Origin of the sequence: Arthrobacter sp. GAS37 (assembly GCF_044908325.1) — a bacterium.
Taxonomy (GTDB): Bacteria; Actinomycetota; Actinomycetes; order Actinomycetales; family Micrococcaceae; genus Arthrobacter; species Arthrobacter ramosus.
In genome coordinates this window covers 1-57,671 of record NZ_JBIYDB010000019.1, presented here as the reverse complement: position 1 = coordinate 57,671, position 57,671 = coordinate 1, and the positions used below count along the sequence as shown (strand labels likewise).

The window sequence follows — 57,671 nt, the reverse complement described above, 5'->3', positions numbered from 1 at the left end:
GTCACCATCGAAAACCTCGTCACCTCGGGCACGTTTTCGCTCGACGGCGGCACGTGGGACGTGGACAATAACGTCTGGATTGTCGGCAACGACGACGAATGCGTGATCATCGATTCGCCGCACGACGCGGAGGCGATCGTCAACCAGGTCCGTGGCCGGAAGGTGCGCGCCATCTTGCTCACCCATGCCCACAACGACCACATCGGAGCAGCGCTCGACGTGGCGAAGGCCGTGAACGCGCCGATCCACCTGCACCCCGCGGACATGGTTCTCTGGGAGCAGGTGTATCCGGATGCCGCGCCGGACCGTTATATTTCAGACGGCGACATCTTCGAAGTGGCGGGCACGGCCTTGCAAGCCATCCACACGCCGGGCCACTCGCCGGGTTCCACGTGCTTCTACCTGGAAAGCGCACGGACAGTGTTCACGGGAGACACACTCTTCGACGGCGGCCCAGGAGCCACCGGCAGGTCCCACAGCGACCACCCGACCATCCTGGCCTCGATCCGGGAACGCCTTCTGACGCTTCCGGCGGAAACCGTGGTCCGGACCGGCCATGGCGGGGACACCACCATCAAAGCCGAGGACGAAAACCTCGCCCAGGCAGCGCGTGATCGCCAGGTTTGACGGACCCTAGGCGCCGCTGGCTGCGGTGTAACCCATCTTGACGCTGATTGAATACCCGGCCTGCTTGAGCGCATCGAGCAGGCCGGGTATTTTTTCCGGCTCGAATCGGAAGGCCGGGCCGGAAAGGCTAATTGCTCCGATTACCGTGCCGCTGTGGTTGCGGATCGGAACGGCGACAGCGTTGAGTCCGCGTTCGAGTTCTTCATACGTGGCCGCGTATCCGGCCTCCTCAATGACCGGCATTTGCTGCTCCAGCTCGTCGCGGTCGGTGATGGTGTGTGGCGTGTATCGCGCTTGGCCGGCTTCCCTGAGAACGCGGTCACGCGTCGCAGGCGGCAGGGCAGCAAGCATGACCTTGCCGCTGGACGTGGCGTGGAGCGGGGTGAGCCCACCGATCCAGTCCTGCGTGCCAAGCGTGTTGGGGCCAATGGCCTGGTCCACATTGACCGCGAAATTTGACCGCAGCACTGCCAGGTTGGCGGTCTCAGCGAACTTCTCCGCCAGGGCCTCGAGGTCTTCCCGGGCCTCCCTTACCAAGCTGAGTCGGGCCGGAATGGCACTGGCCAAGCGCAGGATGTTGAAACCGAGTTGGTATTTTCCGCGCTCGTGGTTCTGCTGCACCATGCCACGTGCGTCCAGGGCGCTTAGCAGGCGCGACGCCGTTGACTTGTGGACGCCCATTTCCTCCGCGATCTCACTTACCCCGGCATCGCCGTTGCGGGCGATGATTTCGAGCACGGTGATGGCCCGGTCCACGGACTGCACACCGGCGTGGTGCGCGCCGGCGGGATCGGTATAGGGGTCGTTGGCAAGGCTTGCGTCAGCGTCCATGTGGTTCATCGTCTCAAACGCCGTCAAATGCGCGGCCTCTCCGGGCTGCGTGTCCTGGCTGTGTGTCCTGGGATGCTGCCCGTCTATCCTGTCTTGCCTGGATATAGGATCGGGCGGTATGGCACTGCGACTTGTTCAAGTGAATTTCAAGGCCCGGGATGACTCGGCTCTCGGCCGGTTTTGGGCGGAAGCGCTCGGGTGGGGTGTTTCCAGCGAAGGACCCGGTGTGAGCAATGTCGAACCCGTGGGCTTCGTCGGGCCGGACCCTGCCGCCGTGTGTGTCGATGTCGTCACCGTCCCGGACCCCGAGACGGTGAGGTACCGCGCCCACCTGGACCTCGGCACCACCTCAGCGGCCCATCAAGCGGAGCTTGTGGCGCGCCTGTTGAAGCTCGGCGCGACGCCCGCCGACATCGGCCAGGGCGATGTGCCGTGGACGGTCCTGGCCGACCCGGAGGGCAACCTGTTCTGCGTGCTGGAGCCTCGGCCGATCTACCGGGACACCGGGCCGATCGCCGCGGTGGTGGTCAACTGTGCGGATCCGCGGGCCATGGCCCGGTTCTGGAGCGGGGCGATGGACTGGACCCTGCACGAGGTGACCGACGATTTTGCGAGGCTGCGTTCGGCCAAGGGTGTCGGGCCGTATCTGGAGTTCGTCCGCACACCCGCCGCGAATGCCGTGTCTGGCCGTGTCCATCTCGACCTGCGGCCATACCCCGGCGATGATCAAGCGGCAGAGGTGGCCAGGCTGCGGGCGCTGGGTGCCACGGACGCCGACGTCGGCCAAGGCGATGTGCCGTGGGTGTGCCTCGCCGACACGGAGGGCAACGAGTTCTGCGTCCTCACTCCAGCCTGACCAGCGCTTCGGGGTTAACGGTTCGCCGAACCAGCAGGGGAGCTGGGAACGAAAGGCGGAGGCCTAAAATCATTGTCCGTTAGGTTCCCGGGTCCATGCGTCATCCAGCGAATGACTAGGAGGGCCACAATCAAAGCAAGTGCGGCGCCAACCAGTAAAACAGGAAATTGCCACTTCATTCTCCGCATCCGCAAACCCCTCGATCCAAAACAGCTGGTCAAGACGTGATCCGGTGCGACAGGGATACCGAACTGGCCAGCCTGCCCGCATTCCTTCGCCCACCTCGAACCTAATGGCCCATGTTGGAAGTTGTTTTTGGTTTGGCTTTGGCGAGGATTTCCTTGGGTGTCTTGATCACGCCCTCACGCTCAGGGTTCTATGTGCTTCCCCTCGCTACCACTCAAATATGGGCGATTCGCCACTCATTTTGATTCGGAAGACCACTCAGTGCAGGTTTCCCTTGTTAGCGTTTGTCATGAAGGCCCCCCGTCGCGCCTTAAAGAACTCGGTGTATCTGTTCTTTCGATTACCGAAAAGGAACATCGATGAGGCCTTCGTGAGGCGGGTCGTCGACCACGCCCATGACAGTTTCACGATTGGGGACCAAATGAATTTCAAAGGGATCCTGGCCTGTCTGGCCATTTCTGCGCTCCTAACCGCTTCAACAGCGACACCCGCCATAGCTGACGTCGATGCCAACGCGGGAGGCGGTCCGGCGAGATTGGAAAACGCGCCCAAGGAAGCCGCGAAGGCTGAGGCCGTAGCCCGCAAGGTCTTCGAGTCCGATAATCCCGAGCTTGCGGCCAAATCGCTCGGCTCGGAAGAGCTTAGTTTGTTTGAAGCCTATAGCGCGGTCGCGAATGTCATCAGTTCGCCGAAAAGCTACGCTCCGGCAGATAGTCTGGCCAAGCAATCCACATTGAAGGGAATAACGCCTGCTCAGTTCGGCACTCTGGCTTCCGGATGCTGGAACACTTCATCCTGGGTTATAGGCACGAATGCCTTTGGAGGGTGGCTTTACAAGCTGACCGTTAGTGGCGGATGGTGTGGCAACGGTTCCTCAGCAACACATTCATGGTTCAACGGCACGTGGGGTGAGACGTTTGCAATTGGGTGGCGCGACAATGGTCAGGTCTCCAGCCACGCAATCATCTCGGGCGGCTCGGCTAAAATTGTCGGACAGCGCGAGTTCAAACTCGGTGTCGGGGGTTGGGACGTGTCGTCGCCCCGGCCCTGCGTGCGGATCATAGGTCACGGCAATGGTGAAAAAGGAGATGACCAATCATGCAGCCCTTGGTAAGAAAGCGCTCAGGCGTTGCGCTCTCCAGGTTTTTCCTGCTGGGAGCGGCCATCTTGTTGATTTTGCCGCTCTATCCATTCACAGCTATCTCTGCTGTCCTGTCAGGATCTGCCCTCTTTCTTGCTGCCAGAGAAGCCCCCAGTCGGAACCGCACCCTCACGTTGGCCACGGCCGTTGTGCTGCTCGGAATGGTCATCCTCTTGACGCTCCTGAGCCTGCAGACAGGAACCATTGGCCCCCACAGTGGCGAGGTCTCGAAAGTGTAGCTCCCGCTATTCAACGCTCTCCGGCGCGCACGACGGCGACACGCCCCGAAAAGGACGTGTCGCCGTCGTTGTTAATTCCTTTGGTGCGGCCCGCCGTCGATCGCCAAGACCGTTCCTTCTTGGGCGCCGTCGTGCCACACTTGGTGGACTATCGAGTGACTGGGGGGATCCGGGTCAGGAGATTGGTATGCGTGTTCTGATGCACCCCCGCACCTCGGGCCGCCGACTGGTGGTGAGCGAGCCGTGATCATCGGTTGGGCTTACCTCATGGCGGGAATTATCTCAGTTGATTCGCTCTTGCTGGGGCTGCTGCTGTTGAACGTGAAGTGGCCTAAGCGCTGGAAGAGGAACGGCTAGGCGCCAGGGTATGTGCCGAACCTAGAGCACCTTGCGGATCGTCTCTTCGAAACTCACCACGTGGTGCAGGGCGAGCGCCGCCGCGCGGTCCTCATCGCCGTCGGCGATTGCGGTGAGCAGCTCAGCGTGCTCTGCGACGTGGCCTGTCACGGAAGGCATCTTGTCCAGCATGTGGCACCAGATGCGGGTTGCCAGGTTGTCGTAGCGGATCAGTACGTCCTCGAGGTGCGGATTGGCCGCGGCCTTGTAGATGAGCCGGTGCACCTGGATGTCGTAGCGCATGAGTTCCTGCTGGCTGGCGTCGTGTGCTTCCAGGCCGCTGATGGCGGCGGCCACCTCGCGCAGTTCTTCCCGCAGCTTGGGGCTGGCCATGCGGGCAGCCCGCCGTGACGCCAAGGGCTCTAGCAGCTCGCGGATTTCGGAGACGTCCGCCAATTGGGTGATGTCGACGCCGGTGGCGAAGGTTCCGCGGCGGGGATATGACACGACGAGGTGGTCGCTTTCGAGCCGCTTGATGGCCTCGCGCACGGGAGTCCGTCCGATGCCGAGTTCCGTGGCAATCTGCCCGTCGTTGATAGGGTCTCCGGGTTTGATGTCCAGCATGATGAGCCGGTCGCGCAGGAGCAGGTAGGCGTTTTCCGCCAAGGACGTTCCCTGCGTGCCTGTGTCCAGTGCTTCCAGTGCAGTGCTCATGTGCCCTCTCCCGTTTGCCACAATTCCAAGTCTGGCTGTTCAGTTGCTGCCGGGCTGTTGACGGTTGTGTGATCTCCAACATACTATGGCAACAGTTCTAATATATCAGTTGCTGATTAGTCAGTAAATATAAGTATCTCAAAAGGAGAACATGATGGTTGAACCGCTGATCCGCCCACTCGCCCAGGCGGACCCGGAGGTTGAACAGGCGATCGCCCAGGAACTCATCCGCCAGCAGTCCACGCTGGAAATGATCGCCTCCGAAAACTTCGCCCCTGCAGCCGTCATGCAGGCACAGGGCTCGGTCCTGACCAACAAGTACGCCGAAGGCTATCCGGGCAAGCGCTACTACGGCGGCTGCGAGCATGTGGACGTCATCGAGCAGCTGGCCATCGACCGCGTCAAAGCCCTTTTCGGCGCCGAAGCCGCAAATGTCCAGCCGCACTCCGGCGCCCAGGCCAACGCCGCAGCCATGTTCGCGCTCCTCGAGCCGGGGGACACCATCATGGGCCTCGACCTCGCCCACGGTGGGCACCTGACCCACGGCATGCGCATCAACTTCTCCGGCAAGCTGTACAACGTCATCCCGTACCACGTCAGCGAATCCGACCTCCGGGTGGACATGGCCGAGGTTGAAGCCCTGGCCCTGGAACACCGCCCGAAGCTGATCGTTGCCGGCTGGTCCGCGTACTCGCGCCACTTGGATTTCGCCGAATTCCGCCGCATCGCCGACCTCGTGGGTGCCTTCCTCATGGTGGACATGGCCCACTTCGCCGGCCTCGTCGCAGCGGGACTGCACCCCAACCCGGTGCCGTATGCCGATGTCGTGACCACCACCACCCACAAGACCCTCGGCGGTCCGCGCGGCGGAGTGATCCTGTCGAAGGAAAAGTACGCACGCAAGATCAACAGCGCAGTCTTCCCCGGCCAGCAAGGCGGCCCGCTGGAGCACGTGATCGCGGCCAAGGCCGTCGCGTTCAAAATGGCGGCAGAGCCCGAATTCCAGGAACGCCAAATGCGGGTGCTGGAAGGCGCCAAGCTCCTTGCCGAACGGCTCCTGAAGGAGGATGTGGCCGCAGCAGGAATCTCGGTGGTCAACGGAGGCACCGACGTCCACCTGGTCCTCGTTGACCTGCGCCACTCGGAACTCGACGGGCAGCAGGCCGAGGACACCTTGCACCGCATCGGCATCACCGTGAACCGCAACGCCGTCCCGTTCGACCCGCGTCCTCCGATGGTTTCCTCGGGACTCCGCATCGGCACCCCGGCACTCGCCGCCCGCGGCTTCGGCGCCAAGGAATTCGCGGAGGTAGCAGACATCATCGCGACGGCGCTGATCGCCGCAGCATGCAGCGGCACGGACAACTGTGGCACCCCGGGCGACCACGCCGCCGTCGAACTCCGGGCGAGGGTTACCGCGCTCGCCGAACAATTCCCGCTTTACCCGCATCTTTCCCAGACCGGCAGCGGCAACGACGCCGCTGCCACCGAACTTGAGGCAGAAATGATTGGAGCAGCCCAGTGAGCGCAGACCAACTCCCCGAACACCCGGATTTCCTGTGGCGTAACCCGGAGCCCAAGGCCTCCTACGACGCCGTGATCGTGGGCGGTGGCGGCCACGGCCTGGCCACCGCGTACTTCCTGGCCAAGAACCACGGAATGACCAACATCGCCGTCCTGGAAAAGGGCTGGCTGGCCGGCGGCAACATGGCCCGGAACACCACCATCATTCGTTCCAACTACCTTTGGGACGAGAGCGCTGCCATCTACGAGCACGCCCTGAAGCTCTGGGAGATCCTGCCCGAGGAACTTGAATACGATTTCCTCTTCAGCCAGCGCGGCGTCATGAACCTTGCCCACACCTTGGGCGACGTCCGCGAAAGCGTCCGCCGCGTCGGTGCGAACAAACTCAACGGGGTCGACGCCGAATGGCTGGACCCGCAGCAAGTCAAGGAACTCTGCCCCATCCTGAACATCAGCGACAACATCCGCTACCCGGTCATGGGCGCCACCTACCAGCCCCGGGCCGGCATCGCGAAGCACGACCACGTCGCCTGGGCCTTCGCCCGGAAGTGCGACGAACTCGGCGTGGACATCATCCAGAACTGCGAAGTGACGGGCTTCCTCAAGGACGGCAACCGCGTGGTAGGCGTCAAGACCAACCAAGGAACCATCCACACCGAAAAGGTTGGCCTCGCCGCGGCCGGCCACAGCTCGGTCCTCGCCGAAATGGCCGGCTTCCGCCTCCCGATCCAGTCCCACCCGCTCCAGGCGTTGGTGTCCGAGCTGCATGAACCCGTGCACCCCACCGTGGTCATGTCCAACCACGTGCACGTCTATGTCTCCCAGGCCCACAAGGGCGAACTGGTCATGGGCGCCGGGGTCGACTCCTACAACGGCTACGGCCAGCGCGGGTCCTTCCATGTGATCGAGCACCAGATGGCTGCCGCCGTCGAACTCTTCCCGATCTTTGCCCGGGCCCACGTGCTCCGGACCTGGGGCGGAATTGTGGACACCACCATGGATGCCTCGCCGATCATCGGCACCACCCCGGTGGAGAACATGTTCGTCAACTGTGGTTGGGGAACGGGTGGCTTCAAGGGCACCCCGGCTGCCGGCCTGACCTTCGCCCACACCATCGCCACGGGTAGGCCGCACGAGCTCAACAAGCCTTTTGCGCTGGAACGCTTCGAGACCGGTGCCCTGATCGACGAACACGGCGCCGCCGCCGTCGCCCACTAGCCGCAGCCCTTTAGGAGACCAACCATGCTGCTCATCAGCTGCCCCAATTGCGGGCCACGAGACGAAACAGAATTCCACTACGGCGGCCAGGCCCACGTGGCCTATCCGGAAAACCCGGACGCGCTGACGGACCGCCAGTGGGCCGAGTACTTGTTCTACCGCGACAACACGAAAGGTGCCTTCGCCGAGCGCTGGGTGCACAGCACCGGTTGCCGCCAATGGTTCAACATGCTCCGTGACACCGTCAGCTACGACATCCAGGCCGTCTACAAGATGGGCGAACCGCGCCCCGATGTGAACACCTCAGCAGCCACCATTCCGGAAGGAGCCACGAAGTGACCCCGCAGAATTCCCGCCTCGCCACCGGCGGCCGCATCGACCGCAGCATCTCCTGGCGGTTCACCGTGGACGGCCAGGAATACACCGGCCACCCGGGTGACACTGTTGCTTCGGCATTGCTGGCCAACGGCCGCATCAGCGTCGGCAACTCGCTCTATGAGGATCGGGCCCGCGGCATCATGTCCGCCGGCGTGGAAGAGTCCAACGCCCTGGTCAAGGCGGCTGCCCGCTTCCCCGGCCATGTCGCCGAGTCGATGCTTCCCGCGACCACCGTGTCCCTCGTGGACGGGCTCGGCGTTGAGTTCCTGAACGGCCTTGGCAAGCTCGATCCCAACGAGGACCGTGCAGAATACGACAAGAAATACGTCCACACCGACGTCCTGGTGGTTGGCGGCGGCGTTTCCGGCCTCGCGGCAGCCCGCGAGGCGGTCCGCACCGGCGCCCGGGTCATCCTGATCGATGACCAGCCCGAACTCGGCGGCTCGCTGCTTTCCAGCTCCACTGCCCCGGAACTCGCCGAAGTGATCGAAGGCAAAGCGGCGCTGGAATGGATCGCCGACGTGGAGGCCGAGCTCGTTTCCGCCGCCGAATGCACCGTCCTCAACCGCACCACGGCGTTCGGCTCCTACGACGCGAACTATGTGATCGCGGCACAGAACCGTACGGACCACCTCGGCAGCCCGGCCGCGGACGGCGTCTCCCGCCAGCGTATTTGGCACATCCGTGCCAAGCAGATCCTCCTGGCCCCCGGCGCCCATGAGCGTCCGCTCGTCTTCGAAAACAATGACCGGCCCGGCATCATGCTGGCCTCGGCGGTCCGGAGCTACCTCAACCGATACGCCGTCGCTGCCGGGCGGCGTGTAGTCATCGGCACCACGAACGATTCCGCCTACGCGTTGGCCGCGGATCTGCTGGCCGCGGGCGTCAAGGTCGCCGCCGTCGTCGACGCCCGTCCGAAGCTCAGCGACAGGGCCGCAGCCGCCGTGGAAAGCGGCATCCGCGTCCTCGTTGGCAGCGCCGTCGCCGATACCTCCGCGGGGGAGGACTGCCGGATCGACGGCGTCACCATCCGCAGCCTCAACGACGACGGCGAGGTCACCTCGGGCGTCGAACGGCTCGCTTGCGATCTGCTGGCGGTTTCCGGTGGCTGGAGTCCCGTGGTCCACCTCCACAGCCAGCGCCAAGGTAGGTTGCGTTGGGACGATGACCTGGCTGGCTTCGTTCCAAGCTCCGTGGTCAAGGACCAGCACGTGGTCGGCGCCGGACGCGGAAGCTACGAGCTCGCGGACTGCCTCGGCGAAGGCGTATCCGCGGGTGCAGCGGCCGCCATCGCCGCGGGGTTCAGCTCCCGGACGGTGCCCGCCGAAATCAAAGCGCCCGTAGCTTCAGCCCCTACCCGCCAGTTGTGGCTCGTGCCGGGCCAGAGCGGAAACGCGGGGGAGTGGCACCACCACTTCGTCGACTTCCAGCGCGACCAATCCGTGGCCGACGTACTCCGCTCCACCGGGGCCGGCATGCGCTCTGTGGAACATATCAAGCGGTACACCTCCATCAGCACCGCCAACGACCAGGGCAAGACCTCCGGCGTCAATGCCATCGGGGTGATCGCGGCGGCCCTCAAGCAGGCTGGCGAAGCATCCCGCGGCATCGGCGACATCGGCACTACGACGTACCGTGCCCCGTTCACGCCGGTCGCCTTCGCGGCGTTGGCCGGACGCCAGCGCGGCGAGCTTTTCGATCCCGCCCGAGTGACCTCCATCCACCCCTGGCATGTTGCCCAGGGCGCGCTCTTCGAGGACGTCGGCCAGTGGAAGCGGCCGTGGTACTACCCGCAAGCGGGCGAGGACATGGACGCCGCCGTGCTCCGTGAATGCGCCGCAGTCCGGGAGTCGGTGGGTTTCATGGACGCCACTACCCTCGGCAAGATCGAGATCCGAGGCAAGGATGCCGGCGAGTTCCTCAACCGCATCTACACCAACGCGTTCAAGAAGCTCGCCCCGGGTTCCGCCCGCTATGGGGTCATGTGCACCCCGGACGGCATGATCTTCGACGACGGCGTGACCTTGCGCCTCGACGAGGGCCGCTACTTCATGACCACCACTACCGGCGGCGCCGCCAAGGTCCTTGACTGGCTCGAGGAGTGGCATCAGACCGAGTGGCCGGAACTCGACGTGGTGTGCACCTCGGTGACTGAGCAGTGGACGACGATTGCCGTCGTCGGGCCCAAATCCCGCGCCGTGATCGCCAAAGTCGCCCCGCAACTGGCGGCCGACGGCGGGCTGGACGCCGAAGCATTCCCGTTCATGACGTTCCGCGAGACCACCTTGGCCTCCGGAGTGCAGGCGAGGATTTGCCGGATTTCGTTCTCCGGTGAGCTTGCCTACGAAATCAATGTTCCCTCCTGGTACGGGCTCAACACCTGGGAAACCGTTGCTGCCGCGGGTGCCGAGTTCAACATCACCCCCTACGGCACCGAGACCATGCACGTGCTGCGTGCCGAGAAGGGCTACCCGATCGTCGGGCAGGACACGGACGGCACCGTCACCCCGCAGGACGCCGGGATGGAGTGGATCGTTTCCAAGGCCAAGGACTTCATCGGCAAGCGTTCGTACAGCCGCGAAGATGCGGTCCGCACGGACCGCAAGCACTTGGTCAGCGTCCTGCCGGCGGACGGTTCGCTCCGTCTTCCGGAGGGCACCCAGCTCGTGGAAAAGGGAATCCCGGTCAACCCGGCATACGGCCCCGTGCCGATGCAAGGCTTCGTGACCTCGAGCTACCACAGTGCCGCTTTAGGCCGGTCCTTCGGCCTGGCACTGATCACCAACGGCCGCAACCGGATCGGCGAGACCCTGGTGGCCTCCGTCGGCGACCAGTTGCTGGACGTCGTTGTGGGAGAAACCGTACTTTTCGACGCTGAAGGGACCCGTAAAGATGGCTGAAACAGCAACACCCGCAAACCCCGAGACGCTCCGTGCGGCACGCCGCAGCCCGGCGTCGCACCTTGCACCAACCTTCGAGTCCGGTTCCGTCGTCGGAACCGTGGCGTTGAAGGAGATCCCGTTCCAGACCATGGTGGGGATCCGGGTTGACCGGGCGTCCGACGCCGGAGCCCGCCTCGCGTCCGTGACCGGCGGCCTGCCGGCCGCCTGCGGTGAGATCAGCGGGGATGAGAGGGCCACCACCTTGTGGCTTGGGCCGGAAGAATTCCTGGTGGTCGCACCGGAATCGGCCCACGATTCCCTCGGCGGAGACCTGGTCCGCGCACTGGTGGAGGCCCTGGGTGACGACCCGGGCCAAGTGGTGGACTTGTCCGCCAACCGCACCACCTTCGAGCTGTCCGGCGTCCGTGCCCGGGACGTCCTTGAAAAGGGTTGCTCGCTGGACTTGCACCCCCGTGTCTTCCGCACCGGGACGGCCCTGGCAACGGAAATCGGCAACATCCCGGCGATGCTGTTGAAGAGCGGCGAGGACAGCTTCCGGATCTTCCCACGGGCTTCGTTCGCCGACTTCCTGGGCCGCTGGCTGCTTGACGGCATGAGGGAATTCGCCTCTCCTGAGGTTCCCTGATGGCACTGAGTGTGCTTGACCTGTTTTCCATTGGCATCGGGCCGTCGTCTTCGCACACGGTTGGCCCGATGCGGGCGGCAAAGCAGTTCACCGACGGCCTGGAATCCTCCGGGCAACTCGCGGCAACGGTGCGCGTCCAGGCAGAGCTTTTCGGCTCGCTGGGCGCCACCGGCCGCGGCCACGGCTCGGACAAAGCCGTGGTGCTGGGACTGCAGGGCCAATCGCCGGAAACGGTGGACACCTCCACCGCCGACGACCAGGTTGCGGCCGCAGCCCTCGACGCCGAATTGCGGATCGCCGGATACCACCGCGTGGACTTCAACTGGGACGAAGACGTGGTCCTGCACCGACGCAAATCCCTGCCTGCCCACCCCAACGGGATGACTTTCCGGGCCCTCGACCACACCGGGGAAGTGCTGCGCGAACGCAGTTACTACTCGATCGGCGGCGGCTTCGTGGTGGACGGCGATGCGTCCGGAAGCGACAAAATCGTTGCTGACGACACCGTGCTGCCCTATCCCTTTACTACCGCGGACGAGCTCCTGGCGATTTGCGCACGGGAGGACATGTCCATCTCCGATGTCATGCTCGCCAACGAGCTCGTGTGGCGCAGCGAGGCCGAACTTCGCGAGCGCCTGCTGCAGATCTGGGCCGTCATGCGCGAATGCGTCGACAACGGCTGCGCGGCGGAAGGAATCCTGCCGGGAGGCTTGAACGTGAGGCGACGGGCGCCGTCGTTGTTCAAGACGCTCGCCGCCACCGACGCCGGTCTGCACGGTTCAAGTTCGGCAGACCCGCTGCTCGCCATGGAATGGGTGAACCTGTTCGCGCTTGCCGTGAACGAGGAAAACGCCGCGGGCGGCCGCATCGTCACGGCACCCACCAACGGTGCGGCCGGCATTGTGCCGGCGGTGCTGCACTACTACACGAAATTCGTGCAGGGAGCCGACGACGACGGCGTGGTCCGCTTCCTGCTCGCGGCGGCCGCCGTCGGGATCCTGTTCAAGATCAACGCGTCCATTTCAGGCGCCGAAGTAGGCTGCCAGGGCGAGGTGGGCTCTGCCTGTTCAATGGCCGCCGCCGGACTGTGCGAAGTCCTCGGGGGTACTCCCGAGCAAGTGGAGAATGCCGCGGAAGTGGGTATCGAACACAATCTCGGCCTCACGTGCGATCCCGTAGGCGGGCTGGTGCAGATTCCGTGCATCGAACGCAACGCCATCGCCAGCGTGAAGGCCATCAACGCCGCCCGCCTTGCACTGCACGGCGACGGCAGCCACAAAGTGTCCCTTGATAAAGCCATCAAAACCATGCGAGAGACAGGAGCGGACATGAAAAGCAAGTACAAGGAGACCTCCCGCGGAGGCCTCGCCGTCAACGTAGTGGAGTGCTAGCCATGACTGTCACACAGAATGAACCCGCCCAGCGACGTGAAGCGGCGCTGCCGGCTACCACCGTTGAGCATGTCCTGACGCTCGATTGCCCGGAAACGCGGGGGATCGTGCACGCCGTTTCCGGCTTCCTCCTGGAACACGGCTGCGACATCATCGACAATAAGCAATTCGACTCGCAACTGGATCACCATTTCTTCATGCGGATCCACTTCGCATCGGATGGGGATCAGTCGACCATCGACTCGCTGAGGGATGCCTTCGCGCCTGTTGCCGAAAAGTTCGGCATGCGCTGGCAGCTGCAACGCCACGGTGCCAAGCGCCGGGTCCTGATCATGGTCTCGAAGTTCGAGCACTGCCTCAACGACCTCCTGTTCCGGGCCCGCATCGGGGAACTGCCCATCGACATTGTCGGGGTCGTCTCGAACCACCCGGACCACAGGCGGACGGTCGAATGGCACGGCATTCCGTTCTTCCACGTGCCGGTCACGCCGGACACCAAGGCGGCGGCAGAGGGACAACTCCTTGACCTCATCGATCGCCTGGATGTCGAACTGGTGGTCCTGGCCCGCTACATGCAGGTCCTCAGTGACGATCTTGCCCGCAAGCTCGATGGCCGTGCGATCAACATCCACCACTCGTTCCTGCCTAGCTTCAAAGGCGCGAAGCCGTACCACCAGGCCTACGCGCGGGGCGTCAAGACCGTGGGTGCCACCGCGCACTACGTCAACGGCGAATTGGACGAGGGGCCGATCATCGCCCAGCAAGTGGTGGAGGTGGACCACACCTTCGGTCCGGACGACCTGGTCGCGGCCGGGCGCGACACAGAGTGCAAAGCACTCAGCAACGCTGTCCGCTGGCATTGCGAAGGGCGCGTGATCCTGCAAGGCAGCAGGACCGTAGTGCTGAAATAACTGCAGCCGCGCCGCCCAAATCGCCGGTACCCGCCCGGCTCGACGTTGCGCATCGTCGAGCCGGGCAGGGTTCCGGCGATTTGGCGTTTGGCTGCAGGAGCGTCCACCGGAATGGCGCCAAAAGTGAGCGAGGTATCCGCTTAGGGCCGCGCCAGGCGGGTTGCCAAGTGAAGGGCGACCAGCCTGCCCGTTCCCCGTGGGTCCCCGCCGCACAGCTCGAAAATCCGCTGGAGCCGGTGGTGCATCGACTGCCTTTCCAGGTGAAGTTCCCGTGCCGCCTGCGCCGTATTGCACCCGGTATCCAGCCATACCGCCAACGTCCGCACCAGCTCCGAGCGCCGCTGCTCGTCGTGCTCGACGACGGCACCCAACTGCCGCCGCACGAATCCCTCGCGGGCGGCCGCGTCGAGGCTTGCTTCCGCCAAGCGCTCGACGGCGAAGTCCTCGGCGTCCACCACACCGTTGCCGGTTTCCGACCCCGATATGAGCTCAAGCGTCCGGCGTGCTTCTGCCAGCGACCATGGTGCCTCGCCGATTCCCTGCGCCAGTGGACCGACGGCTATGACCGAGCCGTCGGGGACCTCCAAGGCCCCAAGCGCTAGGATGAGCGCGATGCGCGAAGCCACTGCCGTGGCGTGGGGGAGAGCGGCCAAGGCGATCAATTCGGCGTTGTCCGCGTAGCTCGCACTTTGCGGAACCGCGTCGTCCAGGATGCCGTCGAGCCGTGTCCGAAGCTGTCCCGCCGCTGAGGAACGCACCACGACGGCGGCCACCGGACCGCTGGCGGGGAACCCTGAGGCCGGTCCCAACTGCTGGAGACGCCATGACTGTGTGCCCGAACTGATGGCCCGCATGAGCTCGATTCCCGCAAGTTCCTTGAGCCCGGGTGGCATGCGTTGCAGCAACGCCAAGCCGAGGATATCGACGCACCGCTCGCCGGCCACCCGCGCAAGGTTGGCGTCGCCGTCGTCGGCCACTTCCAACTCCAGGCGGGCCGCCAGCACGCCGCGGACGGGCACATCGACTATGGTGACGTTGCTGGGACCGGGCTGGGCGCCGGACGTCGCGCTTCCCAAGGTGATGCCCGACGGCGAGACGAGCCTCGTGCCGGCAGCTGTCCGGCTGGCCAGCACGGCCAGGAGCTGATCCAGTCCGCCTCCGTGCGCTAGTTCCGCCGCCATGGCATGGCTCGTTTCGTCGCCGAACTGCAATTGCGCGACCGATTCGCTGACCAGCAGCGAGTTGATGGCTTGCATGATGCCGACGAAGGGCGCCACTTTGCACAACTCGATGATGGGCAGCCCCGCGTCCTGGCCGGCGTCGAGCATGGACTCCGGTATTACGGGCAGCTCGGGACCCGTCTCGATAGCCAAAGCGGTGATGCCGCGGGCCGCCAGTTGGCGGACATAGTCCACGCGCCGCTCGTCCGAAGCGGTGGCGAGGGCCTGCCCGCCGCTCAGAAGCAGCTCTCCGCCTCGCAGCAGAGGAGCGATGTCCAGCACTTCGCTCGAATGGACCCAGCGGAGCTGCCGGGACAGGGCCTCGGGGACATCCGTCCGCAAGATTGGCTCAGCGGCTTTCAGGCTCTCGTGCTCGAAAGCGTCGGCAAGGAGTAGGGGCATGACACTCCGTAACTAATTTCGGGGATCTATCGTACACATCGTATCTTGTTGCTGTGATGTGGGGCACATACATTGAAGTAGTCCCTTTCCTACACGGAGGATCCCCCAATGCACGAGAACTTATCCACTGCGACGCCTGGGGCTGCAACGGCGCAGACCGACGTCGAGCAGAACCTGCAGTCCATTCCCGAATCGGCGCGCACCCGCAGCGTAGCGGGCCAATTCTGGATCTGGGCAGGCGCGAACCTTGCCCCCATCAACTGGGTCCTTGGGGCCCTCGGCGTCCAGCTCGGACTGGGCTTTGCCGATACCGTCACCGTCCTGGTGGTGGGAAACCTGATCGGCATGGCACTCTTTGGCCTGTTTGTCCTCCTGGGGCAACGGACCGGAGCCACCGGCATGGTCCTGGCCCGGGCCGTCTTCGGCCGCCGCGGCAACTATCTCCCGAGCGCCATCCAGGCACTCCTCGGAATCGGTTGGTGCGCGGTCAACACCTGGATCATCCTGGACCTGGTCATGGCACTCCTCGGCAAGCTCGGAATGGTCGATCCGGAGCAGCCCAACGTGGGCCCCAAGATCCTGGTGGCCTTCCTGATCATGTCCGCCCAGGTCACCATCGCCTGGTTCGGCTACAAGGCCATCGCGGCTTTCGAAAAGTGGACCGTCCCGCCCACCATCGTGGTGCTGATCGCCATGTCCGCCGTGGCCTGGTTCGGCATGAACATCGACTGGGGCTACGCGGGCCCTCCCGGTGCTGTCCTTGAAGGCGGCGCGCGGATCGCGGCCATGACCACCGTGATGACGGTCATCGGCATCGGCTGGGGGATTACCTGGTTCACCTACGCGGCGGACTATTCACGCTTCGTCAGCAAGTCCGTCCCACGGCACAAGGTTTACCTGGCCTCGGTATTCGGCCAGTTCCTCCCGGTAGTGTGGCTCGGCATCCTCGGCGCCAGCCTGGCAACGAAGAGCGGCACGGCAGACCCTGGCCACCTCATCGTCGACAACTTCGGCGTCCTGGCCATCCCGGTGCTGTTCCTGGTGCTGCACGGTCCCATCGCGACGAACATCCTGAACATCTACACCTTCTCGGTGGCTGCCCAGGCATTGGACATCAAGGCCAAGCGCCGTACCTTGAACCTCTTCGTCGGGCTCCTGGCACTGGTCGGCGTCGTGTTCTTCATCCTGCAGTCGGACTTCGCGTCGACACTGAGTACTTGGCTCGGCGGGCTCGTGGCGTGGGTCGCCGCGTGGGGAGGCATCATGCTGGTGCACTACTTCTGGGTGGACAAGCGCAGCCCGGTGGAAGTCGACCGGCTCTTCGACCCCGCGGGCACCCGGCGGCTCCCGGCAGCCAACTGGGCCGGGATCACCGCGCTCCTGGTGGGCATCTTTGCCACGTGGCTGTTCATGTACGGCGTCCTGCCGATAATGCAGGGCCCCATCGCCACGGCTATGGGCGGGATCGACTTGTCTTGGCTGGCAGGCGGACTTGTTGCCGCGGCAGTTTACGGCGCACTGGGGCCACGGGTTCATGCCCGATACCTTCCGCTGACATCCGCGGCCACAGTGCCTTCCGGAGCCGCGGCGCCGTCGCAGCCCCTTGCGGAAGACGCCGTCGCCAATCTGGTCAACGACTGAGAGGACACCCGATGACCACCAACGCTTTTCCTGACGAGGCACACCCGATCACGTGGCAGGAAAATTTCAAGGCCGCGGCATCGTTCACTTTCGACGTCGACGCCGAATCCTGCACCATCGCGCACGATCCCACAAGCACCAGGCGCATGTCCCTCATGAGCCACCAGTCCTACGGCCCGAGGGTCGCTGTTCCGCGGCTCCTGAAGATCCTCGAGCGCCAAGAGATCCAGGGAACCTTCTTTATTCCGGGGTTCACGGCGGAGAGCTACCCGGACGTGGTACGGCGGATCGTCGACGGCGGCCACGAAGTCGCCCACCACGGCTACCTGCACGAGCCCATGCAGGGAATCGACGCCGCCACCGAGGCCAGCTACCTGGACCGCGGGCTCGAAGCCCTCGCGAAGGCAGCCGGGGTCAGACCGGTCGGCTACAGGGCACCGTGGTGGGAGCTGAACTGGCACTCGCCGGCACTGCTCGCGGACCGAGGTTTCCTCTACGATTCAAGCCTGCTCGACGGCGATGCCCCCTACCGCATGGCGGTTGCCCCGGGTGATTCACGGGACATTGTGGAGATCCCGGTGGATTGGGCCCTGGACGATTGGGAACAATACGCGTTCTACCCGGGAGTAACAGGAAGCGGAGTCATCGAGAGTCCAGCCAAGGTCTTGGAGATGTGGACTCTGGAAGCCGAAGCCCACCACGCCCAAGGCAGTTGCTTCGTCTTGACCAACCACCCCTTCATCTCCGGCCGCCCCTCCAAGGCCGTTGCCTTGGAGCAGCTGATCGAACGCGTCAAGGCCATGGACGGGATGTGGGTGACCACCTTGGAACGGATCGCAGAACACACCAAGGCCACGGTCAACGAGATCCACAGCCACGCCCGGATCGAGGTCCCGTCCTACCCAGGCGCAGGAGCCAGCTTCAAGCCTGCTCGGCTACTGGAAGCCATTCCCAGGTAGGTCAACCATTGAGCATGCTCAGCCTTGGCCTTGAGCAGTGGACATAGCACTGACATGTCCACTGCTTAGACCGAACGGAGGGCATGTCCCTTGGGGGAGGGCCTGAACTGGGCTAGAGATCGCTCCGGCACGGGGCGGTGTGGAGTTTGTAGAGTCCGTTCAGGTCCCCGGCTGCCAAACCATCGGGGGCGCCGATCTCCGGGTACATGAGCTGGATTGGATCTTCTACGTGGTCAAGGCCCACTACGTGGCCAAGTTCGTGTTGAATCACGGCGGAGACGTAATGGGCACCGCCGGAGACGCCCAGCAGTTCCGTGATTTGCGGGGCGTCCAGGTCCAGGCTTCCCGAGACGTAGCTCTTGGGTCCGGTGCCGAAGCTGTACATGGTGCTGCCGCCGGTTCCGATGACGGATCCTGCCAACGCCGGAGCCGCCTCGGGAGTGGTCCAGGAAATCAGCAGGGGCGCCCAACGATCTCCGTAGAGCGCGGGCTGGTACGGCTTGCGCTTCTCGGAAGGGTTTTCCGTGCTGGTCCCGTCGTCAACGAATTTGAGGCCTGTGGCGGCAGCGATCTTGGCGATGGCGTCGGCGATGAGCCCCTCGGATCCGGCCGGGGCGAGGGCGGCGTTGACCACGTAATGCAATGGCCGGCACGGAGAGTAGCCCACCGGCGTGCCGTCGGCGTTGGTCGCCAGGAACTTGTACGAGGTGCTGGCCACGGCAGGCTTGGCGGGGGAGCCGAGCGGGTGCCCGGCTTCTTCCAGGCCAGGCGGCGGGGTATCCGGCGCACGGGCCGCCTTTGGTGGCCCCTGCCCGGGAGCCGCGTCCTGCCCGGGGATGCTTGCCGTGGCGTGGGCGGAGGGAGCCAGGTTCGGAAGCAAACCGGTGATGCCAGGGCCGCCGCGGAGGAATCCACTGACAAGCACGGCTACGGCAGCGACGACCGCCACCACCATCAAGTTTCGGAACAGCGCCAGAACGGTACTGGCGCGCTTGGGCGGCGGGCCGCCGTCGTACCCGTAGTTTGAATGCAAGTCTTCCCCCAAGTCCCTGCGCCGGCGCCCCGCTGCGCCGGCGCTACTAACCGATGACTGCGCCGAAGACGAGTCCCAGCCCATACGTGGCCGCGGCCGCACCGAGCCCGATGGCAAGTTGCCGGAGGCCGCGGGTCAGCGGCGAGGTTCCGGACAACAAGCCGACGACGGCGCCGGTCGACAGAAGCGCGATGCCCACCAGCGTACCGGCCACAGCAAGCACCGCGAAGCCCGTCATGCCGAAGATGAACGGCAGGATGGGCACGATGGCGCCCGACGCGAAGAAGCAGAAGCTCGAGATTGCGGCGCCCCAGGCGGAACCTACGGCCTCGTGCTCGTTCACGGTTTCTTCCACTTCGGGGTGGAGCGAGAGGCTGGGATCGCAATCGCAGCTGTAGAGGCCCATGCGTTCGGCGGCCCGGTGTTCGGCGGCTTCCCGGGACATGCCCCGGGCCAGATACACGAGGACCAGCTCATTGTGCTCGATGTCCAGGGCCGGGGCTGCGGTCAGCGTGGCCTGGGTGGGTCGGGTGGCCTTGAGGAGCTCGAGCTGCGAGCGGACCGAGACATACTCGCCGGCACCCATGGACAGCGCGCCCGCCAAAAGGCCGGCGATGCCGCTGAACAGGACCACGGCCGCGGGAACGCCGGTGGCCGCCATGCCCATCACGAGGGAAAGGTTGCTGACCAGGCCATCGTTGGCGCCGAATACGGCCGCGCGGAAGGTACCGGACAACCTGTTGCGGCCGCGCGTCGCGAGGCCGCGGACTACTTCTTCGTGGATCTGTTCGTCGGCCGCCATGGCGCGGGTCGCTGCTGGATCCTTCGCGTAAGGCGAGCGGCCTTCAGCCCGTTGGGCGAGGGCCAACACGAACACTGATCCGAAGTTCCGGGCCAGGAAGCCGAGCATTTGGCTCCGGACCGAGGCCGCCTTCGGCATGCCGGCATGTTCGCCGAGGACCCTGAGCCAGTGTGCCTCATGGCGGCCCTCAGCCTCAGCGAGGGCCAAAAGGATTTCGCGTTCCTCGCCGTCCCGGCGCTGCGCCAGTTCGCGGTACACGGCGGCCTCGGCCCGCTCGTCCGCCAAGTACTGCCGCCAGCGCTTGATGTCCGACGACGACGGGGTAGTCTTGGTGGCTGCTGCGTCTTGCGATGGACTGCTTGAGTCCGAGGGATTGCCTGAATGCGAGGGTTTTGTGTGCGGTTGCACCGGGACTCCTGGGTTGCTGGGGCGGGCTTCATCGCCTCATTGCAGCTCCACTTTATCGCCAATTTCCGCGGCTTTTCGGCTGGCAATCCTTACTGGATATTTTAGGCGCGCCTCAAAAACCGGGAGACTCGCGGGAGGCCTTGACCGCCGCAGGGGGCAGTGCTGGGATGGATGAACAGGGTCCACGAATTGGCGGGGTAGCGTGATGACCGGCTGCCTCATATGCCTGTGCGATGGGCTCAGCGGCACGTCGAACGGAGGTTGCACCATGGACAGCACCGAAACCCACGCCCGCCACCCCGACCGTCCCACGGTCGAGGCCGATCCCGCCTATGACTACAACGAGGACCTGGCGGTGGACGAGGACTGGGAGGACCAATCCGAGGTTCTTGACGACGATGAACGGCCGGTTGGGCTCGATGCCGACGAACACCGTGAGGTTGAAGAGATCGAATAACCCCGACCCGCTGAACCCGACGTGCTAAGCCCTGGTAGCTAGAACGCGCTCAGGATGAAGTGCCTCTGCACGCCCGCCCGGTGCCCGGTTGCCGCCACCGTAAGGGTGAGTTTCCGTGTCGCGGGGAACCAGCGCGCGGGCTGGACTGCTTTTGAGAGCGCTTCGGTGATGAGCCGGGGCTCATGATGCCAATAGCGTTCCAGGTTTCCGTCCACCACGAACGTGATGGAGCCTTGGGAGAGGTCGACGCCGGGAATCACCCGGACGAACTCGTCCACCCGCCGGGGGCGGGGCAACAAGAGGGTGCCGGAGTGGGTGGTGCGGTCGGCTGTGGCGCCGTTTTCGAAAGGCATGGCCTTCTCCTGTGGAGTTGCTCTTGCCCGTTCGGTTGTCTCTGGTCCGAGCCGGGCCGCTTCTTCATCCGAACCACCCGTGAACATGGGGTTGGCGTGTGGCAAGTCGGAGCTTTGCACCACATCTCTTGAAGCTCTTCCTACTGTACATGCAGCAGCGGCGCCGCACCCTCTCAAGGAGAAGGTGCGGCGCCGCCGTCGTACTCAGCTTGCTGAAGCTTAGTGGCTGGCCACCGGGTGGGGTTCCAAGGGGAGTTCCTCCACGGCCGCCCCGGCAACGCGGCGGTCCCATGCTTCGCGGACCGCGGGCTCGGTTGGCGGCGTCAGGAGGGAGACCACAACGTAGACCAGGAGCGAGGCGCCGAGGCCCCAGTAGATGGGATCGTTGGCGTAGACGCCGTCTTCGCTGGGGATGATTCCCGTGGCGTAAGCGATCAGCAGGCCCAGCGTCAGTATGGACCCGACCGCCATGGACCAAGCCGCGGCAATACCGGTGCCACGCTTCCAGACCAAGCCACCGAGGATAGCAACCAGCAGGCCGCCCACCAGGATGTCGTAGGCGATGGTCAGGGCCACGACGACGTCTTGCGCCGCCATGGAGATCAGCACGGCTACGATGCCCAGGCCAAGGACCCAGTACCGGTTGGCCTTGACGTCGTGCTCGGGGTTTTCGGTGTCGTCGGTGTTGATCGTCTTGCCGAACCAGCTGGCCACGAACGGGACCACGTCGGCGCGGGCAACGGTGGCTGCGGCGATGAGGGCTCCGGACGCGGTGGACATCATGGCCGCGACTGCCGCGGCCATGACGAGGCCGCCGATGCCGATCGGCAGGATGTGGGTGGCTACCTCGGCGTAGACAACGTCCTTGCCAAGGGCCTTGACGTCGATGTTGGGCAGGGCAACGCGGGCGGCAAGGCCGATCAAAGCGCCGGCGACGCCGTACAGGACGCAGTAGATACCGGCAGTGGCGCCGCCCCAACGGGCCACCTTGGGGGTCTTGGCAGTGAAGACGCGCTGCCAGATGTCCTGGCCGATCAGCAAGCCCAGGGTGTAGACCACGAAGTACGTGATGATCGTCTGGGCTCCGATGCCGTCCAACTGGAAGAAGCTGGCGTCAACACGGGCACGGATGCCGTCGAAGCCGCCGGCGGCGTTGAGGACGAACGGGAGCATGAGGAAGAAGATGCCCACCGTCTTGATGATGAACTGCACCTGGTCGGCGAGGGTGATGGACCACATGCCGCCGATGGTGGAGTAGACCAAGACGATGGCGCCGCCGACGGCGATGGCGAGCCAGCGCTCCCAGCCGAAGAGGACGACGAAGATGGTGGCGTAGGCGCCCGTCGACGTGGCGCACAACATGAGGGTGTAGGCCAGCATGACGATGCCGGAGGTCTGCGTGGCGCGCTGGCCGTAACGCAGGCTCAGCATCTGGGAGACCGTGTAGATCTTCAACCGCTGGATGGTGCCGGCGAAAAGCAGGCTCAGGAGGAGGACGCCCGAACCGATGGCGACTACCAGCCACATGCCGGAGATGCCGAACTTGTAGCCGAGGCCGACGCCGCCAACCGTCGATGCGCCGCCGAGGACGACGGCGGCCATGGTGCCGGTGTAGAGCATCGGACCGAGGCGGCGCCCTGCCACCAGGAAGTCGCTGTTGTTCTTGGTGCGCGACTTGCCCCACCAGCCGAAGGCCAGCATGGCGAGCAAATACACCACCACGATCGCAATATTGATGAACGAAGAGTCCACGGTCGGCTCCTGAAAGTGATGCGCAGAGTTCCTGGGGATTCCGACGCCGGTCCGCTGGGTTTCGTTGCGGGTCGCGGAAGGTCTCTGCGCGGGTGATTGGGGAGAGTAGCCTGTGATGTATGCCTCACAAGCAACACTTGTTGCCTATGAGGATACGTAGTGATGCGAGTAACAGTCAAGGCGCTGCTTTGCGCAGCGGACTCATCGGCGGACCTCTAGCTAGCCAAAGGCCCTGCCACGCGGGCGATCCGGCTACTATTGCTGCAATGACAGGGCCGCATAAACGGCCTGAAAGGTTCGTGAATGAAGGCTCTCCCCGTTGAACCGAGCAACGTCCCCGTTGCCATCGGTTCCAGAATCCGTGCCGCACGCCAATCGCAGCGGCTCACCATCGAGCAGGTTGCCGACGCCACCGGCCTGACCAAAGGGTTCCTGAGCCGTGTGGAGCGTGACCTGACGTCGCCGTCGGTCGCTTCCCTTGTGACGCTTTGCCAAGTTCTTTCGGTGTCTATCGGAGACCTTTTTGCCGCGCCGGAGACACATCTGACCCGGCGCGACGATGGGCCGCGGATTTCGCTCGGCGGCCAGGGAATCGTGGAACGGCTCCTGACCGCCCGATCGGAACGGCGGTTGCAGATCCTGCAGGCCTCCATCGAGCCCCGCGGCCGGGGAGAAGCCGAGCTTTACGCTGTCGATTGCGACGTCGACGTCCTGCACGTCGTCAAGGGCCGCATTAAATTGATCCTCACCAACGAGGAGTACGAGCTCGAAGAGGGAGACACGCTGTCCTTCCCGGGCCGCGAGCCGCACACCTGGGTCAATCCGACGGACGAGCCCGTTGAGGTGCTCTGGATCCTGGTGCCGGCAGCCAGCCGCTGACGCTGGCGCTGTGAACCCCCGGCGTACGGGGCCGACACGCGGCGTGTAACACGCCTGAAACATGACTGACTTCAGGATTTAACTCTGGGGCCTGCGCTGTTACGTGCCTGAAATGATCCGTGCCGAATGCTGAAACAGGGCGACGGTACGTTCGAGTCAACGCAACTCGTCAAGGTCGGTATCCCGTGGGGTACCAGGACCTGTTCGTTTTAAAAATGGTCTCGCCGTGCGGGCGCCATGGAGCGCCGTATATGCAGGAAGGCTCCCGAAATGAACCCAGCATTCTTCAGCGTAGGGCTCGATGTGAACCCCCAGACCCTCGATCCCGGCGCAACAGCCTGGATGCTTGCAGCTTCCGCCCTCGTCCTTCTCATGACGCCAGGTTTGGCGTTCTTCTACGGCGGCCTGGTCAGGATGAAGTCCGTCCTCAACATCATGATGATGAGCTTCGGCGCCATTGGCGTGGTCGCGGTGGTCTGGGCCCTGTGGGGCTACGGACTCGCATTCGGCCCGGACACCCTGGGCGGCTTCATCGGAGATCCCTTCGCGAACTTCGGACTCAGCGGACTGGCCAGCGTCATCGGCGGGAAAGCCCCGGGCTTGCCGGACATGGTCTTCATAGGATTCCAAGCCACCTTCGCCATCATTACGGTCGCATTGATCAGTGGCGCGGTGGCCGAACGTGTCAGGTTTGGCCCGTGGCTGTTGTTTGCCGGCCTTTGGGTCACCATCGTCTACGCTCCCATTGCCCACTGGGTCTGGGGTGGCGGCCTCTTCGGATCCACCGGGATCATCGGCAGCAAGATCTCAGCCCTCGACTTTGCCGGTGGCACCGTTGTCCACATGAACGCGGGCATGGCCGGGCTGATGCTAGCGGTCGTGCTCGGCAAACGGCTCGGATTCATGAAGGACCCCAACATCCGGCCGCACAACCTTCCCTTCGTGATGCTTGGGGCCGGCTTGCTGTGGTTCGGGTGGTTCGGCTTCAATGCCGGTTCGGAACTGGCCGCTGATGGAATCGCCGCACTCGCCTGGACAAATACCCTCCTGGCCACAAGCGCAGCACTCCTCGGCTGGCTGCTTGTCGAACGGCTCCGCGACGGCCACGCAACGTCCCTCGGTGCCGCATCCGGCGCCGTCGCGGGCTTGGTGGCAGTCACCCCGGCCTGTGGATTCGTGGATCCCATTGGCGCCATCGTCATCGGCGTCATCGCTGGTGCCGTCTGCGCACTGGCCATCGGGCTGAAGTTCAAGATCGGCCTGGACGATTCCTTGGACGTTGTTGCCGTTCACTTTGTCGGCGGCCTGTGGGGGACCCTGTCCCTCGGATTCTTCGCCGTACCCTCGGCAAAGACTGAAGGCGGCCTCTTCTACGGCGGCGGCCTGACCCAATTCTGGCCCCAAATATTGACGGCCCTGATGGTCACCGCGTGGACGGCGATCATGACGACGCTGATCGGGCTGGCCATCCACAAGACGGTGGGCATGCGCGTCAAGGAGCACGAAGAGCTGACGGGCATCGACATCACGGAGCACGCGGAAACCGCCTACGAGCTGGCCATGGTTGGCGGGTCCTTCAATCCCGGAGAACCACAGAACGGCAAAACCCCGTCTTCCAGCGGTGAACCAGAAACTAGCTCTAACGGGAAAACAGATCGGATGCGCAGCAAGGCGTCGACGTGAAACTGGTCACGGCCATCGTGAGGCCGGAGCGGATCGACGAGGTCCGGGAAGCCCTAGAACGCTTTGGAGTCAACGGGATGACCGTGAGCCAAGCGAACGGATATGGCCAACAACGGGGCTACATCGAGGTGTACCGGGGCGCGGAATACAACTCCGATCTCCTTCCCAAGGTCCGGGTGGAGGTCCTGGCCACGGACGAGCTGGTGGACGGAATAGTGGACGCCATCATCTCCGGCGCCAGTACCGGCCAATTCGGGGACGGCAAGATCTGGACCATCGAGGTTTCCCAGGCGGTGCGAGTCCGGACAGGGGAGCGCGGCGCCTCCGCGATCAGCTAAGGCGATCAGCTAGAAAAGACTGTGTTGGTGCCGCTCCGCGGGGAGCGGCACCAACACTGCCATGTTCAGCCCACGTGCACCCACGGCCTGCGCGTGATGTCCGGTTCGGCTTCACGGAGCACTTCCCGGGTTACCGGGGCGATCTCGCCCTCGCCGAAGAAGAGGAACTTGCTCAGGTTGGCGATGGGGTTGCCTTCGGTCCAGCGGAAATAGATATGCGGCATGAGTCCCGTGACGTCCCGGATGTGGAGTAGCACCGCGGCGAGCGTGTTGGGCACGTTGTTGCTGTGAACCTCCAGGATCTTGAAGCCGTGGCGGCGCTTGCCTTCCACGAGGAGTTCCTGCTCGAAGTCGGAGCTGTCGTCCACGATGATCTCGATGAAGATCGCGTGGCTGTCTACCGGCAAGTGGTTGGCTTGCTGGGCATGCTGCAGCTTCAACTGGTACCGGTCGGCGCTCAGCCGCTTGGGCTCGTGGGCGATGATCCGGATAGGGCCTTCCTCGTTCGAGGCCGTGAACTCGAGTGCCATTTGGTCCATCTTGATGTGTGTGGCCCGCAGTTCGAAGGACCGGCGTACCCGCGACGCGAAGCTCACCAGGACAATGCCAAGGATGAACAGGGCCGCGATCCGGATGCCGTCCGGGCGTTCCACCACGTTGGCCACGGTGGTGTAGGCGAAGACGACTGCCACCGCGCCGAAAGCGACGGTCTTGCCCTTCTGCTTCTTCCGGCGCGCGGACAGGGTGACCGCGATCGAGGCCGAGGTCATGAGGACCAGGACGCCGGTGGCGTAGGCGCCGCCTTGGGCCTCAACGTTAGCCTCGAAGACCAACGTGATGATGAAAGCAACGGCGGTGAAGACCAGTACCAGCGGGCGGACGGCTTTGGTCCACGCCGGGGCCATGCCGAAGCGCGGCAAGTAGCGGGGCACGAGGTTCAGCAAGCCGGCCATGGCGGAGGCGCCGGCAAACCACAGGATGGCGATGGTGCTGATGTCATAGACCGTGCCGAAGCCGTCGCCCAGGAATTGGTGCGCAAGGAATGCGAGGGCTCGTCCGTTTGCTTTCCCTCCCGGCTGGAATTCAGCGGCCGGAATGAGGAACGTGGTGATGAAGCTCGAGGCCACCAGGAAGGCACTCATGATGAGTGCCGCCGTCGTGAGCAGTTTGTGGGTGCCGCGGATGCGGCCCGCGGGATTTTCTTCCGTGTCGCTCGGGCTGCCCTTGATCTGTGGCATGACCGCGACGCCGGTCTCGAATCCTGAGAGGCCCAGGGCAAGTTTCGGGAAGACCAGGAGCGCGATGCCCACCATGATCAACGGGTTTCCGTGCTGCTGGTTCAGTGCGGCCCACCAGTCGGTCACCACGTGCGCCTCGGTCACCACGTGCACCAGGCCGACCGCGACGACGACGGCGTTCAGCACCAGATAGACGCCCACCAACACGACGGCGACGTTGATAGCCTCCTTGAATCCCCTGAGGAACACCACGCCAAGCCCGGCGATGAGCGCCAGGGTGATGGTGATTTCCTGGCCGTGGAGCCATTCGGGGGCAAAGGGATTTTCGATGGCGTGGGCGCTCGCATCGGCGGCGGAGAGGGTCATGGTGATCATGAAGTCCGTGGCGGCGAATCCCAGCAAGGCGAGCACGAAGAGTTTGCCGCCCCAGCGGGGGAGGAGCCGCTCGAGCATTGCGATGGAGCCTTCGCCGCGGGCGCTTTCGGCGGCGACCCGGCGGTAGACCGGCAGGGCGCCGAGCAGGGTGACGGCGACCAGGACAACCGTGGCCAGCGGCGAGACGATACCGGCCGCGAGCGCCGCAATGGCGGGCTGGTAGCCGAGGGTGGAGAAGTAATCGACGCCGGTGAGGCACATGACTTTCCACCAGGCCTGGGGCGTGTGGTCCTGGTCCGGTTTGCCGTGTGGACCTTGGCGCTTTCCCGACGTCTCGGGCATTCCGTCGAGCAACCATCGTTTCAATTGCCCCTGTTTGAATTCGCCCCCGGGTTTGGGCCGGTCAGAGGGTTCGGCAGGCGGCCTGGTCAGCGTTGTCACATGGGTCCTTTCGCGCAGCCTGGAAGCTGCTCCAGATGGAGCGTACGGGGGCGTCTGGTAGGGGTTGCCCGTCTTTATGGAATCTTTACGCCCCTTGTGAGGGGGGTCACTTCCCGGCAGACACATTCAAGGCATTTGGCATGTGAGTGTCGTAAACAAGTGATGCATATAAGGCAACTTTGAGTGTATGATTGGTGTCACAGTCACTGTCCGATCCCACCTATTCACAAAGGAGTGGCGCATTTTGGAAGAGCTTCGTATTGAGGCCAACGGCAACCTTGGTCCCATTGATTCGGCCCGAATCCCACGCTATGCCGGTGCTGCCACCTATGCCCGCCTGCCGCGCCTGGACCAGGTTTCCAAGGCCGATGTCACGGTGGTCGGTGTCCCCTTCGACTCCGGCGTTTCCTACCGCCCCGGCGCCCGCTTCGGCGCCAACCACGTGCGTGAAGCCAGCCGTTTGCTGCGCCCGTACAACCCGGCCTGGGACGTCAGCCCCTTTGAGAACATCCAGGTTGCCGACGCCGGCGACATGGCTGTGAACCCGTTCAACATCAACGAGGCCATCGAGACCATCCAGCAGAACGCGCTGGACCTGACCGCCAACGGAAGCAAGCTCGTGACGCTCGGTGGCGACCACACCATTGCCCTGCCGCTGCTTCGCGCCGCCGCCGAACGCGCAGGCGAGCCCGTTGCCATGCTGCACTTCGACGCCCACCTGGACACCTGGGATACCTACTTCGGCGCCGAGTACACGCACGGCACCCCGTTCCGCCGCGCCGTTGAAGAGGGCATCCTGGATACCGAGGCCATCAGCCACGTCGGTACCCGCGGCCCGCTTTACGGCAAGAAGGACCTCGACGACGACCACCGCTTCGGCTTCGGCATCGTCACCTCGGCGGACGTCTACTACCAAGGCGTCCTCGAAACGGTGGCCAAGATCCGCGACCGCATCGGCAACCGTCCGCTGTACATTTCCGTGGACATCGACGTCCTGGATCCGGCCCACGCTCCGGGTACAGGCACGCCCGAAGCCGGTGGCATCACCAGCCGCGAGCTCCTCGAAATCATCCGCGGGTTCCGTGGCATGAACCTCGTGGGCGCAGACATCGTCGAGGTCGCGCCGGCATATGACCACGCTGAGATCACAGGTGTCGCTGCCAGCCATGTTGCCTACGAGCTCGTCACCCTCATGGCGGACAACGCCGTCGAAGGCAACCGTCACGGCGCCGCGAACGGCTACGCCGCCCAGGCCCTTGGCCAGGAATCCCGGCGCCCGGCCGGTTTCGCCCCGGCGGTCACGAAGTGACGGATCAGCGCAACGGCGGGGACCTCGTCGTCGAGACCCTTGAAGCGCTCGGTGCCAAGACGGTCTTCGGGATCCCGGGCCAGCACGCCCTGGGCCTGTTCGACGCCATGGGCCGCGGCAATCTGCACTTCGTGTCCTCCCGCGTGGAGAACAACTCGGCTTTCGCCGCGGACGGGTATTCCCGTGCCACGGGTGAGGTCGGGGTGCTGTTCCTGTCCACCGGTCCGGGCGCGTTGACGTCCCTGGCCGGCCTGCAGGAAGCGTATGCCACCGGCGTGCCGATGGTGGTCGTGGCGAGCCAGATTCCCTTGGAGGGTTTGGGGGCGCGCCGGAAGGGTATGCTGCACCAGCTCGATGACCAGAAGGCCTCGGCCGCGAACGTCACCAAGAGCCAACGCCTCATCCAGCACGCGTCCGGGATTCCCTCGGCCATCCAGGATGCCTGGACCGAGGCCATTTCCTCTCCCCAGGGCCCGGTGTGGATCGAAATTCCGCAGAACGTGCTCCTGGACCCCATCATGGTCCCGCCGGTGGAGGACGCCCTCGCCGAAGCGGCCGACAACCCGCCGCGCGTGGAGCTGATCCGCGAAGCCGTCAAATGGCTCTCGACGGCGGAGCGTCCGGCGATCATCGCCGGCGGCGGCACGCGCCGTGGCAGGGCCGAGAAGTCGCTCTTGTCGATCGCCGAGAAACTCCGTGCCCCGGTGATCTGCACGCCCGGTGGCAACGGGTCGTTCCCGTGGACCCACGAGCTGTCCCTGCAGTCCTGGATCGAAGACCGCCACATGACCGATGTCCTCGAGGACGCCGACGTGCTGATCGTCATCGGTTCCTCCCTGGGTGAGGTGACGTCCAACTACTTCACCTTCGAACCGCGCGGGCGCATCATCCAGATCGACGCCGAACCCCGGGTCCTGGAGTCAAACCGGCCCGGCCTGGGCATCCGCGCCGACGCCGGCCAGGCCCTTGCCGCCCTCGATTCTGCCTTGGATGAGGCACTGTCTGCGACGGCGGCGGCGCCGGACTGGCACGGCACCACTCCCGAGGACCTCGTCAAGGAGTCCCTGGCCAAGGTCAGGGCTCGACTTGAAGAGCAGGACCTCGGCAAGGAACTGAAGTTCATGGCCGACATCCGCGAAGCCGTTCCGGCGGACATGCAGACCTTCTGGGACATGACGATCTCCGCGTACTGGGGATGGAGTTGCTGGGATTCCCGTGAGGGCCAGTTCCACTCGGCCCAGGGCGCCGGCGGCCTCGGCTACGGCTTCCCGGCGGCCATCGGCGGTGCCGTGGGACTGGAAACCGTGGGCAAGCCCGGCCGCGTGCTGGCGGTCTCCGGCGATGGATCCTCCATGTACTCGATCTCCGAGCTGGCCACCGCCAAGCAGCACAACGTCCCGGTCACGTGGCTGATCGTGGACGACGGCGGCTACGGCATCCTGCGCGAATACATGGTGGGTGCCTTCGGCAAGGCCACGGCCACCGAGCTTGCCCGCCCGGACTTCGTCAAGCTCGCCAAGTCCTTCGGTGTCCCGGCCCGCAGAGTGGCCCCGGGCGACGTCGGGGACGCGCTCAAGGAAAGCTTCGCAGCGGACGGCCCCAACGTCGTCGTGGTTGAAACCCTCCTGAAGATGTTCGGCCCCACGCACTTGGGCGACTGACAACCCGGACGCTTCACACCCCAGCGCGAGCTGGCAGATAATGACCCGTTTTTCGAAAGATGAGGGCATTACCTGCCAGTTCGCGCTTGGTGTTTAACGTACCTCACACATCATTAGTTTCCCAAGGCAATCATTTTGGCGTATAGTTGCTTTAGGCAAACAAAAGTGAGGTGTCTTCCATGGCTGTCGCATCCAGCACAGCAACCGAACTCGTCCATCAGATTTTCGATCTGCAGCGGGTACTGCGTTGCATCGTGACCGCGAACATCGCAAAGGATGCCGACGTTGGGTTCGCCCTGCAGGGCGTCATGCGCTTCATCGGCGAAGGGGAGTCCCGGGCCACGAAGCTTGCCTCCCGCCTCGGGGTCAGCCCCCCGGTCCTCAGCAGGCACATCGCCGAGCTGGAGGAACTCGGTCTCGTGGTCCGGCGCCCCGATCCCGCCGACGGCCGCGCACAATTGGTGGCCCTCTCCGAAACCGGGATTGAGAAGGTCCGGGACTTCGAAGAACAGCGCAGCCTCAATTTACGGGCCTACCTCGCGGAGTGGAGCGAGGAAGACGCCCTGGAGGCAGGGCAGGTCCTCGAGAAATTGACCACATCACTCAACCACTCAGTCCGGGCAACGGCGGCCGGCTCCCACCACTCGAACCACACAGCTTAGGAGCAGCAGCAATGGCAACCCGAATACAAGAACGTTCGACGGCGGTGCCGGCGTCATCCGCGCCCATGACGCACCGCCAGATCATGGAGGCCTTGACTGGCCTCCTCGCGGCATTCTTCACCGCTATCCTGAGCAGCACCATCGTGGCCAACGCCCTGCCGACCATCATGTCCGATCTCCACGGCACCCAAACAGACTTCGCGTGGGTTATCACGGCCGCGCTTCTGGCCAACGCCGCCACCACGCCCATCTGGGGCAAGCTCGCCGACCTCTTCGACAAGAAGCTCCTGGTCCAGCTGAGCATCGTGATCTTCGTGGCCGGCTCGGTCATGGCCGGCTTCTCCATGAGCATTCCCTTCCTGCTGACCGCCCGCGTCATCCAGGGCATCGCCTTGGGCGGCCTCACCGCTCTGGCCCAAGCGATCATCGGCACCATGATTCCGCCGCGTGACCGTGGCAAGTACTCGGGCTACATGGGCGCAGTCATGGCGGTAGGTACAGCAGGCGGCCCGCTCCTCGGCGGCTTCATCGTTGACAGCCCGCTCGGCTGGCGCTGGACGTTCTTCGTCTGCGTGCCGCTCGCCGTCGTCGCGCTCATCCTGCTCCAGGTGACCCTCAAGATCCAGCACATCAAGCGCCCGGCCAAGATCGACTGGCTCGGCTCCATCCTGTTGACCTCGGGCGTAAGCCTGCTCCTTATCTGGGTGTCCTTCGCCGGCAACCCGGACTACTACGACTGGATCTCCTGGCAGTCCGCCCTCATGGTCGGCGGCGGCGTACTTCTGCTGGCCCTGCTGGTCCTGGTCGAATCCAAAGTGGCCCAGCCCATCATCCCGCTGAAGATCATCTCGCAGCGCACCACCGCTTTGGCGATCCTGGCCTCCGTGGCCGTGGGTATCGCGATGTTCAGCTCCTCCACCTTCCTGGGCCAGTACTTCCAGGTAGCCCGTGGCGCCACGCCCACCGAGGCAGGCCTTCTGACGCTGCCCATGATTGCGGGCAACCTTTTGGGCTCGGTGGCTTCCGGCCAGCTCATCAGCCGCTTCGGCAAGTGGAAGCGCTTCCTCCTGGCGGGTACTGTGCTGCTGGCTGGCGGCCTTGCCTTCACCGGCACCATCGACCACACCACGGCGCTGTGGATCACCTGCTGCTACACCGCCATCTTCGGCCTGGGCCTTGGCTTGCTGATGCAGAACCTGGTCCTCGCGGTCCAGAACACCGTCCGCGCCCAGGACATCGGCACGGCCAGCGCGTCCGTGGCGTTCTTCCGCTCCGTCGGCGGTGCGATCGGCGTTTCGGTGCTCGGTGCCATCATGGCCACGCACGTCAAGGACCTTGCCACCCAAGGCCTCGCGGCTGCCCACATCCCCGTAAGCGGCGGTTCCAGCAACGCGAGCATGGACCTGACGGACTTGCCGGCCCCGATCCGCGACATCATGCGTGCCGCCTATGGCGACGCGACCGCCCAGATCTTCCTGATCTCCGCAGTCATTGCCCTGGTCGCGTTCATCGCCGTGCTGTTCATCAAGGAAGTCCCGCTGCGGAAGACCGTGGATGCATCGCCGGAGAAGGAGCTGTTGGCGAACGCATCCGGCGAGGCCGGCATGACTCTGGACACCTCCGCGCTTCCGGTTGTCGAATCCGCTGAGTTCGCCCAAGCAGCCGACGACGGCGGCACCCCCTTGGGCGCAAGCCGCGCCCGTGCGGCAGCCGAGAAAGAGCACGATGACCTGGACCTGGAGTTTGCCCGGATCCTGACGCAGGAACGTCCTGATCCTGCCGCCGGCCTGCGCGAGGTCCAGGACCAGCTTGCCCGCACCCAACGCTTGCTGGCCGAGCAACAGCTTCAGCTGAGCAGGGCGCAGCGCGAGCTCCAGGTACGCGTGCACGAACAGCAGGCTACCGCCGTCGAGCAGTCGCGGATCGCCGAGGAGTTGGTCGCCCTGCGCAAGGAACTCAAGCGTGAACGCCGCCGCCAGGAAAGGACCGCCTTGCTGCTCCTCGCCGGCGACGCCTCGAGGGCAGGGGAAACCGGGCGGCACGCGGGCTGAACGCCCAGCTACGCCGCAAGGATGATATTCGGCTATCGATATTTCGCTGAGGCAACGGATTTCGTAGAGTTGAGGGACTAATACTGTCAGCGCCTGCTGCTATCAATGTATTAATTCATTCGCGCACTCTCATTAAGGATCCGTGGGCATGCTTGTCACCCTGATACGGCGCTACTCCAAGCCGTATTTGCCGCAGATACTGGCCGTTATCATCTTCCAGTTGGCGTCTACCATTGCCACCCTTTACCTTCCAAGCCTCAACGCAAAAATCATCGATGAAGGGGTATCCCGGGGGGACACCAACTACATCTGGCAAACGGGAGCCCTGATGCTCGCGGTCGCGCTCGGCCAGGTCATTGCGGCCATCGCAGGGGTCTATTTCGGATCCCGCGTGGCCATGGCCATGGGCCGCGACTTGCGCAGGGACGTCTTCCGCAAGGTCAGTAGCTTCTCGGCCAAGGACGTCAACAGCTTCGGTGCACCGACGCTGATCACCCGCGGCACCAATGACGTCCAGCAAGTCCAGATGCTCATGCTGATGGGCCTGAACTTCATGGTGTCCACGCCCATCATGTGCGTTGGCGGCATCATCATGGCCTTGCGCGAGGACCTCAGCCTCTCGTGGCTCGTCTGGGTCTCGGTGCCCGTCCTCGTGGCCGTGGTTGGTTACCTCGTGGTCAGGCTCATGCCGCTCTTCCGCTCCATGCAGAAGAAGATCGACGTCATCAACGGCGTCCTGCGCGAACAGATCATCGGTATTCGCGTGGTCCGTGCCTTCGTTCGTGAACCGTACGAGGCCAAGCGCTTCGGCGACGCCAACAAGGACCTCACCTTGGTTTCGGTCAAGATCGGCAACCTGTTTGTCTTGATGTTCCCGGCCATTGGAATGATCCTGCACCTTTCCACGGCGGCAGTGCTGTGGTTCGGCGGTCAAAGGGTGGACGCGGGCAACATGCAGGTGGGTTCCTTGACTGCCTTCCTGCAATACCTCCTGCAGATCCTCATGGCCGTCATGATGGGTACCTTCATGGCCATGATGATCCCGCGCGCCTCCGTGTGTGCGGACCGCATCGGCGAGGTCCTCGACGTCGAACCCTCCATCCACGATCCGAAGGCGCCCGTAGCGCCCGCGGAAAAGAAGGGTCGCGTTGAATTCCGCGATGTCACTTTCAAATACCCGGGCGCTGAAGCTCCCGTGTTGAGCAACATTTCCTTCACCGCGGAGCCGGGCCAGACCCTCGCCATCATCGGCTCCACCGGCGCAGGCAAGACCACCTTGGTGTCGCTCCTGCCGCGCCTGTACGACGTCGCGTCAGGCGATGTATTGCTCGACGGCGTCCCGGTCACCAGCCTGGACCGCGATGAAATCACCAGTCGCGTGGCCACCGTGCCGCAGAAGCCGTACTTGTTCTCCGGAACCATCGAGCACAACCTGCGCTTCGGCAAGACCGACGCGACGGACCAGGAACTCTGGGATGCGCTGGAAACTGCCCAGGCCAAGGACTTCGTCATGGAAAAGTCCTCCGGCCTCAACCGCCGGGTGGCCCAGGGCGGCACCAACGTTTCCGGCGGCCAGAGACAGCGCCTCTGCATCGCCCGGGCCTTGGTGACGCAGCCCAAGGTCTACCTCTTTGACGACTCGTTCTCGGCCTTGGATGTGGCCACGGACGCCCGCCTTCGCAGGGCGTTGAAGGAAAAGACGCAGGATGCCACGGTCATCATCGTGGCCCAGCGCGTCTCGACCATTGCGGACGCGGACCAGATCCTGGTCCTGGACAACGGCAGAATCGTTGACCGCGGCACCCATGAAGAACTCTTGGAAACATCACCCACGTACCAGGAGATCGTCGAATCCCAGCTGAGCGCGGAGGAAGTGGCATGAGCGAACAGAATCAGCAAAAGCGCGGCTGGGCCGCGAAAGCCGACGCAGCGAAGGCTGCCCGCGAAGCTGCGGAAGCAAAAGATGCAGCCGCAGCCGGTGCCGTAACAGCCGTGGAAGATGACGACATCGAGGAAGCCGAATACACGCCTGGCGAAGCCGACGGCGGCATGTTCGGCAACCTGCCGGCCAAGAAGGCCAAGGCTTTCGGACCGTCGGCCAAGCGGCTCCTCGGGCTGCTCAAGCCGGAGGCTGCCGGGGTGGTCTTCGTTATCGGCCTCGTGGTGGTCTCCGTCGTCCTGAACGTCATCGCCCCGAAGATCCTCGGCAGTGCCATGGACGTCATCTTCGGCGGCGTCATGGGCAAGCAGTTGCCGCCCGGAGTGAGCCAAGCGGCCTTCGCCGAAGGACTCCGCCAGGCCGGCCAGAACAACTTCGCGGACATGGTCTCCAAGATGGAGCTCACCAACGGGATCAACTTCTCCAAGCTCACGTTCCTGATCTCGATCGTGCTTGTGATGTACTTCGTGGCCAACATCTTCCTGTGGGCCCAGGGCTACATCCTGAACAAGATCGTCATGAAGGTCATCAACCGGCTCCGCAACGACGTCCAGGCCAAGCTCAATCACTTGCCCCTGAACTACTTCGACACCCGCCAGCGCGGCGACATCCTCTCCCGCGTGACCAACGACGTCGACAACGTCCAGCAAGGGCTGCAGCAGGCGTTCGCGCAGCTGGTCAGCTCGGTGCTGACGGTCTTCGGCATCACCATCATGATGTTCATCGTTTCCTGGCAGCTCGCCCTGATCGCGCTGGTGGCCTTGCCGCTCTCCGGTGTCCTTGCCGGCGTGATCGGCTCGCGCAGCCAGAAGCTCTTCGCCGCCCAGTGGAAGAACACCGGCTCGCTCAACGGCCAGATCGAGGAATCGTTCTCCGGCCACGAGCTCGTCAAGGTCTTCGGGCGTGACGCGGACATGCTGGAGCGTTTCGACGAACGCAACGAAGCCCTGTACAAGGCCTCGTTCGGGGCACAGTTCGTTTCCGGGATCATTTTCCCGGCCATGAACTTCGTCTCCTACCTCAGCTACGTGGGCATCGCCGTCGTCGGTGGTTTGCGTGTGGCTTCCGGTTCCATGAGCCTTGGCGACGCCACGGCGTTCATCCAGTACTCGCGTGAATTCACCCAGCCCCTCGGCCAGATCGCCGGCATGGCCAACATGCTCCAGTCCGGTGTGGCTTCCGCTGAGCGCGTTTTCGAGTTCCTGGATGCCGATGAGGAAATGCCGGAGAACGCGGCCCGTCACCTTCCCCCGCGCACGGACGGCCACGTCGAGTTCGAGAACGTGTCCTTCAGCTACGTTGCCGACAAACCGCTCATCGAGAACCTTTCCCTCAGCGCGGAGCCCGGACACACCGTGGCGATTGTCGGACCCACTGGTGCGGGCAAGACTACCCTGGTCAACCTCGTCATGCGGTTCTACGAGCTCAATTCGGGGCGTATCACCCTGGACGGGGTGGACATCAAGGAGCTGAGCCGTTCCGAGCTTCGCTCCAAGGTGGGAATGGTGCTTCAGGACGCTTGGCTGTTCGGCGGCACGATTTACGACAACATCAAGTACGGCAACCTCGACGCCACCGAGGAACAGATCATGGAGGCGGCCAAGGCCACGTACGTGGACCGCTTCGTGCGCGCCTTGCCGGATGGGTACCAGACCATCATCGACGAGGAAGGCAACAACGTCAGCGCGGGCGAGAAGCAGCTCATCACCATTGCGCGGGCCTTCGTTTCCGATCCCTCGCTGTTGATCCTGGACGAGGCCACAAGCTCCGTCGACACCCGTACCGAGCTGCTGCTGCAGAAGGCCATGGCTGCCCTCCGCACGGATCGCACCAGCTTTGTCATCGCCCACCGTTTGTCCACCATCCGCGACGCCGACACCATCCTGGTGATGGAAAACGGCAGCATCGTGGAGCAGGGCAACCACAACCAACTGCTCGCATCGCAGGGCGCGTACTACCGCCTCTACATGTCGCAGTTTGCTGGTGAGGATGCCGGGGAAGCCGTTGTGGATGACTCGACGGTGGTGCACACCTGAGCGCGGATACCAGAATAGGGGCCGGGGAGGATCCGAACGATACGGAAACTCCGGAGACCACCCCTGGCCAGCGCATCAAGGTGCTGGTGCCAATGCGTTGGGGGGACATGGACGCGTACGGGCACATCAACAACGTCCAGATCGTGCGCATGCTCGAGGAGGCTCGCATCGCAGCCTTCGGTCCGCCCCGCGGTGCCGGACTCCCCGGAGTGGAACCGCCGGTCTCCGTTTTCGACTCCGTTGAAGACGGGGTCATGACCCTTGTGGTGGAGCACAAGGTCCGGTACGTCCGGACCTTGGAATACCGGAACATTCCGGCAGTTGTTGAGATCTGGGTCGGCGCCGTGAAAGGGGCAAGTTTTGACCTCCATTACGTGATCAAGGATCCAGTGACCGGCCAGGACTGCGTCAACGCCAGTACCCATCTGGCATTCGTCGACGAGTCCACGGGCCGCGTCCGCAGGCTCACTCCCGAGCAGAAGGAACAGTTGGCGCCCTATCGGCCCTAGCTCCTGTCCGCTCCTGTCCGCTCGAGATCGTGGGTGCGGGCCGTGGACTGCGTTCCCGAACGCAGCTCGCGGGCCACACCCACGGTCTCGGCACTCCCGGTGGCCGTAGAGTTTCCCCATGAAACTCGAGATCGTCGCCGTCGGTGCCCAGGGCGCTGCCGTTGCCGCTGAAGAAGGCGCGGACCGGATTGAACTTTGCAGCGCCTTGGAGCTCGGGGGACTGACCCCGAGCCAAGGGCTGATGGAAGCCGCGCAGGAAGCTGCCGACGGACGGCTGGAGATCCACCCATTGATCCGTAGCCGGCCGGGAGATTTCCTGTACTCCGACGCCGATGTGGACACCATGGATCGCGAGATACGGTTCCTCCTCGCCCAAGGGGCTCATGGAGTGGTGATCGGAGTCCTCACGGCCTCCGGTGCTATCGACGTCCGGGCCACTCGGAGGCTCGCAGACTCGGCCTTGGAGACCAACCCCGACGCCCAACTGACATTCCACCGGGCCATCGACCAAACCCCGGACCCGGCGGCCGCCGTCGAGCAGCTTGTGGAACTTGGATTCACCCGGGTGCTCAGCTCCGGCGGCGCCGCCACGGTCGGGGCGGGAATCGCGACCCTCGAGCGCATGGTCCAGCGGGCGGCGGGGCGGCTTGAAGTCATGGCAGGCGGCGGACTCGCCCTGGACGATATCCCGGCCCTGCACGCGGCAGGACTGAGCGCGGTCCATTTGTCAGCCAAGACCACGGTTTCCACGTGGAAGAACCGGGCCAATGCCCTCGATTCGCCGGATCCTTCAGACCCGACGGTGTACATGGTCACCAACCGGGACGTAGTGAGGGCCGCACGCGCCGCCTCCCGGTGACATCCCCAACTGACTCGCAGTTGATGTCGTTATCAGCCCTCATAACGACATCAAGTGCGAGCTAGTTGGGCGGCTCCCTTTACACAGGGGTGACTTGGGTCAAAGATGGGTGAAGCATTGCGATCGAAAATAGCCTCCAGGAGTCATAAAGATGCAAAACCTGAGCTTCTCCACTATCACCCTGAACATGGCGGAGTTGGGCCCCAATAGCCCGTTGCCTGTAGTCATGGCCGAACTGGACCAGCCATACAGAATCGGCGACGGAGTCCCTGAGGAACTGCAGGTGGCGGCCCGCTACGGGCAAGTTCCGAACATGTTCCCGTATTTGATGAAGGACGGCTACTCCCGCGAACGGACCGCCCACGACGTGCCCGCCGTCGTGCTTGAGAACAGCAAACTGCGTGCCGTTGTCCTTCCCACCTTGGGCGGCCGGCTGTGGGAACTCTTCGACAAGGCGTCGGGAAAGCAACTCCTCCACACCCACGGGACCCTGCAGTTCGCCAACATCGCGCTGCGCAAAGCCTGGTTCGCCGGCGGGCTCGAATGGAACATCGGCACCCGCGGGCACTCACCCACCACTTGCGATCCGGTGCACACAGCCATCGTCAAGACACCCGAGGGCCACGACGTCCTGCGCATGTGGGAGTTCGAACGCCTCCGCGAGGTGGTTTTCCAAGTAGACATGTGGCTTCCGGAGGACTCGGACGTCCTCCTCACGGCGGTCCGGATCCGGAACCCCCATGACCACGAGGTCCCCATGTACTGGTGGAGCAACGCCGCCGTTCCCGAGACGGCGGAAACGCGCGTGATCGCACCCGCCGCGGAGGCTTTCGGCAGCGATTACACCACCGACATCGCCCGCGTCCGGCCCACGGAACACCAAGGCACGGATGCCACATGGCTGGTCAACAGCCCGCACGCGGCGGATTTCTTCTTCGACATCCAGCCCGGGCACCGGCATTGGATCGCCGCGGTAGACCACGACGGCGACGGCCTGGCCATGCTGTCCACCAGCCTCCTGCGCGGGAAGAAGCTGTTCGTCTGGGGCCAGGGCGACGGCGGGAAGCGCTGGCAGGAATGGCTCAGTCCCGGGGCAGGCCCCTACGCGGAAATCCAGGCCGGACTGGCGCAAACCCAGTTCGAGCATCTGGCCATGCCTGCCGGCGCCCAGTGGAGCTGGGTGGAGGCCTACGGCAACGCGAAGCTCGATCCCGCAACCTCCCACGGCGAGGATTGGGACGCGGCCGTGACCCACGCCAGCGCCCGGCTCGAAGACCTCGTCCCGGACGCGGAGCTCGAAGTCGCCCTCGCCGAAGCCGCGCGGAACTATGCGCTGCCTCCGGACGAGATGCTGGTGCGCGGCAGCTCTTGGGGTGCTTTGGAGAGTGCCCGACGGCGACACTCAGGCCGCGGGTGGCTGGACGAAAGCGGCACTCCCTTCGCCGATGACGCAACCCCTGACGCGATCGAGGAAACAGGCCCCTGGCACAGTCTGCTGGATGGAGCGAGCTTCCTGGGCGCCGGGAGCTTCGTGGCTGGAGCCGATTGGGAAGAGCTGCTGGCAAAGGATGGCGGAGCGGAAGCGCAGTTCCACCTGGCCACGATGAAGCACGCCCGCCAGGACCTCGCCGGTGCGATCGCCGGATACGACGCCGCCCTGATGGCCAACGCCCTCTCGCCACGTTCCAGGGTCCTCGCCCACCGGGGGCGGGCCCTTGCGCTGCTTGCCACCAACAAGGCCGACGAAGGCTTGGCTGGACTTGCCGCAGCGAGCCGGTTGGAGCCCTCCAACCTCCCCTTGCTCAGCGAAGCCATGACCCTCAGCATCCGGCACGGGAACCCCGCCCAAGCACTCGCCTTGGCGAGCGAGGCACCTGCCGGAATGTCCGACGTCGGGCGCGTCCGCTTCCTGACGGCGCTCGCCCTCGCGGGGGTCGGCAGAGGCGAGGAGGCCGCACGGATGTTGCGGGACGGCGTCGAAATACCGGACATCCGGGAAGGTGAGGACGGGATCGCCGCCTTGTGGCAGGAAGTGTGCCCCGGGGAGCCGGTGCCTGCCAGCTACCGCTTCGGAATGCACTGACTTCCGGGGGTTCACCGGCGCGGGGCACATGCGGCGGGAGGCAAGTTGTGGGACGCATGTGGCAGAACGCGTGAGGCGGGACGCATGTGGCGGGGGTGCCGGCTTAGCTGATGCCGGCACCAAGACAAACCATGTAAGTTGGCATGGTGACTCCCTCCACCAAAACCCCACTGACACGTGCCCCCGGTATCTCCAAGGAGATCGAAGATGCGGCGTGGTTCGTGCTGGGCCCGGGGCTGCAAGGCAAGGCTTCGGCGCTCGACGCCAGTACCCGCACTTGGACGGTGGACGCCGCCGGCGAGCTCCTGGAGCGCCTGGAACGCGGCGTCGGAGACGCCAAGGCGCCCATGATGACCAACCTGCGCCAAAACCTGGAAGGGGCCTCGCGCGAGGCCAAGTTGCTCGCCGTCGAACTCCTCTTCCTGCAGTCCCTGCCCCTGGCACATGAGGTTAAATCGCTCAAGGTGAAGCGCGCCCGCGTTGCCGAAGCCGCGTCCTGGCTTGATCCCGAGCTCGAGCTCCCCAAGGAGCTGTACCAGGGGATGACCGATCACGGCGTCATCCGTGACCGGACCGCGGAATTCAACTGGACCATCTGGGACCACCTGACCTGGTTGTGCCGGTTCGTGGCGCACGTCGACGGCCAGTCCAATGCGAGCATCAACAAGGCCCTCAAAGACCCGCTGAAATTCCACGAACTCGCGGCGGCAACCCCCGAGGACCAGCCAGCCATCCGGCGCAGCATCGAATACTTGGCGTGGCCCAGCTACTTCGAGCCCGTGGTCGCCGACGTTGAGCGGCGCGAAATCCGGGACGCTTTCGCTTCGCTCGTTGGCGGCGCCCACGGCGAAACGGAAACCGACATCACCGCGGACGTCCACCGCATCCGGCTGTACCTGGACGAACAGGCCGGCCAGCGCATCGATTGGTACGACCGCCAGCTCGTCAGCCAGTGGCGCAAAGTGGGAGATCCCGGCCGCCGTGCGTGGCTGCTGCGCACGCACCAGGACTCCGCCGAGCTCCTCGCCGCGTGGCGGGACGAGGAAAAGGCAACGCTCGACGTCGAACACCTCCGCGAACTCACCCCCGGCGTGACAGCAGGCCTGGTCCAGCATGCCGTGGACGAGGACTACAAGCACCTCGGCTACGTGGAGCGGGAGGATACCAAAACCGCTGTTTTCGCGTTCCTGACCGTGATGAAGCCCGGCGACCTCGCATTGTTCCAGAACTCGGGAGCCATCAGGATCGGCGTGGTCCTGGGCGAACCGGAACACAACGAGGACAACCGCCGGCTCCGCCGCAAAGTGCGTTGGTTCGATGAGACCCACCCGATTGCCGAGGCTCCGCGGCACGTCCAGCGCCAGCTCTCCACTTCGGGGATCGTCGTGGACGTCACGAGGGTCATCCAGTCGCTGCAGTCCCTCCTGCCCGCCGAAGCCGAATCCGACGGCGAGGAAACCGCCGCCCCGGACGCCGTCGTCGAGCCCGTGATTGAAGGGTTCCGCCCCCTCACTGAAGAGTTCGCCGCCTCCCTCCACATGGAGCTCGAGCCCCTCACCGAGATTGCCGAGCTCCTGGAAGAGAACCGCCAACTGGTGCTCTACGGCCCTCCGGGCACGGGAAAAACCTACCTCGCCAAGCACTTGGCCGCCGAGCTCGCCGGCGACAGCACGGATGAACGCGTCAAGCTGGTGCAGTTCCACCCGTCCTACGCGTACGAGGACTTCTTCGAGGGATACCGGCCGGACAAGACCGACGACGGCCAGGTGTCGTTCAAGCTCGTGGCCGGACCGCTGCGTCGCCTCGCGGAAGAAGCCGCGAAGCCCGGGAACTCCGACAAGCCGTACTTCCTCATCATCGACGAGATGAACCGGGCCAACCTGGCGAAAGTGTTCGGTGAGCTGTACTTCCTGCTGGAATACCGCGACGACCGCATCTACCTCCAGTACAGCCCCAATGAACCGTTCAGCCTGCCGGACAACCTTTACATCATCGGCACCATGAACACGGCGGACCGCTCTATCGCCATGATGGATGCGGCCATCCGCCGCCGCTTTGCGTTCGTGGAACTGCACCCGAAGGTGGAACCGATCCGCGGTTCGCTCCGGCGCTTCCTCACGGCCCGCGGCCTGGACACCCTCAACGCGGACCTGCTTGACGCCCTGAACGACTCCATCGACGACTGGGACCGGGACCTGATGATCGGCCCCTCCTACTTCATGAAGAACGCGGCCCAGAACCCCGCCGGGCTGCGCCGGATCTGGAAGTACGAACTCATGCCGCTCCTGGAGGAGCACTACCACGGTCAGTTGAACCGGGCCCAGCTGGAGGAGCGCTTCGGTCTGGACCAGTTGTTGGGTCGACTTGCGGTCCGCTAAGACCGCGCCACCGCGGCCGGCCCGCGCCCCGGGTATCGGCAAGCCTGCAGTCCGCGCTTCCACGAAGGCTCCGGCTGTGCGGCACATCGTCATGGACGAGCTCTCCGGTGGCATCGTGGACAAGCTTGATCCGGACGCCGCGGCCCTCCTCAACTCGAGCGGGCTCGCGAAGGCGTCGCCCATGGGGATGGGCCTCTACCGCATCGAGCCTGTGGGGAAGGTCGGGTCCGTCCGGACGCCGACGGTTCAGTTCGAGGTACGGCCCAAGGACCGCCTGGGCCTGAACCGGCTCCTGTTCCTCCTTAGCTACGCCGGGGACCAGGGATTCCGCGAGGAATCCGTGGCCGCCGTCGAGCACAAGGATTTGTGGAGCGCCCTGGCCGAGTCCCTCGCCCAGTTGTCGGAGCGGGCCCTCAGCCGCGGTCCGCTGCAGGGGTATCTCACCGTGGACGAGTCCCTCCGGACAGTCAAGGGCCGCATCCGGATCTCGGACCAGATCTCACGCCGCCCCGGGATGCTGGTTCCGCTGGAAGTCTCTTATGACGAATTCGCCGAGGACATTGCCGAAAACCGTATCCTGCGTGCTGCGCTCGAGCGGATGGGCAAGGTTCCCGGCGTCCGGCAGAACGTCCTGAGCCGCTTGCGGCAGCTCAAGGGAAAGCTCGACGCCGTCACGCGACTGCAGTCCGGGGCGCCGCTCCCGCGGTGGCAAGCAAATCGGATGAATCTCCGGTACCATCCCGTCCTCCGCTTGGCCGAGCTCATCCTGCGGAATGCTTCTGCCGAAGCGGGCGAAGGGAAACAGCAGACCGCCTCGTTTATAGTGGACATGTCCACTGTGTTTGAGGAATTCGTGGGTGTGGCTTTGCGGGCAGCCATGAGGGCACATCCGGGTGAAATGCGGCTCCAATATGGGGCCACCCTCAACGAAGCTGTCCGGGATTCGGACCGGCTCACAGTGCGCCCCGACGCCGTGCATTTCCTGGGTGGCAGGCCCGTCGTCGTGTACGACTCCAAATACGCGGCGGCCACGGATTCCGGAGCATCGCTCAACGCGGACCACTACCAACTTCTGGCCTACTGCACCGCCCTGCAAGTACCCACGGCGTGGCTGGTGTACGCGGGCAAGGGAGAGATGAAGCTGCGTCGGATCCTCAACACGGACATCGACATTGTGGAGTACCCCCTGGACTTGTCCCGGCCACCGATGGAGATCCTTGCCGCAGTCACGGATCTGGCCCAGCAATCCTGGGGAGAAGTGGTACGCCAGGCGCGTCTCTAAGGGGCCTCCGCCGCCCGGGTTCCCTGGCCGAGCGCAGCGAGGTTAGGGAGGCGGTGGGGACGGTTCCGTCCGGGCGGCAGGCGGACTAGCCTGAGAGAGCAAGTCACCGCAGATGGAGGCATCATGCACGGCAAGAAAAAGAAGAAGTCCTGGAAGGACATGACCCCTGGGCAACGGGTGGGCATGCTCGTGGTGGGTGCGGGACAGTTGGCGCTGCTGGTCGCGGCACAACGCAACATCTCCAAGACCCCCGCGGCCCAGATCAGGGGAAACAAAGCCGTATGGCGGGCCGCGTGCTTCATCAATTTCTTTGGGCCGCTGAGCTACTTCCTGTTCGGCCGCCGTCGAGGAACTGCGTGAGCTGATTCTCCAAAGCCGAACGGTCGCGCAGTTCGCATTCCCACACGGTGAGAACCTCCCAACCTGAGGCTCTCAGCAGTTCGCGCTGTCCGGCGTCGCGCTCCCGGGTGCGATTGCGCTTGGCCGCCCAGAAATCCGCGTTGCCGCTCGGTGCGTGCTGGCCTGCCTTGCAATCGTGGAAGTGCCAGAAGCATCCGTTCACGAAGATCACCTTGCGCCGGCCGGCAAACACGAGATCCGGGCTGCCGGGCAACTTCCCGCCCGCGGCCCGGCCGTGGAGCCGGTACCGGTAGCCCTTGGCATGCAGGAGCCGACGGACCAAGAGCTCGGGCTTGGTGTTCTTGCCCCGGATCTTGGACATGTTCAGGCTGCGTTGCTCAGGCGTCAGCAGGTCCCGGCTCTCGCCCATATCCTCAGTCTACGCAGCGCACCCTCCAACGCTCGCTCACTTATATGGTCCTTTCCCCCGACGCTCGCTCACGTATGTGGCCTCTTCCTCGGACGCTCGCTCACGTATGGCGCCCAAAACCAAAACCCTCGATCACATGATGTGAGCGGGGGTCAGGCCGGGGGTGGCTTGTTTGTGAGCGGGGGTTGGCCGGGGGTGGCTTGTTTGTGAGCGGGGGTCAGGCCGGAACGCGGAACGTGAAGGTTGTTCCTTCGCCCGGAACACTCTCGAGGCCAATGGTCCCGCCGTGGGCATCGACGATTGCCTTGCAAATGGAAAGCCCCAAACCGACGCCTTGAATGGCCGTATTGCGGACGTTTCCGGCCCTGAAGTACCGGGTGAAGGCGTCTGCTTGGTCCTGCTTGTCCATGCCCATACCGGTGTCCTTGACGCGGCACACCACGGTGTTTTCCTCCCGCAGCAGCGTGACGCGGACGTCGCCGCCGTCGGGAGAGTATTTGATGGCGTTGGAGATGAGGTTGTCCAGTACCTGGGAAATACGGTTGGCATCCAGATGGGCCTCCAGGCGTTCCGGGGCATCGACGTGAAGCCGCACTCCGCCGTCGTTCGCTTTCGGCTCGGCCGAGGCAACGCTCGACTTGACCAGCTCGGATACGTCCACCGCGTGTGGCTGAACGATCATGTGGCCCGAACGGACTGCCATGAGGTCGGAGACGAGGGAGAGGAGCCGGTCCGCGTTTCGTTGCACAATCTCAAGTTGCTGCACCACCCAGGTCGGGAGGTTTTCGGCCTCTTCCAGCACAAGGTCCACGTACCCTGTGATGGACGTCAGCGGGGTGCGGAACTCATGGGAAACGTTCGAGACGAAGTCGTCTTTCGCGGCGAGCGCGTCCACGAGGGCGGTGACATCGCCGAAAACGATCACTGAACCCAGGTAGCTGCCGTCGCAGTCCTTCATGGACCGAGCGCTGGTGGTGAAGGCGCGCTGCTCCCTGCCCGTCCCGACCCAGACGAGGTAGTCCGTGAACTCCTGCCTCAACGCAGCACGGCGCATCGGCTGGCGATCCGACGCTGTGGGGGTCACGCGGTCCGCGTCGAAAACCAAAAGCTGTGGCGCGCCGTGGCGATCGGTGTCTCCAGAAGCCTCGAGCACTTGGTTCTCCCGCTGCTTGCGGTTTGCCATCATTTCGCGGCCGTCGGCATCAATAGCCACGACGCCAAGGTGGACGGTTTCAAGAACTGTGTTGAGCAATCGTTCCTTCTGCTGGCTGTCCTCCAGGGCGCGAAGCAGCGCGGCGTCCCTTTCCTGAAGGCGCTTTTGCTGCACGACCATGCTCTGGGTCATCACGCTGATGGAGACGCCGATGCCGAGCATCATGATGGGCAGCAGCAATCCGCGCAGCAGATCCTGCGGCGTGTGCGTTCCATGGAGGAATTGCGGCGTCCAAATCATGGCGAGCGGCCCTAGGAAGGAAACAGCCATGGCAGTGCGTCGATACGACCCCGAGGCGCAGAGCCAAATGACGGGAAAGACGGTCAGGAGGCTGATTCCGATGGGACTGTCTTGTCCTCCCTCACGGCCCAGCCCGATGGACACCATGTCCAGGAGCGGGATGGCCAGGAATGTCTGAGAGGGGAGTCTGTCCCACGGAACGGCGTAGCAGAGGAGCCAGGCAGCAGCTTGGGTAGCCAGGAAGATCACAAAAAGGGGATTGCCGAGGGTTGCGGGGAAATAGAGGGCAACCAGGACCGCGCCGAGGCACACTGTCACGGTCAGCGGCAATTGGCTGAGGGCAACCCGATCCTTGAGTGAGTACTCATGGAAGGCGTGTTGAAAGAACATCATCCGGCCGCTTTTGGCATCCCATTCAAGCGGACGTTTCATAAGGCCAAAATTCGCATTTGTTCAAGGTCACGTCGCATGCCAGAAAGGATACCGGCAGCCCGATATACTTCCACTCGTAGCGGGCTGGGAGGGCTGCAAATGACTGAATTACGGGTTGGGCTTGTCATAGAAGACGATCACGACATCCGGGAATTGGTCCGCGTTGTCCTCAGCCAGGCCGGCTTCGAGGTTCATATGGCGACGAGCGGGGCAGCCGGTATCCGGGCAGCGCGTGATTTGCGGCCACATGTCATCACCTTGGACTTGGGCTTGCCGGATATTGATGGCTTCGAGGTGGCACGCCAGGTCCGGAACTTTTCCGATGCGTATATCGTCATGTTGACGGCCAGGGCCGACGAGCTGGATACCCTCTTGGGCTTGGAATCCGGCGCCGATGACTATTTGACCAAGCCTTTCCGGCCCCGAGAGCTTCGCGCCAGGGTGGCCGCGATGATGCGGCGCCCGCGCTCAGGAGCCACGGCAATCCATCCATGTGAGGCTCCGTCTTCCCAGCGCACTTTCCGGCACAACGGGCTCGCGTTCAATTACGCCACCCGGACCGTTTCCATCGACGGCCAGGACGTACGGCTGACCCCCACGGAGTTCGACCTGCTGTACACCCTGCTTGAGGCAGGCCGCACGGTCTTGAGCAAAGCGGACCTTGTGCGCCGCCTCCGGAACGAACCTTACGACGTCGGGAACTACACGAGCGACGCCGACGAACGGTCCGTCGAAGTCCACATTGGCAACCTTCGCCGGAAGCTCGGCGACGACGCGCAGAACCCGCGCTGGCTGCAAACAGTGCGCGGGGTTGGCTATCGGTTGGCGCCCGCAAGAACATGAACGCCTCGGCAACCCTTAAGTAAATCTTGGGGCACGGACGCGCGTTCGGCAGATGTGAGCGAGCGTTCGGGAATTTGCTGTCAGATGTGAGCGAGCGTTCGGGAATTTGGGGTGCACCGACTTCCTCAAAGCTCGACGCTGACCGTCCGCGGCGCCTGGAAGGACAACAGGCGGAGCCACTCGGGGATCGGCTCTGCCAAACGGATCCCTTGCATCGCTGCCGCGGTTTCCTGCACGACGACGGCGGCCTCCAGTTCCCCGAGCTTCGCACCGAGGCAACGGTGAATTCCTGAGCCGAAGGCCAGCCCGTACGCCGTGGGACCCTGTTCCGACAACGAGTGGTTCCCTGTGAGCTCCAAGAGGATTTCGGCGCCGGCGGGGATGTGCTCGCCGTCGAGCACCGTGTCCTGCGCGGCAACCCGGCGCCACGTCGGAACGGAAGATTCCGTGGCCAAAACGTGCCGGATGAGATCCCGGGCCGTGGAGCCGGAGGCTGCGTCCTTCCAGGCGAAGGCTGTGGATCCCTCGGCAAGCCGGAATAGTGCCGTGCTGATCAGCTGGGTAGTGGTTTCCTGTCCCGCGATGAGCAGGAAGTAGCCGAGGGAACAGATCTCGGGAGTGCTGAGACCGTGTTCCGCCAAGGAGCTGAAGAGATTCCGCCCGGGCGAGGCCACGGCCTCGAGGACGAGTTCCCGCAGCCAGCCGTAGAACTCTGCCGCGCTGTGTGCCAGTTCCAGTTGCCGCTCGGGATCCGGCCAGCCCCAGAAGAGTTCCAGAGAGTCCAGGCTCCAGGCTTTCAGCTCCGGAAGGTCGCGCACCGGGAGACCCAGAAGCTCCAACATCACGATCGCCGGCGGGTAGGCGGCCACGGCCTGGACCAGATCCACCTGCCCTTCCGCCTTCAGCAGCCCGGCCGCGGTCGCTGCCGCATCCCGCGCGATGCCGCGGATACGTGGCTCGAAAGCACCTACTGTTGCGGGGGTAAAGAACCCTGCCACCACCTTGCGGATGCCCGCATGGGAATCGCTGTGGTTGCTGGCCAGCACCGGCGGCAGGGCAAAGCGGGCACGCTGCAGGACCCGCAAGGACGGTCCGGACAACGGTGTCACAGCGATGAGGGCGTTCGCCGGGCTGAAGTCTTCCGGCCGGTGCAGGACCTCCCGCACTGCACCGGGCTCCCGCAGCACGATGTACGGGCACGTCTGGGCGCTGGTAGAAGCGCCACTCATGACCAGGCCCTGTTCAAGCAGTCCAAACCGCTCAGCCAGTGCACACTCGCCGCCCGGAACGTCACCGGTGGGAGCTCCGCGGCGCGCTCGGGGAGCACTCCAAGGAGCGGCCGCAACGCGCCGAGCGTCGCCCGGTTGCCGTGTTCCAGCACGCCCGGGTCGTCCGGCCAGGTTCCTAGAATCACGCCATGGATGGCCAGGTCCCTGCGTTCCAGGGCCTCGAGTGTCAGCGCCGTGTGGTTCAGGGTTCCCAGTGCGGGGCGGGCGACCACCACAAAGGTGGCATCACTCCCAAGGTGACTGCCCAGATCTGCCAGCGTACCGCCGTCGGGGTCCAACTCCACGAGGAGACCGCCGGAACCCTCCACCAGGACATGGTCATGCGTGCTGGCCAGTTCGCGGACGCGTGCGGCATGCGCCGCCAGCGGCGGCAAGGTGACCCCGTCCAGCGCGGCTGCGGGCACTGGGGCGAGGGGTTCTTGAAGCACGACGCCGGCCTCGGCCGTGAGTGGTCCGGCCAAGCGGGTGATTTCGGTGCAGTCGGAGTCGCCCGCCGCATCGCCGCTCTGGCAAGGCTTGTACACGGCCACCGAGCAGCCCTCAGCCTGCAGCGCAGACGCAAGCGCCGCCGTCGCGACGGTCTTGCCGACGCCGGTGTCCGTTCCGGTGACCAGCACTATGTGTGGCAGTTTCATGGTGTTTCCTCCAGGATGCGGCGCAACGTCGCACACGCGTAGTCGATGTCGAGGGGCGTCAGAGTGGCGCGGGCCGTCAGCCGGAGGCGCGAGACCCCGTCGGGAACTGATGGCGGGCGGAAGCAGCCGACGCGGATACCCGCCCGGTGTGCCGCCTGACTCGCCGCAAGTGCCGCGGCGGCTGAGGGCATGGGGATGGATTGCACGGCACCAGCCGTCTGAAACGGCGCGCCCACGGGCCCGACGGCGGCGCCGTGCCGCTGTAGTGTTCGCGCGTGTAGCGCGGGCGCCAGTCCCGCCGTGAGGCTGGCAGCGTTCCGATGGACGGCCGCCGCGCGCCACGGTTCCGCCCGGATGATTCCGACGGCGGCCAGCGCTGCCGCAGCCGAGGACGGCGCGAGCCCGGTGTCGAAAATGAAGCTGCGGGCCCTGTTGACGAGGTGTTCGCGGAGCAGGGCACTGCCAAGCACGGCACCACCCTGGCTGCCGAGTGATTTGGAAAGCGTTGCGGTCAACACCACGTTGGGGTGGGCCGCGAGGTCCGTTCCAGCCACCGAGCCGTGACCCTCAACCGCGCCGACGCCCGCAACACCGAGGCTGTGGGCCTCGTCCACGAGGAGCATCGCGTCGTGCTCTTCGGCCAATGCCAGCAGCTGGGGGAGCGGGGCGGCATCGCCGAAGACGCTGTAGATGGACTCGACCGCGATCAAGGCCCGGGGTTCCGCGCGGGTGCGCAGCTGGTGCTCGGTTGCGCCGAGATCGTTGTGCGGGACCGTTTCCACCCTCGAACGGCTCAGCCGGAAACCGTCAATCAGCGAAGCATGGCAATGCTCGTCGGCCACGATGAGGGTTCCGGGGCCGCCGAGCGCCGTCGTGACGCCCAGATTAGCCAAGTATCCGGAAGAGAACACCAACGCGGATTCCATGCCGGTGAGGTCCGCGAGCTCGGATTCGAGCTCCAGGTGAAGCGCCGTGGTTCCGGCAACCAGTCGCGAGGACGTGGCGCCGGTTCCCCACCGGCCGATCGCCTCCCGGGCAGCCTCTGCCAGCCTCGGGTCCGTCGCGAGGCCAAGATAGTCATTGCTCGCCAGATCAACCTCGGAGTCCCCACCGAGGCGCGTCATGGGCGTGCGGATAAGGCCCCGGCGCTCGCGGACCGCGGCCTGCTGTTCCAACCACGCGGTCATGGACCTGCTCATGGGCCGTGCACCGCGGCCACGGCCGCCACCATGCCTTCGGCCGTCCGCCGGACCTCCTCGGCGGTGGTGATGTAGGGCGGCATCGCATAGACGAGATTCCGGAACGGCCGCAGCCAAACGCCGTGCCCGACGGCGGCGCTCGTCACCGCGGCGACGTCTACTTCCGTGTTCAACTCGATGACGCCGACCGCACCGATCGTGCGGACCTCCTTGACGGCGTCGAACGCGTTGGCAGCTTCGAGGCCGGCCGCGAGGCCGGAGCCGATCCGGGCCACATCGCTGCGCCAGGCACCGTCGTCGAGAATGCCCAAGCTCGCATTGGCCACTGAACACGCAAGCGGATTGCCCATGAACGTGGGTCCGTGCAGCAAGGCACCCGCACCGCCGCTCGAAACGCGGGCCGCCACATCGCCCGTGCAGAGCATCGCGGCGAGCGTAAGGTAACCGCCGGTGAGGGCTTTGCCGACGCACATGATGTCCGGAACCACGCCGGCATGCCCCGCGGCGAACAACTCACCAGTGCGGCCGAAGCCCGTGGCGATCTCGTCGAGGATCAAAAGGATCCCGTGCCGATCGGCAATGTCGCGGAGGATGCGCAGGCACTCGGCGGCGTAGACGAACATGCCGCCGGCGCCTTGAAGCACGGGCTCCACGATGATCGCGGCCAGTTCATTCGCGTGCTCCGCAGCAAGGTCCTCGATGTGCGCCCGCCACTCCGCGATTTCCTCGGGCGGCGCGCCCGCGGCGGGCGGTCGCGCGGCGAACACATTGGCAGCCAACAGCCCAGGGAACGCCGAATGCATGCCGTCCACGGGGTCGCAGACGCCCATCGCCGCGAAGGTGTCGCCGTGGTAACCGCCGCGGATGCTGAGGAAGCGTTGCCTCTTGGGGAACCCCGAAGCTGTCTGGAACTGCACCGCCAGCTTGAGCGCCACCTCCACGGACACCGATCCCGAATCCGCCAGGAACACCCGCTCGAGCCGTGGCCGATCTGCCGCGGAAGGGGCCATGGCAACCAGGCGTTCGGCCAGTTCGACGGCGGGTTCGTGGGTGAGGCCGCCGAACATCACATGGCTGAATGTGTCTAGTTGGCGCTTCGCCGCGGCATCCAGGACCGGGTTCCGGTAGCCGTGAATGACGGCCCACCAGGAGGACATGGCGTCGAGCACCTCATGGCGTCGGCCGGTTTCGTCGCGGAGCCGCAACGTCACGCCGTCGGCGTCTTCGACTTCCCACAACGGCAGCGGACCCGACGCCGGAGCGTACGGATGCCAGAGGCTCGCCCGGTCGCGCTGGATGACGCTCATGTTGTCAGCCTTCCGTGGCGCGAGCATTCCGCGGTCCAGCCGAGCGGCGTGACCTGGACTTTCATGCGGCGGCGACAAACAGCGCAATAGCGGGGAGGTTCCATCGCGAGGCGCTGCTGGCAGCTCGGGTGAGCGTCCGACGCCGGGCGCCCGCCGCACAGACCGCAGTAACTATCCGTGACCTTGCTGCTCACAGCGACTTCTGGAGTTCCTTGATGGGCATGCTCAGCTCGACGAGGAGGTTGAGGTCCGCGTCGGCGGGACGGCCCAGGGTGGTGAGGTAGTTGCCGACGATCACGGCGTTGATGCCGCCCATGAGGCCTTCGCGCGTGCCGAGGTCGCCCAAGGTCAGTTCCCGTCCGCCAGCGTAACGAAGCACGGTCCGCGGCATGGCGAGGCGGAATGCCGCGATAGCGCGGAGGGCGTCCTTGCCGTCCATGATTCCTTGGTTTTCGAGGGGCGTCCCGGGGCGCGGATTGAGGAAGTTCAGCGGGACTTCGTGGGGTTCGAGCGCCGCGAGCTGGCTGGCGAGTTCGGCTCGTTGGGCGGTGGTTTCGCCCATGCCGATCAGGGCTCCGCAGCAAAGTTCCATGCCGGCTGCCTTGACCATGTTGCAGGTGTCGAGGCGTTCCTCGTAGGTGTGGGTGGTGACGACTTCGGGGAAGTAGCTGCGCGCGGTTTCGAGGTTGTGGTTGTAGCGGTGGACGCCCCACTCGGCGAGTTGGTCCACTTGGCGCTGGGTGAGCATGCCCAAGGAACACGCGATGTTGATGTCCACTTCCGCGTTAATGCGGTCGATCGCGAACTTGATCTGGTTCATGAGCTTGATGTCCGGGCCGCGGACTGCCGCGACGATGCAGAACTCCGTGGCCCCGGTGGCAGCGGTTTCCTTGGCGGCCTTCACGAGCTCGGGAATGTCGAGCCAGACGCCTCGGACCGGACTGTCAAACAGGCCCGATTGGCTGCAGAAGTGGCAGTCCTCAGGGCATCCTCCGGTCTTGATGGAGATGATTCCCTCTACTTCCACGTCCTCGCCGCAATGCTCGAGGCGAACTTCGTGGGCAAGCTGGAGGGCTTCGGGGAGGGCCTCGTCTGGAAGCTCCAGGATCTCAAGCAGCTGGGATTCGCTGAGGCCTTCGCCTTTCGCGAGGACTTGCTCGCGGGCTGTTTCCAGAATCGGATAGGTGGACGTACGCCTTGGGTTTGGCTGGGTGGTCATGATGCTCCTCGGCCGTTACTTGCGGTGATAGTGCGTTCCTTCATGACGGTAGTGGGCTTGTGAGGACGTGATTTTGTTGGACGTCCACAAACCCGAAGCTGCAATCTTGGCGGCAGGCTCGCTGGATAAGTTACAGGGCGGAAACACCGTGGAGACTCTGTGGTTTCATCCCGCCGATAGCGTCAAGGCCATGTTCAGAGGGGAAACATGTCCAGACAAAGAGGGTTGCGGGGATGACTGACGATTCGAAGACAACGCAAGTGCTTGAACCCCCGACGGCGGGCCGCTCACCGGAGGCGGTCGCCGTCGTCGAACCTTCCGAGGCGCTAGCCGCCGGGAGCCGCACGGCAGGCAATGCCGATGCGATGAGTGCAGCAAAGGAGAGCCTGGAGGACTACACCCTCAGGTTCGCGCCACGGTCTTACCGCAAGTGGGGAGCGGGCGTGGTGGCGACGAGTGCGCTCGGTGGGATCGCCTATTTGGCTGATTTCTCCATCGGCGCGAATATCGGTATTTCTTATGGCACCGTGAACGCTATTTTTGGAATTGTGGTGGCGGCCGTGGTCATTTTCGCCACTGGATTTCCCTTGGCCTATTACGCGGCCCGCTACAACATTGACCTTGACCTCATCACCAGGGGTTCCGGATTCGGCTATTACGGCTCGGTGGTCACCAACGTTATTTTCGCGACGTTCACGTTCATCTTCTTCGCGCTCGAGGGTTCCATCATGGCGCAAGGCCTGGAACTTGGGCTGGGGATTCCGCAGTGGCTCGGTTATGCGGCGTCCACCCTTATTGTCATTCCGCTGGTGATTTACGGGATGAAAGCCTTGTCCAAGCTGCAGGTGTGGACCACGCCTTTGTGGCTCTTGCTCATGGTGGTTCCGGTGGGGTATTTGGTGATTTCACACCCCGACAGCATTGGGGAATTCTTCGCGTTCACGGGCAAATCCGGAGCCGAAGGCACCAACCTGGCCTCCGTGATGCTCGCCGCAGGTGTCTGTCTTTCACTTATGGCGCAGATCGCGGAACAGATTGATTACTTGCGCTTCATGCCGCCCAAGACCGCCGAAAACAAGGCCGCGTGGTGGCGAGCCGTGATCCTGGCCGGTCCGGGCTGGGTGATCTTCGGCGCGATCAAACAGATCGTAGGCATGTTCATTGCCATCTATCTGATCGCGACGCTGGATCCGGCCGCCTCCGTCCACGCCAACGAGCCCGTGCACCAATTCCTTGGCGTCTACCAGGAAATGATGCCTGCGTGGCTGGCGATGACCTTGGCCGTGGTGCTCGTGGTCATTTCGCAAATCAAGATCAACGTGACCAACGCCTACTCCGGTTCTCTCGCGTGGACCAACAGCTTCACGCGTATCACCAAGAGCTACCCGGGCCGGATGGTGTTTGTGGTTGTGAACCTGGTGATTGCGCTAGTGCTGATGGAAGCCAACATGTTCGAATTCCTCAATACGATCCTTGGTTTCTACGCAAATTGCGCTATGGCGTGGGTGGTTACGGTGGCGTCCGATATCGCCATCAACAAATACCTGCTCAAGATTTCGCCGAAGGTTCCCGAATTCCGCCGCGGAATGCTTTACGCCGTCAACCCGGTGGGCTTCATCTCGATGCTGGTTTCGGCCGTTGTCTCGATTGCGGTGTTCTTCGGCGCTTTCGGGTCGGCTGTCCAGCCATTCTCGCCGATTTTCGCCGTCGGGCTGGCGCTTGTGCTGCCGCCGGCTCTGGCTATGTTGACCCGCGGGAAGTACTACCTGCGCCGCTCCGACGACGGAATCGATCTGCCCATGTTCGACGCCGACGGCAACCCGAGCGACGCCAAGCTTATGTGCCACGTGACGGGCCTTGAGTTCGAGCGTCCGGACATGGTCCGGTCGGCCCAGGACGGGACCGACGGCGAACCGCAGTTCATCTCTTCGCTCGCCTTGTCGACGGATAAGACGGGGGAGTTGGTCCTGCCGGCTCAGAAGTAGGCGGGAGTTCAAAGGCCCCATGGGCCTCGACGACGGATGGGCGGCCTGGCCGCGGTCCCGTCGTCGAGGCCTTTGGTTTGTGCTTGTTTTGCTGCGCTGCGCTGGTTGTGCTGAGCCGCGCTGGCGAAGCGATGGGGTAGTGGAAGGGGAGCCTGTGGATAACTTTCCCGCCAGGATGGGGAAGTAAGCTACCATTTTGGGAAACGTTTAGTCTTGAAAACTATTTGGGGATAGCAAACCATGACTCCACGCACCTCGGTTTCTGCTCGCAACCGCCTCTTCGTCATTGTCGGCCTCGCAGCGGCGTTGACGCTGACCGCCTGCGGGAACAGTACCCAGCCGCAGACCGAACAATCTGCCACGCCTACGGGTTCTGCAACTGCCACTGCTACGCCCTCTCCGAGCCCGACGGCCGTCTACAAACCCGCCGACGCCAAGGGGAAAGCGGAGAACGTGCCCATTCCGGCGCTGCCGGAGGCCGCGAAGGCGAACAGCAAGGAAGGCGTGGAGGCGTTTGCAGCCCATTGGTTCCGCGTGATGAGTTATGCCTATGAAACTGGTGACGTCGGACCGCTCGGCAAGGTCACGGGGGCCAATTGTGAAATGTGTGATGGGGTCAAGAGGGTCGTCCCGAAGGCATACACCGGCGACCGATGGATCAGCGGTGGGCTCATTTCGACACCGTCGGTGTCGACCACTTTCAAACCGCAACCAGACCAGAGCATCCCGGTAGTCGTTCAAGTAATCCAGGACAAGATTCACTACTGGAGCCCAGATGGGACTGAGTATCGACAACCCACAGAGGCGACCAATACTGGCAACGTCGCTTTCGTTCGATTTATCGAAGGTGCCTGGCGGCTTGACGCGGTAAACCCCCTGCGATGAAACAGAGAAGGTGGCGCCCACGCGTTTTGGGATCGGTATCGCTCTTCCTCTTCGTGAGCTTTAGTGGGCAGGTGGCGAATGCTGCGACCGAAAGTGGCGAGATCGGATGGACCGATACTGGAGCAAAGCCGATTATCTATGTCCGCGACCCTGAATCGGGAGAATTTGTCCTATCCGCACCCGGCCACGTCAGCGACGACCCCAACCAATACAAGGCAGATCTCCAATGCCAGGTTGACGACAATGCCCTGGACAAGAAGTGCCTTCCTGGACAGGTGCAATGCCCGCCCCGCGAGCCTGGTGGGAAGTCTGGAACGCCGGTTATCTGGAAGGTGGCGCCTAAGGCGATTCCGAATCCCACGTGGATTGATTGGAAATCGGGCAACAACGGTCCGTCCTGCCTGTACGACCAAAAGCCAGAGGATCTCTTGCAGCGGATTGCGGCGAGAATTGAGAGCGACTTCCGCAACCTTCCGATCAAGCCCGCAGACCTGACCGCCCAGCCAAGCCCGCACACGCTCAAGGGCGCTGAAACCAACATCTTCGCGGACGCCGTTGAGCAGCAATTCGATGTGACGATCCTCGGTCAGCGAGTCCACATAGTCGCAACCCCCGTGGAGTACACCTACGTCTACGGGGACGGCAACAGTCTCGGGCCAACCGCCTTTGCCGGCGGGCCGCTTCCGGAGGCGGAATGGGGCCAAAAGACCAGAACAAGCCACGTGTATCAACAGACAGGTGACTTTCAGGTATCCGTGACCACCACCTTCCGCGGCACCTACTCCGTGAACGGTGGCCCGAACATGCCGATTCCTGGCACGGGACAGTTCGCGTCGCCGTCACAGAAGATGAGCGTCTGGCGGTCGATCACGCGAAACTACGCCGACAACTGCATCGTGAATCCGCGGGGCGAGGGCTGCCCGGGCGTGCCCTAGCCTCGATTTTTCATCGGTTGTCTGAACGGTCGTCTGGGTCCTGATTTTTGCTGGGTGGGTGCGTCCGGCTGATCGGGGGCGTGCTGGAGG

General features: G+C 64.2%; 47 protein-coding genes, 1 pseudogene and 1 riboswitch (1 of these 49 running past the window's edge). Of the genes and pseudogenes, 33 read left to right on the top strand and 15 right to left on the bottom strand.

Going from position 1 to position 57,671, the window contains the following annotated elements; genetic code table 11:
* Positions 1–627 carry the 3' portion of an MBL fold metallo-hydrolase gene (locus ABH924_RS15530; RefSeq protein ID WP_404500139.1) on the top strand. The gene continues 6 nt to the left of window position 1, outside the view, so the window shows 627 of its 633 coding nt (coding positions 7–633); the start codon falls outside the window, past its left edge; it ends in the stop codon at positions 625–627.
* 6 nt (positions 628–633) lie between these two features.
* On the opposite strand, the gene ABH924_RS15525 is transcribed toward ABH924_RS15530, so the two are convergent.
* Positions 634–1,458 (bottom strand): IclR family transcriptional regulator, encoded by an 825-nt coding sequence (locus tag ABH924_RS15525; RefSeq protein ID WP_404500137.1) that lies wholly within the window; start codon positions 1,456–1,458, stop codon positions 634–636.
* A 118-nt stretch (positions 1,459–1,576) separates the two neighbouring features.
* Here ABH924_RS15525 and ABH924_RS15520 point away from each other — a divergent pair, with 118 nt between their 5' ends.
* The 3 genes from ABH924_RS15520 to ABH924_RS15510 all read left to right on the top strand — a co-directional run bounded on the left by ABH924_RS15520 (position 1,577) and on the right by ABH924_RS15510 (position 3,880).
* Positions 1,577–2,314, top strand: a complete 738-nt coding sequence (locus ABH924_RS15520) for a VOC family protein (protein ID WP_404500135.1) — start codon at positions 1,577–1,579, stop codon at positions 2,312–2,314.
* Between the two features lie 406 nt (positions 2,315–2,720).
* The gene (locus ABH924_RS15515; protein ID WP_404500133.1) at positions 2,721–3,614 is read left to right on the top strand and encodes a hypothetical protein; all 894 of its coding nucleotides are present in this window, start codon (positions 2,721–2,723) and stop codon (positions 3,612–3,614) included.
* Positions 3,599–3,880, top strand: coding sequence for a hypothetical protein (locus ABH924_RS15510; RefSeq protein ID WP_059388145.1), 282 nt, complete (start codon positions 3,599–3,601; stop codon positions 3,878–3,880). The genes ABH924_RS15515 and ABH924_RS15510 overlap by 16 nt, the downstream gene beginning before the upstream one ends.
* A 378-nt stretch (positions 3,881–4,258) precedes the next feature.
* Here ABH924_RS15510 and ABH924_RS15505 read toward each other — a convergent pair whose 3' ends face one another.
* The gene (locus ABH924_RS15505) at positions 4,259–4,930 is read right to left on the bottom strand and encodes a GntR family transcriptional regulator (protein WP_404500131.1); all 672 of its coding nucleotides are present in this window, start codon (positions 4,928–4,930) and stop codon (positions 4,259–4,261) included.
* A gap of 154 nt (positions 4,931–5,084) precedes the next feature.
* On the opposite strand from ABH924_RS15505, the gene glyA reads away from it, so the two are divergent.
* The 7 genes and pseudogenes from glyA to purU all read left to right on the top strand — a co-directional run bounded on the left by glyA (position 5,085) and on the right by purU (position 13,880).
* A complete protein-coding gene (gene glyA / locus ABH924_RS15500; protein ID WP_404500186.1) occupies positions 5,085–6,455 on the top strand; it encodes a serine hydroxymethyltransferase in 1,371 nt (456 codons plus the stop codon).
* Complete coding sequence (locus tag ABH924_RS15495) at positions 6,452–7,672, top strand: sarcosine oxidase subunit beta family protein (RefSeq protein ID WP_234753222.1); 1,221 nt, start codon at positions 6,452–6,454, stop codon at positions 7,670–7,672. The genes glyA and ABH924_RS15495 overlap by 4 nt, the downstream gene beginning before the upstream one ends.
* Positions 7,673–7,696: 24 nt before the next feature.
* Positions 7,697–7,978: pseudogene (locus ABH924_RS15490) on the top strand (sarcosine oxidase subunit delta); the annotation flags it as partial.
* A 29-nt stretch (positions 7,979–8,007) separates the two neighbouring features.
* Positions 8,008–10,950 (top strand): FAD-dependent oxidoreductase, encoded by a 2,943-nt coding sequence (locus tag ABH924_RS15485; RefSeq protein WP_404500129.1) that lies wholly within the window; start codon positions 8,008–8,010, stop codon positions 10,948–10,950.
* Positions 10,943–11,578, top strand: a complete 636-nt coding sequence (locus ABH924_RS15480) for a sarcosine oxidase subunit gamma (RefSeq protein WP_404500127.1) — start codon at positions 10,943–10,945, stop codon at positions 11,576–11,578. The genes ABH924_RS15485 and ABH924_RS15480 overlap by 8 nt, the downstream gene beginning before the upstream one ends.
* On the top strand, positions 11,578–12,969 hold the full coding sequence (locus ABH924_RS15475) for an L-serine ammonia-lyase (protein WP_404500125.1): 1,392 nt from the start codon (positions 11,578–11,580) through the stop codon (positions 12,967–12,969). The genes ABH924_RS15480 and ABH924_RS15475 overlap by 1 nt, the downstream gene beginning before the upstream one ends.
* Before the next feature lie 2 nt (positions 12,970–12,971).
* The gene (gene purU, locus ABH924_RS15470) at positions 12,972–13,880 is read left to right on the top strand and encodes a formyltetrahydrofolate deformylase (RefSeq protein WP_234753227.1); all 909 of its coding nucleotides are present in this window, start codon (positions 12,972–12,974) and stop codon (positions 13,878–13,880) included.
* A 140-nt stretch (positions 13,881–14,020) separates the two neighbouring features.
* On the opposite strand, the gene ABH924_RS15465 is transcribed toward purU, so the two are convergent.
* Entirely contained in the window at positions 14,021–15,502 is a 1,482-nt protein-coding gene (locus ABH924_RS15465; protein ID WP_404500123.1) for a PucR family transcriptional regulator, read from the bottom strand.
* Positions 15,503–15,610: 108 nt separating this feature from the next.
* On the opposite strand from ABH924_RS15465, the gene ABH924_RS15460 reads away from it, so the two are divergent.
* Positions 15,611–17,143 (top strand): purine-cytosine permease family protein, encoded by a 1,533-nt coding sequence (locus ABH924_RS15460; RefSeq protein WP_404500121.1) that lies wholly within the window; start codon positions 15,611–15,613, stop codon positions 17,141–17,143.
* 11 nt (positions 17,144–17,154) lie between these two features.
* On the top strand, positions 17,155–18,102 hold the full coding sequence (locus ABH924_RS15455; RefSeq protein WP_404500119.1) for a polysaccharide deacetylase: 948 nt from the start codon (positions 17,155–17,157) through the stop codon (positions 18,100–18,102).
* A 112-nt stretch (positions 18,103–18,214) separates the two neighbouring features.
* Here the strand turns inward: ABH924_RS15455 and ABH924_RS15450 are convergent, their stop codons facing one another.
* Together ABH924_RS15450 and ABH924_RS15445 are read right to left on the bottom strand one after the other, a co-directional pair.
* Positions 18,215–19,078, bottom strand: coding sequence for a matrixin family metalloprotease (locus tag ABH924_RS15450; RefSeq protein WP_404500184.1), 864 nt, complete (start codon positions 19,076–19,078; stop codon positions 18,215–18,217).
* Between the two features lie 103 nt (positions 19,079–19,181).
* On the bottom strand, positions 19,182–20,345 hold the full coding sequence (locus tag ABH924_RS15445) for a VIT1/CCC1 family protein (protein ID WP_404500117.1): 1,164 nt from the start codon (positions 20,343–20,345) through the stop codon (positions 19,182–19,184).
* A 268-nt stretch (positions 20,346–20,613) separates the two neighbouring features.
* Here ABH924_RS15445 and ABH924_RS15440 point away from each other — a divergent pair, with 268 nt between their 5' ends.
* Positions 20,614–20,802: a hypothetical protein gene (locus ABH924_RS15440; RefSeq protein ID WP_404500115.1), complete on the top strand. Its 189-nt coding sequence runs from the start codon at positions 20,614–20,616 to the stop codon at positions 20,800–20,802.
* A 38-nt stretch (positions 20,803–20,840) separates the two neighbouring features.
* Here ABH924_RS15440 and ABH924_RS15435 read toward each other — a convergent pair whose 3' ends face one another.
* Positions 20,841–21,155: a hypothetical protein gene (locus tag ABH924_RS15435; RefSeq protein WP_234753233.1), complete on the bottom strand. Its 315-nt coding sequence runs from the start codon at positions 21,153–21,155 to the stop codon at positions 20,841–20,843.
* 14 nt (positions 21,156–21,169) lie between these two features.
* Positions 21,170–21,289: riboswitch (SAM riboswitch) on the bottom strand.
* A gap of 85 nt (positions 21,290–21,374) precedes the next feature.
* The gene (locus ABH924_RS15430; protein WP_404500113.1) at positions 21,375–22,907 is read right to left on the bottom strand and encodes a sodium:solute symporter; all 1,533 of its coding nucleotides are present in this window, start codon (positions 22,905–22,907) and stop codon (positions 21,375–21,377) included.
* A gap of 303 nt (positions 22,908–23,210) precedes the next feature.
* Here ABH924_RS15430 and ABH924_RS15425 point away from each other — a divergent pair, with 303 nt between their 5' ends.
* The 3 genes from ABH924_RS15425 to ABH924_RS15415 all read left to right on the top strand — a co-directional run bounded on the left by ABH924_RS15425 (position 23,211) and on the right by ABH924_RS15415 (position 25,807).
* The gene (locus ABH924_RS15425) at positions 23,211–23,786 is read left to right on the top strand and encodes a helix-turn-helix domain-containing protein (protein WP_059388136.1); all 576 of its coding nucleotides are present in this window, start codon (positions 23,211–23,213) and stop codon (positions 23,784–23,786) included.
* Positions 23,787–24,056: 270 nt separating this feature from the next.
* Positions 24,057–25,469, top strand: a complete 1,413-nt coding sequence (locus tag ABH924_RS15420; protein WP_404500111.1) for an ammonium transporter — start codon at positions 24,057–24,059, stop codon at positions 25,467–25,469.
* A complete protein-coding gene (locus ABH924_RS15415) occupies positions 25,466–25,807 on the top strand; it encodes a P-II family nitrogen regulator (protein ID WP_404500109.1) in 342 nt (113 codons plus the stop codon). Before ABH924_RS15420 ends, ABH924_RS15415 begins: the two co-directional genes overlap by 4 nt.
* A gap of 65 nt (positions 25,808–25,872) precedes the next feature.
* Here ABH924_RS15415 and ABH924_RS15410 read toward each other — a convergent pair whose 3' ends face one another.
* Positions 25,873–27,861, bottom strand: a complete 1,989-nt coding sequence (locus ABH924_RS15410; RefSeq protein ID WP_404500107.1) for an amino acid transporter — start codon at positions 27,859–27,861, stop codon at positions 25,873–25,875.
* Positions 27,862–28,105: 244 nt separating this feature from the next.
* Here ABH924_RS15410 and speB point away from each other — a divergent pair, with 244 nt between their 5' ends.
* From speB to ABH924_RS15350, 12 genes are all read left to right on the top strand, one after another.
* Positions 28,106–29,170, top strand: a complete 1,065-nt coding sequence (gene speB / locus ABH924_RS15405) for an agmatinase (protein WP_404500105.1) — start codon at positions 28,106–28,108, stop codon at positions 29,168–29,170.
* Positions 29,167–30,831 (top strand): thiamine pyrophosphate-binding protein, encoded by a 1,665-nt coding sequence (locus ABH924_RS15400; protein WP_404500103.1) that lies wholly within the window; start codon positions 29,167–29,169, stop codon positions 30,829–30,831. Before speB ends, ABH924_RS15400 begins: the two co-directional genes overlap by 4 nt.
* Before the next feature lie 179 nt (positions 30,832–31,010).
* On the top strand, positions 31,011–31,493 hold the full coding sequence (locus tag ABH924_RS15395; RefSeq protein WP_234753240.1) for a MarR family winged helix-turn-helix transcriptional regulator: 483 nt from the start codon (positions 31,011–31,013) through the stop codon (positions 31,491–31,493).
* 11 nt (positions 31,494–31,504) lie between these two features.
* Positions 31,505–33,544, top strand: a complete 2,040-nt coding sequence (locus ABH924_RS15390) for an MFS transporter (protein ID WP_404500100.1) — start codon at positions 31,505–31,507, stop codon at positions 33,542–33,544.
* Positions 33,545–33,692: 148 nt separating this feature from the next.
* Positions 33,693–35,426, top strand: a complete 1,734-nt coding sequence (locus ABH924_RS15385) for an ABC transporter ATP-binding protein (RefSeq protein WP_404500098.1) — start codon at positions 33,693–33,695, stop codon at positions 35,424–35,426.
* Positions 35,423–37,519, top strand: a complete 2,097-nt coding sequence (locus ABH924_RS15380; RefSeq protein ID WP_404500096.1) for an ABC transporter ATP-binding protein — start codon at positions 35,423–35,425, stop codon at positions 37,517–37,519. The genes ABH924_RS15385 and ABH924_RS15380 overlap by 4 nt, the downstream gene beginning before the upstream one ends.
* Before the next feature lie 92 nt (positions 37,520–37,611).
* Positions 37,612–38,028, top strand: a complete 417-nt coding sequence (locus ABH924_RS15375) for a thioesterase family protein (RefSeq protein WP_234753243.1) — start codon at positions 37,612–37,614, stop codon at positions 38,026–38,028.
* A gap of 118 nt (positions 38,029–38,146) precedes the next feature.
* Positions 38,147–38,887 carry a copper homeostasis protein CutC gene (locus ABH924_RS15370; protein ID WP_404500094.1) on the top strand — a complete coding sequence of 247 codons (741 nt, stop codon included), beginning with the start codon at positions 38,147–38,149 and terminating at the stop codon, positions 38,885–38,887.
* Positions 38,888–39,038: 151 nt separating this feature from the next.
* On the top strand, positions 39,039–40,970 hold the full coding sequence (locus tag ABH924_RS15365; protein ID WP_404500092.1) for a DUF5107 domain-containing protein: 1,932 nt from the start codon (positions 39,039–39,041) through the stop codon (positions 40,968–40,970).
* A 143-nt stretch (positions 40,971–41,113) separates the two neighbouring features.
* Positions 41,114–43,348, top strand: coding sequence for an McrB family protein (locus ABH924_RS15360; RefSeq protein WP_404500090.1), 2,235 nt, complete (start codon positions 41,114–41,116; stop codon positions 43,346–43,348).
* Between the two features lie 91 nt (positions 43,349–43,439).
* Positions 43,440–44,630 carry a restriction endonuclease gene (locus ABH924_RS15355; RefSeq protein ID WP_404500182.1) on the top strand — a complete coding sequence of 397 codons (1,191 nt, stop codon included), beginning with the start codon at positions 43,440–43,442 and terminating at the stop codon, positions 44,628–44,630.
* 123 nt (positions 44,631–44,753) lie between these two features.
* The gene (locus ABH924_RS15350) at positions 44,754–44,990 is read left to right on the top strand and encodes a PLDc N-terminal domain-containing protein (RefSeq protein ID WP_234753247.1); all 237 of its coding nucleotides are present in this window, start codon (positions 44,754–44,756) and stop codon (positions 44,988–44,990) included.
* Here the strand turns inward: ABH924_RS15350 and ABH924_RS15345 are convergent.
* The gene (locus ABH924_RS15345) at positions 44,932–45,399 is read right to left on the bottom strand and encodes a very short patch repair endonuclease (RefSeq protein ID WP_404500088.1); all 468 of its coding nucleotides are present in this window, start codon (positions 45,397–45,399) and stop codon (positions 44,932–44,934) included. The genes ABH924_RS15350 and ABH924_RS15345 overlap by 59 nt on opposite strands.
* Positions 45,400–45,616: 217 nt before the next feature.
* Positions 45,617–47,284 (bottom strand): sensor histidine kinase, encoded by a 1,668-nt coding sequence (locus ABH924_RS15340; RefSeq protein ID WP_404500086.1) that lies wholly within the window; start codon positions 47,282–47,284, stop codon positions 45,617–45,619.
* Positions 47,285–47,383: 99 nt separating this feature from the next.
* Between ABH924_RS15340 and ABH924_RS15335 the strand changes: the two genes are divergently transcribed.
* Positions 47,384–48,127, top strand: a complete 744-nt coding sequence (locus ABH924_RS15335; protein ID WP_404500084.1) for a response regulator transcription factor — start codon at positions 47,384–47,386, stop codon at positions 48,125–48,127.
* Positions 48,128–48,252: 125 nt separating this feature from the next.
* Here ABH924_RS15335 and ABH924_RS15330 read toward each other — a convergent pair whose 3' ends face one another.
* The 5 genes from ABH924_RS15330 to bioB all read right to left on the bottom strand — a co-directional run bounded on the left by ABH924_RS15330 (position 48,253) and on the right by bioB (position 53,776).
* On the bottom strand, positions 48,253–49,356 hold the full coding sequence (locus ABH924_RS15330; protein WP_404500082.1) for a cytochrome P450: 1,104 nt from the start codon (positions 49,354–49,356) through the stop codon (positions 48,253–48,255).
* The gene (gene bioD / locus ABH924_RS15325) at positions 49,353–50,051 is read right to left on the bottom strand and encodes a dethiobiotin synthase (RefSeq protein ID WP_404500080.1); all 699 of its coding nucleotides are present in this window, start codon (positions 50,049–50,051) and stop codon (positions 49,353–49,355) included. Before bioD ends, ABH924_RS15330 begins: the two co-directional genes overlap by 4 nt.
* On the bottom strand, positions 50,048–51,238 hold the full coding sequence (locus tag ABH924_RS15320) for an 8-amino-7-oxononanoate synthase (RefSeq protein WP_404500180.1): 1,191 nt from the start codon (positions 51,236–51,238) through the stop codon (positions 50,048–50,050). Before ABH924_RS15320 ends, bioD begins: the two co-directional genes overlap by 4 nt.
* An 8-nt stretch (positions 51,239–51,246) precedes the next feature.
* Entirely contained in the window at positions 51,247–52,557 is a 1,311-nt protein-coding gene (locus ABH924_RS15315; RefSeq protein WP_404500078.1) for an adenosylmethionine--8-amino-7-oxononanoate transaminase, read from the bottom strand.
* 190 nt (positions 52,558–52,747) lie between these two features.
* Positions 52,748–53,776: a biotin synthase BioB gene (bioB, locus tag ABH924_RS15310; protein ID WP_404500076.1), complete on the bottom strand. Its 1,029-nt coding sequence runs from the start codon at positions 53,774–53,776 to the stop codon at positions 52,748–52,750.
* Between the two features lie 233 nt (positions 53,777–54,009).
* On the opposite strand from bioB, the gene ABH924_RS15305 reads away from it, so the two are divergent.
* The 3 genes from ABH924_RS15305 (at position 54,010) to ABH924_RS15295 (ending at position 57,581) form a co-directional block, all read left to right on the top strand.
* Positions 54,010–55,761 carry a purine-cytosine permease family protein gene (locus ABH924_RS15305; protein ID WP_404500074.1) on the top strand — a complete coding sequence of 584 codons (1,752 nt, stop codon included), beginning with the start codon at positions 54,010–54,012 and terminating at the stop codon, positions 55,759–55,761.
* A 240-nt stretch (positions 55,762–56,001) separates the two neighbouring features.
* Positions 56,002–56,646, top strand: a complete 645-nt coding sequence (locus ABH924_RS15300; RefSeq protein WP_404500072.1) for a DUF6318 family protein — start codon at positions 56,002–56,004, stop codon at positions 56,644–56,646.
* Positions 56,647–56,717: 71 nt separating this feature from the next.
* Positions 56,718–57,581 (top strand): hypothetical protein, encoded by an 864-nt coding sequence (locus ABH924_RS15295; RefSeq protein ID WP_404500070.1) that lies wholly within the window; start codon positions 56,718–56,720, stop codon positions 57,579–57,581.
* Positions 57,582–57,671: the final 90 nt, after the last annotated feature.

What these genes read in the sequence shown, in the direction of transcription:
- purU (WP_234753227.1), top strand. Translation starts at nt 12,972, where the DNA reads ATGACTGTCACACAGAATGAACCCGCCCAGCGACGTGAAGCGGCGCTG.
- ABH924_RS15360 (WP_404500090.1), top strand. Translation starts at nt 41,114, where the DNA reads ATGGTGACTCCCTCCACCAAAACCCCACTGACACGTGCCCCCGGTATC.
- bioD (WP_404500080.1), bottom strand. Translation starts at nt 50,051, where the DNA reads ATGAAACTGCCACACATAGTGCTGGTCACCGGAACGGACACCGGCGTC.
- ABH924_RS15440 (WP_404500115.1), top strand. Translation starts at nt 20,614, where the DNA reads ATGGACAGCACCGAAACCCACGCCCGCCACCCCGACCGTCCCACGGTC.
- ABH924_RS15350 (WP_234753247.1), top strand. Translation starts at nt 44,754, where the DNA reads ATGCACGGCAAGAAAAAGAAGAAGTCCTGGAAGGACATGACCCCTGGG.
- ABH924_RS15435 (WP_234753233.1), bottom strand. Translation starts at nt 21,155, where the DNA reads ATGCCTTTCGAAAACGGCGCCACAGCCGACCGCACCACCCACTCCGGC.
- ABH924_RS15365 (WP_404500092.1), top strand. Translation starts at nt 39,039, where the DNA reads ATGCAAAACCTGAGCTTCTCCACTATCACCCTGAACATGGCGGAGTTG.
- ABH924_RS15370 (WP_404500094.1), top strand. Translation starts at nt 38,147, where the DNA reads ATGAAACTCGAGATCGTCGCCGTCGGTGCCCAGGGCGCTGCCGTTGCC.
- ABH924_RS15420 (WP_404500111.1), top strand. Translation starts at nt 24,057, where the DNA reads ATGAACCCAGCATTCTTCAGCGTAGGGCTCGATGTGAACCCCCAGACC.
- ABH924_RS15380 (WP_404500096.1), top strand. Translation starts at nt 35,423, where the DNA reads ATGAGCGAACAGAATCAGCAAAAGCGCGGCTGGGCCGCGAAAGCCGAC.
- ABH924_RS15315 (WP_404500078.1), bottom strand. Translation starts at nt 52,557, where the DNA reads ATGAGCGTCATCCAGCGCGACCGGGCGAGCCTCTGGCATCCGTACGCT.
- ABH924_RS15475 (WP_404500125.1), top strand. Translation starts at nt 11,578, where the DNA reads ATGGCACTGAGTGTGCTTGACCTGTTTTCCATTGGCATCGGGCCGTCG.
- ABH924_RS15305 (WP_404500074.1), top strand. Translation starts at nt 54,010, where the DNA reads ATGACTGACGATTCGAAGACAACGCAAGTGCTTGAACCCCCGACGGCG.
- ABH924_RS15510 (WP_059388145.1), top strand. Translation starts at nt 3,599, where the DNA reads ATGCAGCCCTTGGTAAGAAAGCGCTCAGGCGTTGCGCTCTCCAGGTTT.
- ABH924_RS15515 (WP_404500133.1), top strand. Translation starts at nt 2,721, where the DNA reads ATGGGCGATTCGCCACTCATTTTGATTCGGAAGACCACTCAGTGCAGG.
- ABH924_RS15395 (WP_234753240.1), top strand. Translation starts at nt 31,011, where the DNA reads ATGGCTGTCGCATCCAGCACAGCAACCGAACTCGTCCATCAGATTTTC.
- ABH924_RS15375 (WP_234753243.1), top strand. Translation starts at nt 37,612, where the DNA reads ATGCGTTGGGGGGACATGGACGCGTACGGGCACATCAACAACGTCCAG.
- ABH924_RS15300 (WP_404500072.1), top strand. Translation starts at nt 56,002, where the DNA reads ATGACTCCACGCACCTCGGTTTCTGCTCGCAACCGCCTCTTCGTCATT.
- ABH924_RS15390 (WP_404500100.1), top strand. Translation starts at nt 31,505, where the DNA reads ATGGCAACCCGAATACAAGAACGTTCGACGGCGGTGCCGGCGTCATCC.
- ABH924_RS15460 (WP_404500121.1), top strand. Translation starts at nt 15,611, where the DNA reads ATGCACGAGAACTTATCCACTGCGACGCCTGGGGCTGCAACGGCGCAG.
- bioB (WP_404500076.1), bottom strand. Translation starts at nt 53,776, where the DNA reads ATGACCACCCAGCCAAACCCAAGGCGTACGTCCACCTATCCGATTCTG.
- ABH924_RS15465 (WP_404500123.1), bottom strand. Translation starts at nt 15,502, where the DNA reads ATGCCCCTACTCCTTGCCGACGCTTTCGAGCACGAGAGCCTGAAAGCC.
- ABH924_RS15320 (WP_404500180.1), bottom strand. Translation starts at nt 51,238, where the DNA reads ATGACCGCGTGGTTGGAACAGCAGGCCGCGGTCCGCGAGCGCCGGGGC.
- ABH924_RS15425 (WP_059388136.1), top strand. Translation starts at nt 23,211, where the DNA reads ATGAAGGCTCTCCCCGTTGAACCGAGCAACGTCCCCGTTGCCATCGGT.
- ABH924_RS15455 (WP_404500119.1), top strand. Translation starts at nt 17,155, where the DNA reads ATGACCACCAACGCTTTTCCTGACGAGGCACACCCGATCACGTGGCAG.
- ABH924_RS15330 (WP_404500082.1), bottom strand. Translation starts at nt 49,356, where the DNA reads ATGAGTGGCGCTTCTACCAGCGCCCAGACGTGCCCGTACATCGTGCTG.
- ABH924_RS15520 (WP_404500135.1), top strand. Translation starts at nt 1,577, where the DNA reads ATGGCACTGCGACTTGTTCAAGTGAATTTCAAGGCCCGGGATGACTCG.
- ABH924_RS15505 (WP_404500131.1), bottom strand. Translation starts at nt 4,930, where the DNA reads ATGAGCACTGCACTGGAAGCACTGGACACAGGCACGCAGGGAACGTCC.
- ABH924_RS15335 (WP_404500084.1), top strand. Translation starts at nt 47,384, where the DNA reads ATGACTGAATTACGGGTTGGGCTTGTCATAGAAGACGATCACGACATC.
- ABH924_RS15480 (WP_404500127.1), top strand. Translation starts at nt 10,943, where the DNA reads ATGGCTGAAACAGCAACACCCGCAAACCCCGAGACGCTCCGTGCGGCA.
- ABH924_RS15355 (WP_404500182.1), top strand. Translation starts at nt 43,440, where the DNA reads ATGGACGAGCTCTCCGGTGGCATCGTGGACAAGCTTGATCCGGACGCC.
- ABH924_RS15340 (WP_404500086.1), bottom strand. Translation starts at nt 47,284, where the DNA reads ATGAAACGTCCGCTTGAATGGGATGCCAAAAGCGGCCGGATGATGTTC.
- ABH924_RS15345 (WP_404500088.1), bottom strand. Translation starts at nt 45,399, where the DNA reads ATGGGCGAGAGCCGGGACCTGCTGACGCCTGAGCAACGCAGCCTGAAC.
- ABH924_RS15385 (WP_404500098.1), top strand. Translation starts at nt 33,693, where the DNA reads ATGCTTGTCACCCTGATACGGCGCTACTCCAAGCCGTATTTGCCGCAG.
- ABH924_RS15525 (WP_404500137.1), bottom strand. Translation starts at nt 1,458, where the DNA reads ATGGACGCTGACGCAAGCCTTGCCAACGACCCCTATACCGATCCCGCC.
- glyA (WP_404500186.1), top strand. Translation starts at nt 5,085, where the DNA reads ATGGTTGAACCGCTGATCCGCCCACTCGCCCAGGCGGACCCGGAGGTT.